This is a genomic window from Ensifer sp. M14 (assembly GCF_003355565.1).
Classification (GTDB): domain Bacteria; phylum Pseudomonadota; class Alphaproteobacteria; order Rhizobiales; family Rhizobiaceae; genus Ensifer.
Genome location: NZ_QJNR01000014.1, coordinates 1 through 48,426, shown reverse-complemented (window position 1 = coordinate 48,426; position 48,426 = coordinate 1). Strand labels below are relative to the sequence as shown.

Sequence of the window (48,426 nt, the reverse complement as noted above, 5' to 3'; positions counted from 1 at the left end):
TTCAGGGCAATGCCGCGCATGATTTCGCCGAGGGTGAGCGCACTCAGGTGGATGCTGAGCGGATCGATAGAGCGCAGCCAGGACACCGCCTGCGGCGTGCCGCGTCGCGCCTCTGAGACGATGTTGGTGTCAACCAGATACATCAGAAGACCACATCGCGGCTTGGCGTCTTGACGCGTACATTCACCGCATCAGCGAGCTGATCGTCCCAAGCGAGACCGCCAAGCAGATCATCGACCAGCGTTGGCCGGCCGGCGCGCAGAGCGTCGTAGTCATGAGCTGACAGCACGACGGCCGTGCGCTCACCGCGCAGCGTGACAATCTGCGGCCCTTCGTGGCGCGCCTTCTGCACTACCTTCGAGAATTGGTTCTTGGCGTCCTGCAGTTGCCATTCCATAGTTTCGCTCCTCGATAGCTAGACTGTCTAGCTATATAGTCCTAATTGTCTGGCATTGAAAGTGCCAATGTACGCGACCTTCTATCCATCATAATGTCCTTTATCATGGATATAAAAGCGAGCGCCGAACGCTCTTGACGACATTGGATTCCATGATGGTCCAGTTCGGAAACTTAGCGCCATGCAAAACAGAGCGCTCAGTCCCAACTGTCAGGATCAGACAAACGGAGCGACGAGTTCGCGCTGAGCGCTCAATCCATGTGAATTTGCGATTAGATCGGCCGCCCGCTCACCGATGACAACACAGGGCGCCATCGTGTTGCCGGTAGTGATCCGCGGCATAATCGAGGCGTCCGCAATGCGAAGACCTTCGATGCCATAGACCTTGAGCTCATTGTCGACGACCGACATGTTGTCGCGCCCCATCTTGGCTGTGGAGGTTTGATGCCAGTAGGTGACGGCCGAGCGTCGGATGAAATCGATCATGCCTGATCTGTCGCGCGCACCTGGAGCTGTTTCGCCTGTCACCAACGGGGAAAAGCCCTCGCTGTTTCCAAGCTCACGACACAACTCGACTGCAGCCAAAGCGGCAGCCATGTCTTCCGGCTCGCTAAGGGAGTTCGGCTCGATCAGGATAGGATCGTTTATGTTAGGACCAGAGAGCCGCAACCGACCACGGCTTTTCGGCTGGGCAAGACCATTGAACATCGTCCAGCCGTGCTCCGGCGTTTCAAGACCGGTCTCAAGCGGCGACGGAACTGCGAACTCCAACTGGCACTGCAGGATGTTCGGCTGGGATAGACGCGCTTCACTTTTCCAGTAGATGTTTGCCTCACATCCGCTACCGCCGACTGCTTCCGGCTTTCGGTAGGCCCATGTGCAGCCGAAAGCGAGATGATCCTGGTGATTGCGACCGACACCCGGCAAATGTTGGACGACCGGAAGACCATGCAATTGTAGCTCGTCTTCCGGGCCGATACCGGACTGCATCAGGACCTTCGGAGTATTGATCGCCCCAAGCGACAGCACCGTTTCGCAATGCGCCATAAACTGGCGCCGTTGACCATCGATTAGCGCCTCTACTCCCCTCACTCGCTTACCATCAAAGATGAGGCCCGTGACCAACGCCTCGGTCATCACCGTCAGGTTTGGGCGCGGCAGCATTGGACGAACATAGGAGCCGAATACGGATTCCCGCTTGCCATCACGGATCCGCAGTTCAGCGATCGATGCGCCACCGCCAGCCTCCATCATCTCGCCGTTCGTCGAATCGAACACCGGAACGCCGATAGCTGACGCAGCGCTCAACAGAGCCTCCGCCACTGGCTGCGGAGACTGGGGCTGCGCAACATAAGCAGGCCCACCTATGCCGCGACGAACCGGGTCCGGAGCGCCCTGCCAATCCTCGATCCGGCGATAGTAGCGGAGGATCGACTCATATCCCCAGGCGTCATCACCTGCCTCCGCGGCAAAATGATTCCAGTCTTCCGTATGCCCTCTCGCCCAGACCATGACGTTGATGCTTGAGCCGCCGCCAAGTCCCTTGCCCATGCTGAGAGGAAGTCGCCGGCCATCCAGACCAGGTGCCGGTTGTCCGACAAAGCCCCAGTCCCGGCTGGAGCCGAGATTGAGGGGCCACTGAGCGGGGTTCGATACAGTTTCGGATTTATCATCTCCGCCCGCTTCGAGCAGCAGTACGCTCGCGTTCCAATCCTCTGCCAGTCGTGCTGCGACAACCGAGCCGCTGGACCCGGCGCCGCAGACAATAAAGTCAAAGACATCGCCGACGGCGTTACGCGGAAAAGACGTATTCGCGGGTACATTCTTGTCATGGGTAGACAGTTTCACGTGAGTTCCTCCGTGAATTGTTTCAGGTGAATTGCTGAAGTCTGGGTCGCGAGAGGCGAGCAAATGCCCATGGATTTGGGTCAGGGATCCGGCGTACCGCCGGCATTTCACTTCTGCCGTGCCGAGCCGTTTAAGGTAATTTTATCAGCGCTATCGGGAGGGCGCTCGACCGTCCCGATAGCGCGAAGTCGATCATTTCTTTTTTGCCGACGCCGTCTTGGCGGCCTGATCGATGGTATCGGCGATGACCGCCGGCTGCGTCATGAACAGGGCGTGGCTTGCGGACACCTTGGTGATCTTGGCTTTGATGCGTTCGGCCATGTGGATCAGCATCGCTTGGTCGAAGGCCTTGTCTTCGGTGGCAATAACGGCCCAGCTGGGCTTGGTGCGCCAAGCGGCGTTTTCGAGTTTGGTGCCGAACGCAGACATGTTGATCGGAACCTGCGCGTCCCTCATGAAGACAACATCAGCGTCGCTGACATCATGCGCGAAACCCGCTTTGAACTTTGCCGGGCTGACATAGCCAAAACCATCCTTCGTGGTCTCGATGACAAACTCGGTCGCAGGCGCAAATCCTTCGTATTGCTGAGCCGTTGTCTCGCCGGCATCAGGGGAGAGAGCGGAGACATAGACGAGGCCCGCAACCTTCGGATCGATGCCCGCTTCCGTGATGACAGTTCCGCCCCAGGAATGTCCGACGAGAATGACCGGACCGTCCTGCCGCTCAAGGGCACGCTTGGTGGCGGCGACATCGTCTGCAAGCGACGTCAGCGGGTTCTGCACGATGGTGACGCGATATCCGAGTTTAGTCAGATTGTCGTAAACGCCCTTCCAACCGGAACCGTCGGCAAAGGCACCGTGAACCAGAACGACGTTTTTCACGGATTGGTCTTTCGGGAGTGCTTCTGCGGCAACTGCCGGCAGGGCGGCCGAGAGGGAGGCTGCAGCTGCAATTGCTGAAATGGTGGTGATGGTCTTTCGTGTCATTGTCTTTTCCTTGGGTTTATGTATTATTGCGATAACAGTTATTGCGATATCTTTATGCTGCCAGATCTCGACGTCTGCGTCAACACATTTATTATCGCGATATTTGTTTTTGTGATAGGATCGGCTATATGAACGTAAACAGGAGTTCAAAATGACCAAACGCCTTAACGATCCCCCGCCCCTGCACGACCAGCTCTGCTACGCGATCTATACCGCCGGCATTGCCATCCAACGCGCTTACAAACCGCATCTTGACGAGCTAGGCCTTACCTATCCGCAATACCTCGTCCTCAACGTACTCTGGGCGGAAGATGAACAGACTGTAGTCTCCATCGCGGATCGGCTTGCACTCGAATCCAGCACGTTGACGCCTCTACTAAAACGCTTGGAAGCCGCCGGGCTCCTGCGTCGGACGCGCAACGTCAGCAACGAACGTCAGGTTCTGGTGACGTTGACAGATCAGGGTCGTGCCTTGCGGCACAGGGCAGGCTGCCTAGGCGATACCTTGCTCGCAGCCTCGACACAGTCGCCACCGGAACTCGCTGCGTTGAATCGCGACGTGCGATATCTACGTGACTCAATCTACTCGCAGATCGGCGGGTGGGACGCACCCGCTTGATCTGCGATCGGGCTAGATCGCCGCTTGCTCAAGCGGTCGGAACAGTCCCGCCGTCGATGACATGTTCCGTCCCTGTAATGGACGTTGCCCGGTCCGAAGCAAGGAACGCGATCAGATCGGCGACCTCTTCTGGCTTTGCCGGTCGTCCAAGCGGTATGCCGCCCAGCGAGTTCATGATCAGCTGCACTGCGGCGTCGTACTCGATGCCCGCCTCCTCGGCGATGCGCAGGGCTAGACCGTTGGCCCCTGGATCCGCGATCCAGCCGGGAGAAACCCGTACCACCCGTACCCCCTTTGGAGACACCTCTTTGGAGATACTCTTGCTGTAGGTGTTGAGGGCTCCCTTGGCCGAAGCGTAACCGGTCGTTGCCTCCGGCAGCGGAAGGCTTCTTTGGATCGAAGTGACGTGGATGACTACGCCGCTTCCCTGGGCAATCATGCCGGGGATGAGAGCGCGATCTAGTCTGACGGCCGGAAAGAAATTGAGGTCGAATTCCTTTTCCCACTCCTCATCGGTCAGCGCGACGAAGCCACCCGAAGGGGCTGAGGAACCACCCAGTACGTTCACGAGGATGTCGAGGCCGCCGAGTTCCCGCTGCACCGCATCGACGACGGCTTTAACCCCCGGCTTGGTGGTCAGATCGGCTTCGACGAACGCCGCACCGGAGAAGTCCGCCGGCTTCTTGCGAGCAGTGGTCAGCACGCGGGCGCCCAGCTCCTTGAACAGCGACACGGTTGCGGCGCCGGCGCCCGAAGTCCCGCCGGTGATCAGGGCGCGACGGCCCTGCAAGCTGAGAAACTGTGTCATACGGTGATCTCCAGTTCGGCGACCTTGTCGTTCGCGAGGACAAAGAAGAAGCGCAGATCGATTGGGCTGCCCGGGAAGTCGCCGACGGCATGGGCCGTTACCTGGGTTTTCCCGTTTTCGGTGGCAATGAAGAAGGGTTCCACCGTGTAGCTGTATTGCTGAGCTTCATCAGCCATCCATGCACGGATGGCATCACGGCCTCGGTGCGTGAGGCCTTTATCTTTAACGATGCCGTTCTCGGTGAATGTGGCAGCGATCGCATCCGGGCTGCCTGTCCGGTCGGCCTCGAAATACCCTTCGATGGCCTTGGGTAGATTGATTGTCATTGGTTCCTCCAATCCTGGTCCAGCCTCTGCCAGCTGAGTGCGCGGCCCCTTAAGAGGTCGATGACGGTAATCTAAGACGACTTGGTTGACACGATAACTAGGATAAATGAGGATGAGGAGTTGCGAAAAGTGGGATAATGACGCGGTCTGTACTTGTCGATTTGGACGCCGTTCTCAGCATCGCCCGCCTCGGCTCGTTTCGGGCCGCCGCGCTCGAGCTTGGCATGTCCACCACAGCATTGAGCAATGCCATCGCAAAGCTTGAGCAGCGCCTAGGCGTACGCCTGTTTAACCGTACAACGCGGAGCGTTTCACTCACCGACGCGGGAAAGACATTTGTCGAGCGGGTTGGGCCGGCTGTGACGGACATCCACGATGCTATGCTCACGGTCCAGTCTCTTCAGGAAACTCCGACGGGCACATTGCGCATCAATGCCTTCGCGACGGCAGCCAGAGAGGTTATCGAACCGCTCATCTTGTCGTTCATGCGGCGCTACCCTCAGGTGCATATCGATCTGGTCACAGAGGGACGGATCGTTGACATCGTTGCGGCAGGCTTCGATCTGGGCTTGAGGCCGGCTGATCTGGTCCCGACTGACATGATCGCCGTGCCACTCGGAACCAAGCGCAGTAATGCCGTTGTCGCATCACCAGACTTCCTGCGCACTCATGGCAGGCCAACCGTCCCAGCCGACCTGTACCGGTTTCGCTGCATCCGTGCGCGTCTGCCCAACAACGCCTTGTTTCGGTGGAAATTTGAAAAGGACGGGAACGCTGTACAGATCGATGTGCAAGGCTCGATAACCCTCGACGAGCCAAGCCTTGTCAGAATAGCGGCTCAAAATGGAGTTGGGCTCGGATACGTCATGGAAGCGGATGTGCGCGATGACATTGCGACCGGTCGATTGGTACGCGTTCTCGAGGATTGGACCCCTTCCCTGGCACCGCTCGCGCTGTATTATCCCGGCAGGAAAAATCCACCGGCTGCCTTTAGTGCGTTTATTCAGGCTGCCCGCGATTTTGCAAATGGCCAATCAGCCCGGTGAATAGATTAGGATTTTCGGACCGGTCATATGGGGTTTCCAAAAACACCTGGGTTCAATGGCCTACTTTTGGGCAAAGAACAAATCATGTGCAATGCGGTGAAATTAATGGCTGACCATCCGTCACTTACCGCTCCCTTCATTCGTCCAGACCTCTTCAAGCTGGTGAAACCAATGGACCCATACAAACCTTGCTGGCCCAGTCGATGGGGTGGACGCCTCCTGTTTAGCAACCGACGTCACCAGCCGAACACAGGAAATCGCGAACAGGCTTCAGTATAGCGCGACGATCAGGTCGAGGCAGCGCATTGCCGCGCACGTCAGGTTCCGGAAGCCAGTTCCGCATCGATCTTCATTTCCTTGAGCTTCGTGAGTAGGCCTCCGCCGCCACTGGAGGTCATCATTCCGCGCCAGTTGGGATAAGCTGGGCGTAGCCCGCCTCCTGATTGGCTGATTGGCCCCTGCTGTAAGCCGGCTTGCTGCGGCGAGTTCCGCGCGGTCTGAGTTGCTCGACCGCTGCGTCGAACGTCACGCCACAGGTGCGTTGTGCGCCCGGCGCCAGGCCGCAGGCGGTATGCCATATTCGCGCCTGAATGCACGGTTGAATGCAGTCTCGGATTCGTACCCAACATCGAAGGCGATCCGTGCGATGGCGTCAGCCGATTCGAGCCGGGCTTCGTGTCGCCACCACCCTCGCCGAGTCAGCGGTGAACTCGTTGGTCGGCAAGCGGATGGTAAAGAAGCAACAGGCGCGCTGGACGCTCCATGGCGCTCACATGCTCATGCAGGTTCGGACGGCCGAGATCAAGGGTAAGCTTCGCGATCGATTGCGGGCACCGTTTCGACAGCCAGGGCCGAACGTGCCTTCCCTGTTCAACCCCAAACCGCCGCTCCTTCGCGCCGCCTAGCCACAGACAAATTACCCGTCTCAGGCAAACGTGGACACGCCGGAATTTCGTCAACACCGGTTCGCTTCGTATGAGCGTGCAGGGATTTCGAGCTACTTTTGTAGACAGCGAATGGGGCCCGAATACTGCCCGACCAGTTCATCGACAGTTAACAGGGTAATACCCTCCACGATCGACTGAGCGACCAAAATCCGATCAAAGGGATCCTTATGGATCGCCGGCAGCCAATCTACCGCTACCGCGTGTTCGCTGGTGATTGCGAGCTCCTGGTAGCCGTTATCAATGAGACCGCGGCGAAGTACGCGAGGATCCACGGTAAAATCGGCGCGACCAAGCCCGCGCTTGATGGTCACCTCCCAAAGACTCGCCGCGCTAAATAGCAAAACATTATCGGTATTCTCGATTTCAGCCAAAACGGCAGGCGGCAGTTTTCCAGGCTCTCCCGCAGCCCAGAGCAGAAGATGCGTATCGAGCAGGAGTTTCATCATTCGCCGCCAAACAGTTTCTCAATATCTTCGCCACCCATCCGATCGAAGTCTTCCGGTACGGAAAACTGCCCCGCCATGAAACCGACGCGACGAGTTTCGTCGGCGGCAGGAGCCTCAATCGCGACCACCTTCACCAACGGCTTACCCGATTTGGCGATGATAAACGGCTCCCCTTTTGCTGCTTTCTCAATGAGCCGCGACAAATGAGTTTTCGCCTCATGAATGTTTACAGTTTGCATGACCCACCTCAAACTTAGTCTCATAAACTTAGTTCGATTCTCACCTGATAGCAAGCTGGCTGCTCCGCAGAATCTACATCGACGCCCAGGCAACTAGAGGCATCGCCCCGGCGGCTGACTATTCCAGCGTAGCCGAAGTCGGCACGGTTGGTCGAACCGTCACCTCCAAGATTTACCAGTCCAGCGCAAACCGGTCATGCGATCTCGCCGGTGATTTGCCGCAGCGCTGTACATTAGCATGCCGCGAGGCAGGCTGGCAGACCGGCGGGTAAGCAAGATCGATGCCGTGAAGCAGGGATCTGAAGCTTTCACCGAAATGCGACGCTTGGCGATGCGATCGGCACCACTGGAAGAGTGGATCGACGCTGAGATCGACTCCGAACTCATTTCGTTCATGCGGTTCGCCCGCGAACTGCGCAGAGACATCGTTGCCGTCAACAACGCTATTGAGATGCCTTGGAGCAATGGACAGCCCGAGGGCCAGACCAACCGCCTCAAGGCGCTCAAGCTTGCAGTGTACGGGAAGGCAGGTCCTGAACTGCTGAGGGCACGTATGCTCCCTCGGCGCCACACAAAGTGAGGAAGAACCCGTTTAAGTTCCAAACGACCACCGTATCCCATAGCGCCTCGACTGTTCGCTCGGCTCTTGCGCGCAAGATTGTTTCCAGTTTGGCAAACGCTTTCTCGATTTGATTGACGCGACTCCCCGTTCAATGAACGCGCTCTGGGTGAGCCTTATTTTGGCCAGATGGGGTTGCCGCGGTGCGTCTTTTCGGTGAGATATCCGACGGCAATGTGTACGAGAGACGAAGTATTTATCATGGTTGCGCCAGCTTTCACGGAAGACGTTGTCCGGGCTCTCGCCAGCGCCGAGTCCTTCGCGCGCGGCCGCCACTGTCTGAGGATCGGCGCCGTTTCAAAGCTCACGCGCCGTGGTGATTTTATGGCGGCCCAGGTCGAAGGCAGCTCGTTTGTTCCTTACGAGGTAACGATCGAGCTGCACCACAAAGGCGTGACCGCCACGCGCTGCTCCTGCCCCTATGAATGGGGCGGCACTTGCAAGCATGTCGTCGCCGTCTTGCTCAAATATATCGAAGCACCCGGTGAGATCGTCGTAAGGCCGGCGCCTGAGGAAATAATCCGCGGCCTCGATCGCGAAGCCCTGGCGGACCTTCTGATCCGACGGGCCGCCCAGGATCCAGGGCTGGTTACGTGGCTTGAGGCGGAACTTGCGACGGGCGCGCCGGGGACGGCTGAAGGCAGTGCCCGCAGGACGGCCGTTGAGCGCGAACCAATCCGCCGGCAGGCGGAAGCGCTCTTGTCGGGACGCCATTCGACGAGGAAGGCCTGGGATTACGTTGATCCCGTTGCAGACGAGAACGGGTTCGCCGCGCTGCTCGAAAAGGCCCGACCGTTCCTTGAAGTCGGCGATGGCAGAAACGCCCTGAAAATCTTGGAACCCGCCGGCGAAGCGCTTGTTGCGGCATGGTCCGAGCAGGCTGATTGGGATGAAACGCTGCACGAGCTCTTTCCCGCGCTCGGTCAGATGTTCGCGGAAGCCGCGCTGATGGCCGATCTATCGCCTGAAGAGCGCGATGACCTGATGGTGCGGCTCGATGTCTGGCAGGGTATGCTCGACGAGTATGGCCTTGACGGCCATCTGCAGGTCGGCATCGATGCCCTGGAACAGGGCTGGGACGAGATCGGCCTCAAGGAGGTTCTTGCCGGCGAAGGTAGCACGTGGCCGATCTTGGGCAAGAGTGACTGGACTGGTGAGCGGTTGACCGAGGCCCGGCTCCGCGTGCTCGATACGGGCGGCCAGGTCGAGGCATTCCTCAATCTGGCACGCGCAGCGGGTCTGCATGGCGACTTCACTGCGATGCAGATCCGGCATGGCCGGATCGCGGATGCCATCGCCCATGCGCAAGCGAGATTCCGCTCGTCGGGAGAGGCGTTTAATCTCTGCCGGCTGCTCAAGGAGCGGGGGCACATCGAGGCTGCGCTTGAGCTTGCCCATTGGGGACTGACGCTCAATCAAGATCACGACCGTTCGTACGAAACAATAATTCTGGCGCGATGGCTGCGCGAGACGGCCGGTCTCCTGGGAGCGAGAGATTTGGCACTTGCAGCGGCGCGAGCGGCGTTCGAGGCGAGCCTGTCGCTCGAGGATTTCCGCAAGGCCGAAACGCTGGCTGGACCGGACTGGCGGGATCTGCGTGCCCGACTTCTGCAGGGCCTCATGACGGCGGACCATTCCCACGATCGTATCGAGATACTCCTGGAAGAAGGCATGATCGACGAGGCAGTGCGTGCGACCGAGACCCGGGAGATGCACCTCTACGGCTCCAGTGAAATCCTCCTGCGGCTTGCCGGGGCTGCGCATGCAAGCCATCCAGAGTGGGTCATCGAGATCACCGAGCGCATGGCTACCGATATCGTGGAGGCGGGGCGATCCGGCCAATACGAGCTTGCCGCGCGATGGCTGGAGAAGGCCGCTCTCGCCTATGATGCAGCCGGTCGCTTCGAGGAATGGACGGAAAAACTCGATGCGCTGATCCAGCGGCACCGGCGCAAACACAAGCTTCGGCCGCTGCTCAAAGCGCTGCGCGGTGCTCCACCCGTGATCCTGATCGGCGACCCGTGATGCCTTCATACCAACGTTGCCTCGGATCTGTGACCCGCCCAAAATTGCCACAAACACCGGTCGACAAACAGTTAATGCGTGCAGGGCTCGTGGGAGCACGTCCCTGTCCGCCCGTAAGGCGATTTCCACGCATATGTCAGCGAACGGCAGCATTGCGAGCACATTTTGGCACTTAATCAGACCTTGCACCTGCCGGAAAGCAGACATTGTCTAGTTTAAAGCCAACGGCATCTTTGCGTGATAGTTGAGGGGAACATGGACGACGACCTCCGCGTTCCCACGCTTACTGTAATTGATATGTTCGCTCAGAAGCTGCTTGCCAATGCGGATCGCTACTATGACAAAGCCGTGGCGTATCGAGTGGCTCGGCTCGATGGAGTATCGCCTCGGCTGATACCGTCGGGCGATTTGCGGCGTGGGGCCACCTTACCTGTTCTTCCACGGGTTTATGATCGCCAAGCCTACACCCTCGAAGTCCGAAACATTCCGAGTTGCCAGTGCGGCACCACGGGAAAGCGCGATGGAGGCGATCTGAGCATCGAACTGGCTGATTGGGCGACCTGCCTTGCGCCGCTCAGTTGCAATTGAACCGTAGACGTCAGCGGCCTCCCTATCGAACGGCAGGATGCGACCGGCGAGGTCTTGCGCAAAGATCGGCAAGATTGCCGCCTCAAGGTCGCGCCGGCGCCGACCATCGGGAAGCAGGCGTAGACCATATAGGATTTCGGCTTCCGTGATCGTGGTGGTGAAGACGGCGGCGGCGGGTTGATCCGAAAGCCATTCGACGACCGAGGGCTCCGGGACTGGCAAGAGCAGCTCGGATATGATGTTGGTGTCAAGAACGATCATATTGCAGAAAAATCCGGAGCGTCACGAATCGGTTCGCGCCCGGGAAGTTCCAGTTCGACGCCGCCGAGCGGCTGCAAGCGGGCGCGGATCGTACTCGCGAGGTTTCCCGGCGCTGCCTCCTGTTGAGCTAGCACCATTTTCAGGATGTCACGTGCCTCGTCTTCCATCGATCGGCCGTGGGTCGCGGCGCGTACACGCAACCTCTGTTTCAGTCGATCGTCGATGTTGCGAATGGTCATGCTGGCCATGTGCACTGCCTCCAGTAATCATTGATTGCATATAAAGCATTGATGGCCAGTTTTCAATCGGAGCCGCACAGCTTTGGGCGCGCACAAGAGGGGAAACGTCGAGTGAAAGCGACCGTTTCGCCCACGATTTGACCCGGCAGCAGGGTTGGTGTCGGTTTTACAGGATCAACCGGATCCGGCATCCTGATTGACGAGGCGGACGAATGTCCCTCGAGCTGTTGCTTCGCGAGTCGGTTCGGCACACTGCTGCGCGCCTATGCGCTGGTGGGCTTCATTCCCGACCGAGACTATCGGTATCTGGAAATCTATCGCACCCTTCGCCGGCTCTTCCCCGCAATCGTGGCCAACATCATCGAAACGTTCTCTCCCTTGCCAGCCTTTGCCCGGCAGAGCTTCACCTTTGATCGTGGCACGGAGTTTGCCGGATTCAGGGCTTTGGAAGATGGCATCGGCGCGCGGAGCTGGTTTTGCGACCCCAGTGCGCCGTGGCAGAAAGGTGCGGTGGAAAACGTCAACAAGCGCATTCGCCGGTTCATGCCGGGTAATACGGATCTTGCAGCCGTGTCGCAACGCAAGCTCATCCAGCTTGCTCGCCATCTCAACGACCAGCCGAGAAAGTGCCTCGACTACAGGACGCCGGCCGAAGTGTTCAGGGCACATTTGCAAGATGGAGGCTGAACCCCTACCCTAAAACCGGCATGATGCACTTCGATTAGGATTTCCCAAAAGTGAACATCACAGCAACAAGGCTTGCACGGCTCTAGGAAGCACAGTTCTGTCCGGCCCGTAAGCGCGTCGACGCTTAGGTCTGCAAACGACAACATTGCGCCCCCATCTCGGCGTAGAGATAAATTTGGCCTCCGCCCAGCAACGCAATTCGGCTTCTTACCTGCGGGCGATGCAGCTATGATCGGGTCATGGATACCCGTGATTGCAACACGATCGCCGCGTGGTTGGCTGAGGCCGGCCTGCTGGGGATTCGAGACGAGGCCTCGTTGACGCAGGCATTCTGCGAACGATGCGTCGAGGCTGGACTGCCGCTCGGCAAAGTCTTCGTAATGATCGACACGCTACATCCGATGTATGAGGCGCGCGCGTATTTTTGGGACGAGGGGCCCGAAAACCCTTTCCGCGAAGAGGAGTATGTCGGCAGTCGTGATCCGGAAGGTACGGCGCAGTGGTCGCGTAGCCCCTTCCTGCAGATGCTGCGCCGGCGCGAGACCTCGCTGCGCTGCCGGCTGGAGCACGGCGAAACCCACGGCTATTCAGCGATCCAGGAATTGTGCGACGCTGGTCAAACTGACTATCTGGCTTTCGTCTACCGTACGCGGCAGGCAGTCCGCGTCGAAGATGTCGATGCATTCTATGCGCGTTTCACCACGGCTCGGCCGGGGGGATTCAGCGACGTTGATGTGGCTTGCCTGGCGCAACTTACGCCGCACCTCGGCCTCGCCATCAGGTCCGCTGCGCAAACCCGGCTGACGAAGACGCTCGCCGAAGCCTATCTCGGCCGCGATGCCGGCCGGCGTGTGCTCAGCGGCGCCATTCGACATGATGCTGTGAGGCGTATCCGGGCCGTGCTCTGGTATTCGGACATCACCGGCTACACCCATCTCTCCGAGTCCGTGCAGGCCGATCAGTTGATCCCTCTGATCAACGACTATGCAGAGGCGGTGATTGGGGCGGTCAAGTCGGCCGGCGGTGATGTCCTGAAGCTGATCGGAGACGGCGTGCTGGCGATGTTTACGAGTTCCCGGCCGGAACATGCGTGCCGAGCGGCCATTGACGCGGAGCACGATCTACGGCTGCGGCTCGGCCAGCTTGCACGCCGCCGCAAAACAGAGGGCCTGCCTGTCGCCGACATCCATCTCGGTCTACATGCGGGCGATGTGTTCTACGGCAACATCGGCACACCCGACCGGCTCGATTTCACTGTGGTTGGCCAGGCAGTCAACGAAGTAAGCCGCATCAGCGATATGTGCCATTCCACAGGGCGAAACATGCTCTGCTCCTCGGAATTCGCCGACCTCCTGCTGGGGGAGGAACGAGACAAGCTCGTTTCCGTCGGGCGATTTGCGTTGAAAGGCGTTGGAAAAGCCAAAGAATTGTTCACGCTCGATCCAAGCCTTGCAGCCGCGGGTACGACACCGAAAAAAATGACGACCTCTCGCCGGCGGGCATCTGTGGCGAGGCCTTGACGGGACAAGACCTGTCACTGCGTCTTGCAGCCCGCGACTCGCGGCAAGCCTTGAACGTCCGCTTGATAAGCGCCGAGACCAAAAGCTAACTGTCCGCTGACGGCCCCAATTAAGGCGCTCGCCCCTATCCATCGCCTTGATGAAAATCGAACCTTTGGCCCATCTATTTTTCATGAACTGAGGGGCAACGGATGGGTGCCTTCGTTCAGGATTGCAAGATATCGCTGATAGCTGAACACGCGGCCGCGTTTGCGGCCGGTCACCTCATCAACGATGCCCAAACGCTCCAGATCAGCAAGTGCGGCATTGACCGTAGGCGCGGAAAGACCCGTGATTTGAACAATCTGGTTGGCAGTGTGGAAAGGATTCTGCTGGAACAGCTCGTGAATACGAAGGGCCGACCCTGCTCTATCGCTCTCCATCGTGATCCGCTCCCGATCTTCCTTGAAAAGATCGACGATCTGGGTCGCAGCCTCAAATGCTTGATTGGCAGTGTCGGCAACGCCGGCCAGGAAAAAGTCCAGCCAAGCTTCCCAGTTGCCATGCTCACGCACCTCTTGCAATAACCGGTAATATTCTCTCCGATGGGACTTCAGATAGAGGCTGAGGTAGAGCAGCGGCTTTCGCAAAACCCCGTTCATGCAAAGATACAGGGTTACAAGCAGACGGCCGATGCGACCATTGCCATCGAGAAACGGATGGATCGTTTCAAACTGCACATGCAGCAGGCCAGCTTTGATTAGCGCCGGTAAACGCGATTGGTCGTCATGCATGAAGCGCTCGAACGCATCCAGGCAACCGGCCATTTCAGTGACGGGTGGCGGTACAAAGAGTGCGTTACCGGGGCGCGTCCCACCAATCCAATTCTGCGAGCGGCGGAACTCTCCAGGATCCTTGGTGCCTCCCCGCCCACTGTGTAGGAGTCTGGCGTGCATCTCACGGATCAGACGCAACGACATGGGCAGCGTTTCCAGCCGCTCTAAACCATACATCATGGCGTCAACGTAGTTGGATACTTCACGGATATCATCAACCGGCTGTCCGGCTTGGGCTTCGGTCTCAAACCGCAAGAGATCAGAAAGCGTGGACTGCGTGCCTTCAATCTGCGAGGAAAGAACGGCTTCCTTTCTCACATACATATAAAGAAACAGCTCCTGTCTCGGCAGCAGCATTGTGATACCATCCAGGCGTCCTAGCGCGCGTTCCGCCAAGCTGAGGCGCTCTAGCAATGAAAGCACATCAATCGCCGGCTCGGGCGGCAATGGCGGGGGTACAAACGCCCGCACTGTTTCACTGGCGGCGACCGTCTCGACGAAACGACCCAGGCGGTTTTTGGATTGGGAATCAGACATAACCAAATATCAGCCGCGCCCCTTATTTAAGCAAGACGCATTTCATTTAATTAATCGACAGACTTAGATAAGCGCGCTTAATTAACGCCGACATTGAACTCCTGAGCTTTGATCCAGGCGACATTGGCGCCTAACACGATGAACGGGCGCCATTAGGAGGTAACCGCTCATTTCCATGCGCGTTGACGCGACCCGTTTGACGGGGTCGCCTGCCAGTTGGCCGCATCGGATCATGTAGCGGCGGTTTTTGGCGAAGTTGCAGGGCAGCAGGTCGGTGATGTTGGCGTCTGTGGGTCGCTGCGGCAATTCGGTAAGGACGTGGCGCAAGTAGGCCAAGGGCTCGATGCCGCAGGCGCGGCAGGTCAGCATCAGGCTGTAGACGACGGCACTGGCCCTGAGGAGCGGTGTCGCGCGCATACAGACGCCGCTCTCATGCCGGAGCCATACCTTTTTGTCGAGGGCAGGTCACTGCCACTGAGACGGAGTTGGCAGAGTTAAGGCTTTTCCCTGTAGAAGACCATACCGCCATGATGAAGCGTGTCGTTGTCGACAAACGTGCCGTCGGCAGTGAAGCCCGTGTCGTCCCAGTAGGCGATGTGATTGCCAGTTACAACGTAACGGCCCTGGTAGGCGCTACGGCGATTCCCGCGGGCCTCGTCGTAGCGACCGGTTGGCAGGAGTTCCTGGCGGATGTGACCGTCGCCGGTGACCCACATCCCAAGATAGGGATGGTTCTGCGGTTGGGCCTGGGTGCTGGATTGAGTGGGCATGGTGTCCTCTGCATTTGTGATAGGGGCCATCGCGCTCAGGGACGCGGCGGTGGGGATGATGATGGCGGCGATGATCAGGAGAGGATACCTCATGGCCCAGCCTCCTCACCTGTCGCCATCGCTGGGCTTTGATCAGCGGGTCCGCCGCGCTGGGGTTGACGTCGCTCTTCAAAGAGCTGTGACAGGACTTGGGAGGCGGCGATCGCCTTGGGGAAGCCCGCCGGTACGGTCACCATGTAGATGATCTCGTTCAGCTCTTCCTCCGACACGCCGATATTGAGTGCATAGCCGGCATGAACCCTCATGAAGGCCGTTTCACCGATGGCGGCGAACGCCGCTACAGCAGCGAGCTGGCGTGTCCGGTTGTCGAGACCCGGGCGCGACCAGACGTCGCCCAGTGCATAGGCTTCGGTTGCCTCGGCCAGGAACGGGAATTCCCGGCGCATGCCTTCAAGCGTTGGCTGCGTCATGCCGTTGTTCAGGCTGCGGATCACCGCAGCCCCGCGCTCGCGCCTTTCGTCCGTGGTCTGGGCGAGAGCGGCGTCGGGAAAGAGGCCGAGAAGTGAGGCGGCGCCGGCCGCTGCGAGATGAGTCCTGATCTGCTGAAACATGATAACCTCCTCTTTACTGGCTGGTTTCTGAGTGGCTGGTCAGAAAGCTGCCCTGGTCGGGCGGATGACGATCTCGTTGACGTCGACATCGTCGGGCTGCTCGATCGCAAAGCGGACGGCGCGGCCGATGGCATCGGGCGTGAGCGCGATGGCGCGATATGCTTTCATGCCTTCGATCGCGCTGGGATCAGTGATCGTGCTGGCCAGTTCGCTTTCGACGACGCCCGGATGGATGCAGGTGACGCGCAGCTTGTCGTTTTCCTGGCGAAGGCCATCGGAAATGGCACGGACAGCATATTTGGTGGCGCAGTAGACAGCCGCCGTCGGAGACACAGCCAATGCGCCGATGGAGGCGATGTTGATGATCTGGCCCGAACCGCGTTCGGTCATTTCGTGCAGGACGGCAGCAACGCCGTAGAGCACGCCCTTGATGTTGACGTCGATCATCCTGTCCCATTCATCGACCTTCAACGAAGCCATCGGCGACAGCGGCATGACGCCGGCATTGTTGACAATGACGTCGATACGGCCGAATTCCCGGCGGGCGGCCTCGGCGAAGGCTGCCATGTCGGCACGATCGGTGACGTCGACCTTGCGGGTCATGACCTTCCCGCCGGCCGCACGGATTTCCTCGGCGACGGTTTCCAACCGGTCGGTGCGGCGGGCGCCGAGCACGACGGTCGCGCCCGCCTTTGCCAGTTCGTGGGCAATGCCGACACCAATGCCGCTGGAGGCGCCCGTTATGAGAATAACCTTGTCCATGACTTCTCCTCTTGCTTCCGCATAATTGCGGTTGCTAGGAAGATAAGCCTGGAGCATTGTCGTGATAAGCCGTCTCTTTTTTCATGGAGAGGTAAGGAGCACTAACCAATGCTGCCGGATTTTAATGCGCTTGCCGTGTTCGCTCTCGTCGCGGAGGAAAAGAGTTTTCGCGCCGCTGCCGACCGAATGGGCGTCACGCGCTCTGCCGTAAGCCAGACGATCCGCAGGCTCGAAGAGACGGTCGGTATCGCGCTGGTCAGCCGTACGACCCGCAGCGTGGCACTGACCGAGACCGGCGAACGGCTCTATGCCGAGGCGGCGCCAGCACTCCTCGATATGCAGGGCGCCATGGAGGCGGCCGCGAACCTTCGTGGGCGGCCGCGTGGACGTTTGACGCTTGCGGTTTCGTCGATTGCCGAGAGCTTTCTGTCCGGGCCGCTGCTAGCCACCTTTCTGGGGGAAAACCCGGATGTGACGATGCATGTGACCGTCACCGACGAGGAGTTCGATATCGTCGCGGAAGGGTATGATGCGGGGGTGAGGCTCGGGGAAGTCATCGCCCAGGACATGATCGCCGTGCCGGTCTCGGGTGAGCAGCGCCAACTGGCCGTGGCGTCGCCGGGGTATCTCGAACAATTCGGGACGCCGCATCATCCCAGCGAACTTGCAAGCCGCCGCTGCGTCGGTTGGCGTCGGAGGGCGAGCCTCGCCCCGTACCGTTGGGAGTTTCAAGAGGACGGCCGGGAGTTTTCGGTGGCAGTGGCCGATACGATCACGACCACAGATATGGCGCTAATGATCAAGCTTGCGACGGCAGGCGCCGGGATCAGCTTTGGAATGGAGGACAGTTTTCGGCCGGCGATCACACGCGGTGAACTGGTGCCAATTTTGGAAGAATTCTGCCCATGCTTTCCCGGCTTCTTTCTCTACTATCCGAGCCGCCGCAACATGGCGCCGAAACTGAGAGCGCTGGTGGATCATTTACGCGGCTTTCGCCTGGCGGTCGGATGAATTTTGATAGTATGGCAAGCGCAATCTCGCCATCGCTTTAGCTACCACGTTTCTTGATGGGAATCGAACCAAAGGCCCCTAAAAGCAGCCTCAAATGTCCCCAGGAATGAAGCCACCCGTCTGCCGCTTCCAGAGACGGGCATAGAGCCCGTCCTGTTCGATAAGCGCATCCGGTGTGCCTTCCTCGACGATCCGGCCACGATCGAGAACAATGATCCGATCCATCCTGGAGATGGTGGAAAGACGATGTGCGATGGCAATCACTGTCTTGCCTTCCATTAGCAGGTTGAGCTTTTCTTGGATTGCGGCCTCCGCCTCGCTGTCCAGCGCCGACGTCGCTTCGTCGAGGATCAGGATGGGCGCATTCTTCAGCAGCACCCGCGCGATCGAAACGCGCTGTCGCTGACCTCCGGATAGCTTTACGCCTCGATCGCCAACGAAGGCTTCATAGGCCTTGCGGCCCTCACCATCGGTCAGATCGGCAATGAAGGAATCGGCTTGCGCCGCCTGCGCTGCCTGCTCGATCTCCGCTGACGTCGCCTCGGGGCGGCCGTAGCGTATGTTGTCGCCGACGGACCGGTGCAGCAGCGCGACATCTTGGGCGATAACGCCGATGTTTTGCCTCAGACTCGCTTGGCTTACGGCACGAATGTCCTGACCGTCTATATGGATGGCGCCGCCGTGAATGTCATAGAAGCGTAGCAGCAGATTGACCACCGTCGTCTTGCCGGCGCCGGACAGCCCGACCAGTCCAACCTTCTCGCCTGCTCGGACGGTAAGGGATAGATCATCGATGACGCCCTTGTCCGACTTGTAGGCAAATTGAACATTCTCGAAACGGATTTCGCCATGGCGAACGATGAGCTGCTTTGCGCCTGGCCGATCGGTAATGGTCGGCGGAGTGGTCATGACGGGCATCGCATCCCTGATTGTTCCTAGAGCCTTGAAGATCTGCTGGCCCATCTGGATAAACGTGAAAGATCCAGCCGACAGCCGCTGAAGGATGTAAACCATCGCCACAAACTCGCCCACCGTCAGGAAACGATCGAAGAGCCCCCAAAAGCCGATGCCGAGCATGACGAGCCAGAGAACCATGTTGAGGGTGATGACGACCAATTCAGTGGTTCGATAGATGCGCTGCTCGTGGTGTTGTGTGTTGACCGCTCTTGCCATGATCTTCCTGAGTGCGCCCGCTTCAGTGTCTTCGGCGGCGAACTGCTTGACCATCTGGATGTTGCCATAAATGTCCGTCATGGCCCCGGAAACGAGGCTATTCTGCCTCGCCGAGCGCCGCGCACGCTCCGTGAAATCAGGTACGACCTTGAGGGTGAAGAGCACATTGACGATCACCCAGGCGACGACCGGGAGCGCTAATTGCCAGGACAGCGCGAGCAACAGCAGAACCGAGCCGACAATCTGAAGCAGGAAGCGGGGCGCAGTCTGAAAGGCGATCAGGATCTGTTGCTGTACTGCATTGGCCACTTGGCCGAGGCGTGATGCTACCTGGCCGGCAAAAAGGTCATGGAAGAAGGCAAGGTCCTGCCCTTCAATGGCTTTGTGCCCTTGCCATTGAATAGCGATTGGGAGGCTGATGCCGACGGTATGCGAGTTCAGAATATTGGTAATATAGAAGACGATGGGCATCACCGGAAAAATCAGAACGGCGAGGAACACCAGCAACCAGAACCGGCTGTCGACGAACTGCCCGACCCCTTGTGTCGCCACACCATCGACGATCACCGATAGTCCCCAGATAACGATCAGGTTGATTGCTTCGACGGCCATCGAGGTTAGTGCCATGGCAATGATGACGCCTCGGAAAATCCGGATGAAGTGCATCAGGACGGCGACCGGCCCCTTGGTCGGAAGCGGTTGATAGGGGATGTCGAGCGGACGGATCAGCGTTTCGAAGGGACGATAGACAGCATCTGAGATCGACATAGGCCGCTCGCTTTTGTCCTGGGAGAAGAAGGGAACATTGCTACGCGCAGCACATAGCACCATCTTCGCGCTGCAATCTCAACTAGAATATTTTTGAGACTGTAAGGGAAAGGTGTTATTCTCAAAACGGTGTGCCCGTCTTCAGGCCATCGCTAAACAAATGGTCTGGCGCCGCAGGAGCGTCGCCATTCCAGTCGATACATTATGCGATCGTTGCAGTACAGATAGTGAACATCTTCTCAACAAGCCCGATACGGGCCTCGTGAAGAACGGCTGCCTTCGACCCTTGCCAGACCTTCCGTGGAGTTCAACCTACGACGAGGCTTGACCCTAGCCGGTCATTCCCGATTGCGTCCGGTATCCTGAAAACCGACATTCGCCACAACCAAGTCCGGAGCAGACATTTCCTTGACCTTCGTGAGTAGGCCTCCGCCGCCACTGGAGGTCATCATTCCGCGCCAGTCGGGATAAGCTGGGCGTAGCCCGCCTCCTGATTGGCTGATTGGCCCCTGCTGTAAGCCGGCTTGCTGCGGCGAGTTCCGCGCGGTCTGAGTTGCTCGACCGCTGCGTCGAACGTCACGCCACAGGTGCGTTGTGCGCCCGGCGCCAGGCCGCAGGCGGTATGCCATATTCGCGCCTGAATGCACGGTTGAATGCAGTCTCGGATTCGTACCCAACATCGAAGGCGATCCGTGCGATGGCGTCAGCCGATTCGCTGAGCTGCGCCGCGGCTTGCTCAAATCTCTGGCGCGCAAGGTAGCGCATCGGCGGCTCGCCTATGACGCGGGTGAACCGGTCAGCAAAGGCGGAGCGGGACATCGCGACTTCTTGGGCAAGATCCTCCGTAGTCCAGCGACGGGCGATCTGACCATGGAGAAGGCCCAATGCGCGCCCGACGATCGGGTCCGGCATCGCCGCCGTCCAGGCATTTGCAGCGGGCGGCAGAGAGGTGAAGTAGCGGCGGACAGCCTCCATGAACAGGAGCTCCGCCAGCTTTGCGAGGATTGGCGACGATTTCGCCTGGCCCTCCGTCAGTTCCTTCGCAGCGAAGCGGAATGAACTTTCTATCCAGCTTCCCGACGCTCCTTCTGCGACATTGAGCTTCAAGACGCTCGGCAGCATCGAAATGAAGGCGTTGTGAGGAAGATCGTTGCCAAGAAACCCGCATAGTATGTGCGTGCGCTCGCCGCCACCGCCGTAGACGATCTTTGCCAACCCGCCGTCCGGCTCCACCTGGATCAGATGTTCGGCGCTGACCGGCCGAAGGTTCATCGCGCTGCCGATGATGTGACCATCGTTGCGCGGCAGAACGACAATGTCTCCGCTCTCGACCGGCACCGGGGGCTGATTGCCCACCTTCAGGAGGCAGCGTCCGGCGGTGACATAGTGGTAGGCAATGATGTGGCGCGGCTCGGGTGTGAACGGGCTGCAATCCTCGGGACCTACCTTTGCCGTGACACACCAAGGTGCGTTGAAGTCCGCATCAAGAAAGATGCCGCCCGTGAGGCGCATGGAACGCATCATCTCCAAAATGGCGTCGATCATGTTTCCCGCTGACTTGGCGGATTGGTCAATTCTTCCGGCGTCCCGCTCATTCCGCCGCCTTCTCTGCACTCGTAGTCTAACACCGAAGCCACACCTCCGGCAGCGGTCAGGAGGATCAGTCTTCGAGCATCGCCCGAGGCGGGCAATATCGAATGGAGATGATCAATCATGAAGACGGACAAGCAAGGAAACATGCTTTCGGGGGCGACAGTCGAAGCCGCTGAATTGTTCAATGAGGCCGTCGAAGCCTTCAACATTTATCGTGGCGACCCGGTGGGCCTGCTTGACCGGGCCACCGCGGCTGCTCCGGATTTTGCGATGGCGAGCATCCTGAAGGCTCACCTGTTCGCTCTGGCCACCGAGCCGGAGGCGACGAAGGCCGCGAAAGAGATTCTCGTGACGCTCAAGACCATGCGCCTTTCGGAGCGTGAGGCCTCGCACGTAGCCGCACTCGACCTCCTCGTTGATGGTCAATGGTCCATGGCGGCCGCAGCGCTCGACCGGCACAGCGTGCACTATCCGCATGACATCGTGGCGCTCCAGTCCGGCCACCTGATGGACTTCTACCGTGCCAATGCCCGCGATCTGCGCGATCGCATCACCCGCGCGCTGCCGAAGTGGTCGGCGGACATGCCGGGCTATTCGATCCTGCTAGGTATGCTTTCTTTCGGCCTTGAGGAAATGGGCGATTACGGGCGGGGCGAAGAGGCCGGCCGCCGCGCGGTGGACCTGCAGCCGCTCGACTGCTGGGCGCATCATGCCGTCGCCCATGTGATGGAGATGCAAGGCCGCGCCGAGGACGGCATAGGCTGGATGATTGCACGTGAGCCGCACTGGTCGGGCGATGATAATTTCTTCAAGGTTCACAACTGGTGGCATCGGTCGCTCTATCATCTGGACCTCGGCCAGACCGACGAGGTTCTCGCTCTTTATGACGGGCCGATCCGGCAGGACCGCAGCATCGTCGCGCTCGACATGGTGGACGCCTCCGCGCTTCTCTGGCGGCTTCATCTCTCCGGCAATGATGTCGGCGACCGGTGGAACGAACTTGCGACCAATTGGGACCACCACGCCGATGCCCGCACCTACCCGTTCAACGATTGGCATGCGGTGATGGCCTATCTCGGCGCGGGACGTGCGGGCGAAGTTGATCGGATCGTTGGCGCTTACCGGAAGAGCGCTGCTATCTCCGACGCGGCCGAATGGGGACAGCGCACCGCCGTGCCTCTGGTAGAAGGCTTCGCATCGTTCTGGCGCGGTGACTATGAAACCGCTGCCAACCGCCTTTACGGCGCTCGCTTCATCGTCAACTCGTTCGGCGGCAGCCATGCGCAGCGCGACATCATCGACTGGACGTTGGCCGAAGCAACGGTTCGCGGCGGCCTGACCGCAATGGCCGAAGCCATCGCGAATGAACGCCTGGCGCTGAAGCCTCACAGTCCCGTTAACCAGAGCTTCCTTTCACGAGCCAGAGCGAACGCAACGCCGGAAGAGAAAGCCGCCTGAGCCGACCTACGTCTAATGACCCATCCTCCGGACGACTTGAATGACGAGTCGCCGTGCACCCTTGGAGGCGTCGTAAACGTAACGGCAACAAGGACAGACGTTGACGCCGGCCGAGTTTGTCGGTCATGCTCGGGCGATGTTCGCCCACAGGTTCATCGCCGCTGAACGCAATTGGCGATGATGGCCGGAGGAGATGTCCTGTCTGGGGATGTGGAACAGGTTGGCGATGGGATCGTGGATGGAGACGAAGCGTTGTGGATGTCGCTGTGACTTGAAGCGTTTCATAATCCGCTCTCGTCGCCGGATCGGCTGATGGGAATTCTCCGCTCGATTGTTCAAGCCCTTGTGTTAGCGATGCTCGTCACCCGGCATGATGTCCCGCTTTGCTGCGTCGTCGGAGCGAAGTTTGTCGGTGACCATCACCCGCGGCGACCGTCCCTGACCCTTTCAACAGCTTGCGCATCAGGCGCTTGGCTGCCTCGGCGTTGCGGCGGCGTTGCATCAGAACCTCCAGGACGAAACCGAACTGATCCACAGCAGGCCAGAGCCAGTGCTTCTTGCCACGGATCGAAACGGCGGCCTCATCGAGATGCCACTTCTCCCCAAGCCCACCGGATGAGCGGCGGCGGATCTTGTTGGCGAAGCCACGTCCGAACTCCTCCGCCCAAAACCGGATCGTTTGATGCGTGACAACGACCCGACGGGCAGCCAGCAAGTCCTCGACCAATCGCAGGCCGAGAGGGAAGCGGAAATAGAGCCAAACGGCGTGGGCAATGATTTCAGCAGGAAAGCGATGGCGGCGGTAGAGTGGGTCAGGGTCTGTCATGGTCTGTCATCGCACAGCGAGTCCCCATTCCGTTAAGTTGACGATGCCCCCGTTTAAGTGGCAAACGACAGGACAATAGCCCTGCCCGTGCATATGTGCTAATGTGGGTTTGTGAGTCTTACGGAGAATCCCCATGAGCCGCCTGACAATCGACATAACGGACCAGCAGCACCAAAGCCTGAAGGCGCTCGCCGCGTTGCAGGGCAAGACCATCAAGCAATACGCCCTGGAACGTTTGTTTCCCGGCGATGCTGATGCCGATCAGGCATGGCAGGAGCTGAAAAACCTGCTGGGAAATCGCATCAACGATGGCCTTGCGGGGAGGGTTTCCACCAAGAGCATCGGTGAAATCCTGGATGAAGAACTCGCCGGGGACCGCGCTTGACAGCCTATACCCTCACGGCAGAGGCAGAAGCCGATCTGCGCGGCATCATCCGCTACACGCGTAAGCAGTGGAGCGATACGCAGGTCCGCCGCTATGTCGCCAAGCTGGAACAAGGAATTGCCAGCCTTGCCGCCGGACAAGGCTCTTTCAAAGACATGAGCGAGCTCTTTCCAGCGTTACGGATGGCGCGTTGCGAACATCACTACGTCTTCTGCCTGCCGCGCGAGCGAGCGCCCGCATTGGTCGTGGCAATTTTTCATGAGCGCATGGACCTCATGACGAGACTAGCAGACAGGATCAGTGCGCGGGAGTTTTGAAACGTTCCGGCGGTGTTGTCACGTAAACCCCGCGTCAGCATTTGCTGCATAGGGGCGGCAGCATGATAATGCCTCGCCGCAAGCAGCCGAGCCGCGATGACATCCACCTGGATGAAGTTGTCATCACCATTGCTGGCCGAAAACACTGCTTTGGCGCGCCGTCGATCAGGACGGCTATGTCTTCGACGAGATCGTCCAGAACCGCCGCAACGCCCAGGCGGCCAAGCGTCAGGTAATGCCGAACGTCGAACACCGGTCACACAAAAAATTGAACAACCGCGCCGAGAATTCCCATGTGCCGCGGCGAAAACGAGAGAGGGTGATGCAGGGCTTCCGATCGCCAGGAAGCCTGCAGCGTTTCGTCTCGATCTTCTCAGCTCTACGCAACCTCTTCGTTCCACCTCGCTTAAAACGCTCCGCGCTCGCGACACACATTCACCGCCTGCAGGCCACGGCGGAGTAGAAAGCCGTGTCCGTGGTCAGCTGACAACAGTTCTGCAGGTCTCAGCGCGTTCATAGCCAGACAACGTGACATCACCGTGGCAAGTGGACTATTGGTCGAACACGTGTGCCTCCGGGATCCGCCCGGCGATGGAGCAACCTTTCGCGTCAAAAATGTGGATGTCAGGCGCCCGAGCCGTGAACCGGATGGCGTCCATTCTTGCGTATGCTCTATCGTCCGCCGCCTTGATCAGGTATTTTTGCGCAGAACCGGCCACATCGACGTAAAGAATCTGAACCTCGCCCAGATGCTCGACAAAATCGACCGTGCCGGTAAGCACCGGACCACTTCCCTTTGACGCCATGATCTGCGTGTTTTCAGGGCGAATGCCGATGCTGATCCTTTCGCCCACTGACAGCGCCCCGCGATCGGCAGACACGTCCAGCGCCGCGCCGCACTCGAGCATGAGGTGCGTGACGCCCTCCGACTTCCCGACGACGGTGCCTTCGAGAATGTTCATCGCGGGCGAGCCGATGAACTGGGCAACGAAAAGGTTTGCCGGTAGCTTGTAGAGTTCTAGGGGCGTTCCAACCTGCTCGATGTTCCCGTCCTTGAATACGACGATGCGGTCGGCCAAGGTCATCGCCTCTACCTGGTCGTGGGTCACATAGATCATAGTCACATCCGGCATGCTTTGCTTCAATTTGGCGATCTCGATCCGTGTCGCCACACGCAACGCCGCGTCGAGGTTGGAAAGCGGTTCGTCGAAGAGGAAGACCCGTGGATTGCGGACGATGGCGCGGCCGATGGCGACACGTTGTCGCTGTCCGCCCGAAAGTGCTTTCGGCAGCCTCTGCAGATACTTGCTCAGTTGCAGGATTTCTGCCGCCTTTTGAACCCGCTCGTCGATCTCTGCCTTCGACACGCCGGCAATGCGCAATCCGAAAGCCATGTTTTCATAGACGGTCATATGCGGATAGAGAGCATAGGACTGGAACACCATGGAAATGCCACGCTTGGAAGGCGCCACCGTGTTCATCCGCTCCCCGTCGATGACGAGGTCGCCGGATGTTATCGTCTCGAGACCCGCGATCGTACGCAGCAGTGTCGACTTTCCGCAACCCGAGGGCCCGACGAAGACAATGAATTCTCCCGACTTTATATCGAGGTCGATCCCGTGCAGCACTTCAAAATCGGCATAAGACTTACGTATGTTTCTCAGCGTCAGGTAAGCCATCGTTCCCGTTCCATTTTCTTGATTTCACCCGCGAGGACACCGCAGCGTCAGGGCGCGAGCCCGGCCAGGAACCGCGTTATCCGATCCGGCTTCCGGTTTTGGATTTCGAGGTCATTCTTCCGGCGAATGGCCCGACGGACGACCCTGGCCCCCGCGTAACGCAGGGGCTCTGGCGGCAACCGCGTCCGTCTGTCGATGCCAACCAGTCCGCACCGGCTCCACACATCGTCGCGGCCGAGGACAAGGCTTGCCATGATCTTCCCGGCGACCGGCGCTTGCGCGATGCCCGTGCCGTTGAAACCCATGGCATAGAAGATGTTCGGGTGGTCCCTGAGACGATCAAAAACCGGCATGTGCTGCGCCGTGCAGTCGATGGGTCCGGTCCAATCGTAGAGAACCGGCACCCCTTTGAGCTGCGGATAGACCCGATGCATTTCGCGGATATTGTCTGCCCCCGCATCCGCGCTGCGGTTAAATCGATGGTCGATGCGGTCACCAAAGGAAATGCCGCCCGTGCCACGCCCGAAGATGACTTCGCCGCCTGGCGTTCGCTGATAGTAGAGTACGTGATGCTGCGCATCGCAGATCGAGGCGCCGTCAGTCCAGCCGATTTCGTCCAGAACATCAGGTACAGGTGCGGTGGCGATGACCTGGCTGCTGACCACATAGAGATAGGGGTGCAGTTCCGGAATTGCCGACAGCCAGGCGTTTGCGGCAAGGATCACCTTGCCGGCAGACAGAACGCCTTTTGCTGTGCGCAATTGCGGTCTGTCGCCCGGCACGATTTCGAGAACCGGACTGTGCTCGCGAATGACGACGCCTTTGGAAAGGGCGAACCGGCGCAGGCCGAGGGCGAGCTTTGCGGGCTGGACGGTCCCTGCCCTCTCCTCCACGATGCCGACATAGGAGGCGGCGGAGCCCGTGCGGAGCAGGATCTCTGTGCGCTGGAGCGGCCGGAAGCGCTCTTCGCCAATCGTGCGGCACACGTTGCAAGCTTGCCCCCAGGCGCCTTCCTGCGCGGTCGAGCTTGCCGTCCACAGCCAGCCGTCGAGCCGCAGATCCATGTCGATGGTGCCTGCGGCCTGCAAGCTGCTCAGTTCCTCAATGGCATCGGTGGTCGCCCGGCACAGCATGAGCGCTTCATCTTCACCCACAAGCGCCCGCAGCGTGTCAATTTCCGCAAACCAGCTGTGAACCTGACCGCCATTGCGGCCCGAAGCACCCGACCCGCAGAAGTCAGCCTCGAGAACGGTCACGCGCGTCTGCGGGGCTTCCTCCTTTATGCGGAGAGCCGTCCAGAGACCGGCATATCCGCCGCCGACGATCGCCACGTCGCAGTCCTCGCTGCCGTGCAACGGAGCGGCGACGGCATCCGCATCGATGCTCTGCAGCCAGTAGGAGCGGTCCCCCTTTGCTGCAGCTACAGGCGGCCTCATCTTGATGATGTTCATGCTCAAGCCCTTTGTGTCGTGCGGATAACGCTGTCGTACTTGTCCAGCAACCATTGGGGAATTGCCTGGATCGGCTGGGGAAATCCACCGAGATGCGTGCAAGTTTCCGCTGCCCTCGCGGCAGAACGGTCAAGAGCCGCCTCCCCGGAAAGCATCTCGAAGAAGCGTGACACAAGGAAAGTCGCGATGAAACTGTCCCCCGCGCCGCAGGTATCGACCACGGCCACCGGCACCGAGCCGGCCTGAAACAGCGTGCCGCCATCGTCATGGAAGGAACCGCGCCTGCCGCAGGTGATCACAACCTGGCGCGCGCCCGCCGCCTTGAACCGCGCGATCAGCGGCTCGACCGGCTCGCTAGGGTCTTCAGGGCCGGAAGCGAACACCAGCGGCACGCCTTCGAGCGGGAGGTCGAAATGCCGCGTGGAGACATCAATGCTGAACGTCACGCCATCGGCAACGAGGCGGCGGACCAGCCGCTCGCTGGAATTGGTACCGAGATGCACCCAGTCGGCCTGCAGCAGCGCCGCGTAGCATTCCGCATTCGGCAGATAATCCTCGCCGACGCCGAGGGATTCTAAGAGAAAGCGCCGCTCGCCGGCGTCGTCGGTCAGGAGCGTCACGGCCGAAGCGCCCGGGCGTATTTCGACATCGGCCCGGGTAAGGCCCGCATCCTCAATGGCGCCAAGCATGATCTCCGCTTCCTCGTCCGGCCCGAGCGCGCCGAAATAACGGGCATTCAAACCCTGCCGGCGCCACTGCACGGCGACATTGAGGGCATTGCCGCCCACGGTGACGAAGCCCTTGCTCAGATAGGCGTCGAGGCAATTGTCGCCGACGGCGATCAGGGTAGGATTGGCGTTCTTCATGCTTGTTCCGCTTGATTGAAATGAGGGGCGACCGCGTCGAGGCACCGCCGCCAGGTGGATACGGGATCGAGCGCATAGCTTCCGTTGCCGAAGGGCTCGAACGTCAGCGTGCCGGTAAAACCATGCGCGCCGAGTTCGGCGAGATAGTCGCCGAGCGGCAGGTTGCCGTCACCCCAGGCGAGATGCCCCGCCGGCGTCCCGTCGACGACATGCACATGGGCGATGCGCTTTGCGAACCGCTCGAAATAGCCCGCGACGCTGTCGCCCGCCGTCGCCATGGCGACAAGATCGAGAACCACGTCGATATGCTCGTCGTCGAGCGCACGCCACAGGGCGTAAAGCTCGTTCGCATTTGTGACGATATTGCTTTCGACGCGTTGTAGCGGCTCCAGCAGGCAGGACACGCCAAGGTTTCTGGCATGCGCCGCAATCCGGTTGATGGATGCGACCGAATGCGCAAAGGCGATGTCCCGGCTTTCGCACTCGAAGCCACGGCCCGGCGTTAGGAAGAGGTAAGTCGCGCCGAGCTCGGCGCAGATGTCGGCGGCGTGCAGGAAACGCCCGACGCTCGCCTCGCGATAGGACCTATGGCCCGAGGCGATGTTGACCGGATAGAGAACCTGCTCGGGGGTGAAGCAACGGACCGTGAGCCCGTTGTCGCTGAGGATCGCCTTCACCTCCGCCAGTTGCGCGCGGCTGTCGTGGAAGAGGTCGAGATGGGGGGCGATCCCCCACAGTTCCATCCGGTCGAACCCCATGGCGCGCAGGTGCTCGGCAGTCCAGCGGAACGGATGGTGCTGAAAGGAGAAGTTCGCACCGATGAGCTGTTTGCGGTTCAACATAATGCCCTGCCCTATTTTCCGATGCCCTCGGCAAGCCCGCGGATGAAGAAGCGCTGGGCCGCGAAGAAGGTAATGACGATGGGAAGCGCCGAGAGCGTCATCGCCGCGAAGACGACGGCGTAGTTCGTTCCGTGCTTCGCCATGATGGAGGTGAGGCCGACGGGCAACGTCTGGAGGTCCGCGCCGCTGGTGAAGATCATGGCGAAGAGATATTCGTTCCAGGCGAAGAGCACATGCAGGATCACGCAAGAGACCAGGATCGGCTTGCAGAGCGGCAGCGTCACCCGCCAGAAGATCTGGCCTTCGCTCGCCCCGTCCATGATGGCCGCCTCGTCCAGGTCGCGCGGCAGTCCGAGCATGTAGGCGCGGATGAGGAAGGTCGTGAAGGGAATGCGGAAGGCGGTATAAAGGATGATCAGCGCCCAGTAGGTGTTATAGAGGCCGAGCTCCTGCATCATGCGCACGAGCGGGATGACCGCGACCGTCGGGCTCAGCATGAGCCCACCGAGCACGATGCCGACGAAGAACGGCTTTCCCGGCAGTTTCGAGCGGGTGAGGCCATAGGCGGTCCAGGCGCTGACCAGCACCGTGCAGACGGCCGAGCCCAGGGTGACGATGATGCTCGTAGCGATATAGTTGCGGATGCCCTGGTTCCAGGCCGAGATGTAGTTCGCGATGCTGAAGCCGCCCGGTAGCGCGAACGGATTACCGAAGATCTCGGCATTGGTTTTGAAGCCGTTCAGTGCCATCCAGAACAGCGGATAGAGCACGATGACGCCGAGGCTGACGAGGAAGGTGACGAGGCAGACCTTCGCCAATACGGCGACGAAATCGGTGCGCCCGGTTTCCCGGAGTTGGCAGGACGTGCTCACAGATCGACCCTCCGTCGCTTGGTGTACCAGAGCTGCGCGAAGCCGGTGATGAGCGTGATGACGAAGATGACCGATGCGATGGCCGCGCCGTAGCCGAAGTCGTTTTCGATGAAGCCCTGTTGGTAGAGCCATGTGCCCAGCACCTGGCTACTGTTGTTCGGCCCGCCGCCGGTCATCACCATGACCTCGTTGAAGACCTGGAATGCGCCGGTGATCGTGACGATCACCATGAGGCCGGTCATTTCGCGGGTCAGCGGAAAGGTGATGTTCCACAGGCGCCTCCAGGTTCCCGCGCCGTCCATGATCGCCGCGTCGTAGAGTTCGCGCGGGATCTTCTGGATCGCGATGGCGAACAGCAGCGTGGAATATCCAAAACCCTGCCACTGGCTCATGGCGATGATGGCGTAGATCGCGGTTCCCTCCTCGCCGAGCCAGGCGCGCGACCAATCCGCCAGCCCGATCTGCGTCAGCGCTGAATCCAGAAGGCCGATATCGGGTTGGTAGATGAAATAGAACAGGAGGCCGGTGACGGTGATCGAGATGGCCGAGGGTATGAAATAGACGGCGCGCCAGAACCGGCGCCATCTCTCTTCGCTCAGCCCCTCGATGAGCGCGGCGAGCACGAACGCGCCGAAAACCTGAAAAATGACGGAGATGACCGCATAGAGCGTGTTGTTGACGATCGCCGTCAATACGACCGGATCGTCCTGCAGGCGCCGGTAATTGTCGAGCCCGACGAAGTCAGTCTGCCCCGTGAAGATGTCCTGGTTCCGCGTGCTGACGAGAAAGTTGTCGATGATCGGGTAATAGACGAACCAGAGGATCAGGACGAAGGCGATAAGGACCCAGCGGAAGGACGGGATCCCGGCGAACGGACCGAGCCGGTCTTTTTCAGGCCGGCCCGGCCCGGCGAAGCCGATTTTGACGGCTTCACCTTTGTAGTCTTGCTTCATGACAGTCATCGTCGGCCTGTTCCTACTTGGACGAAGCCGCCGCTTCCTTGACCCGTCCCATGACCTCTTCAGGTGTCATGGTGCCGCCGATCAGCGCCTGGAGGCCCGAAAGCCAGGCTGCCGCCACGCGCGGCGGATTGGCCGTGTCGAGCCAGGGCATGAGATAGGAGGAATCGGCGATCACCTTCAGGCCGTCGACGACCGCGGGGTTCATGGCATCGGCGGAATAGCCGCCGACCGTCGCGCTCGGCTGGCCGTAGGGCGGCGCCGAAAGCACCTTGCCGTTGTCGGCCGAGGTGACGAACCGCATGAAGTCGATCGCCAGCGGAATGTTCTTCGAGGCGGCGCTGATCATGTATCCCTCGGGCGCGCCCTCGATGGACTTGACGTCGCCCTTGGCGTCGGCGGGCGCCGGCAGCTTGAAGAAGCCGAAGTCCTCGCGCTTCAGCGCGCCGTCGGCCGTCGCTTGGTCGAACTCGATGATCTCCTGGTAGTACATGGCGGACTGGCCGTTGCTGAACTGCTGCAGGGCCGTGGCATAGGAGGAGCCGTTGGTGCCCGATCCGTCGGAGCATTCGTCGATCAGCTTCTTGAACTGCGTCAGGCTGGCTACGTAGCCGGGATCGGCAAATTCCGCTGTGGCCGGGACGAAGTCCTTTTCGAGGGTCGCCTGCGGCACGTTGTATGCGAGCAGTTGCCCCGCGTAGTGCACGCCCGGCCAGCCCTCCTTGTTGCCAAAGGAAACCGGCGTGACGCCGGACTTGCGCAGCGCAGCGCAGGCACCCAGGAGCTCGTCGAAGGTCTTGGGCTCGGAAACGCCCGCCTTTTCGAACAGGCTCTTGTTGTAGCCCATGAACTTGGCGTCGAGATAAAGCGGAATGCCGTAAAGCTTGCCGTTGTACTGGAAGGCGGAGACGGCGGCGTTGGCGAGCGTCTTGCCCCATTCGGTTTCCGGGCCGATGACCGGCGTCAGGTCGACGGCGCGGTTGCCGCGCACGAAATTCTCGCCCCAGCTTCCCGTCCAGGTGAAATAGACGTCGGGCAGCGAATTGGACGCCACCAGCGCCTTCGTCTTGCCCTTCACGCTGTCGTCGCTCTCCTGGATGAGTTCCACTTTCACGCCGGGATGCAGCTTTTCGTATTCCTGGGCGGCATTGACGAAGAAGGGGGAAAGCTGCTGCAGGCCGAATTTCGTAAGCACGCTGACCGTGCCGGAATATTCGACCGCGGCATTGGGATCGGCAACGACCGGATCGGCCGCGCCTGCGCCGCTGACGCCGCCGATGACGAATGCGGCCGCGACAAGCGACCCGAGGCTTGTCGTGCTCAAGAACGTGTTGGTCTTCATTTCGCAGTTCCTCTCTCTTCTTTCGTTACCTGGGGCATGCAAGACGGCATCCCGGTCCGGCGCGTTCGCCGGACCGGGGGAACCTCAATATTCGACGCGCTTGTAGTAGCGGCGCGTCGTCAGCGGATGATCGCGCAGGACTTCCAGGTGGGCGCTTAAGCGCTCCAGCATGGTCGCGAGGAGGACCGGGGAGATCACACTGCGGGTCTTGGCGGAAACGCCCGGCAGGCTGGCGGACGCCGCATCGAGGACACGCACCTTGTCGGTGTAGCGCCGGGCGAAATTCTCGACACGCTCGGTGAGCGGCCGGCAAGCATCCTCGCCCTTGAAGATGAACAGGCTGACACCCGGCTCCAGCAGTTCGAGCGTGCCGTGGAAGAAGTCCGACGCATGGACCGGGCGGGTGCGGATCCACTGCATCTCTTCGAGTATGCACATGCCGTAATAGTGGGCTTCCGGCCACGCGGCGCCCGCGCCCGTGAAGATGTGGTAGGTCTCGTCCTTGATGTCCCTGGCGAGAGCCGCGGCATCCGCCTCATAGCCTTCCTTCACCGAAACCAGCAGTTCCGGCAGCAGCTTGAGTTCTGTCACCGTCGCATCGAAATCGGGATATTCGCCGCGCTCGGCCAAAAGCGCGAGGACGATGATCAGGGTCTGCAGATAGAAGGATTCCGAGGAGGTATCGTCCTCGGCGAAATTGGTGAAGTTGTGGTCTGCGTCACGGCCGAGCGGCGTGTCCTTGTGGCCGGTGAGCGACAGCGTCCTGACGCCACGCTCCTTGAGGAAGGACAGGAGCTGCACGCTTTCCTTGGTTGTGCCGGACAGCGAGGGCAGGACGACCAGCGCCTTCTCGTTCAGGCCGGCCGGGGGCTCCAGCACGACCTGCGCCGAATAGGCCGCCGAAACCGGGAATACCGTCAAAGCGCGCGCAAGCTCGATGGCCGGCTGGGTGAGGAACTGCACGCCGCCGGTCCCCATGAAGAAAATGCGTTCCAGACCGTCGTCGAGCATACCGCGCATCAGGGCGCGCATGTCGTCGGCGATTGCGACTGCACCGCTTTGTATCTTCACAAAGCGATCTCTATCAAAGTTGAGCATTTGTACCTTCCCGTTTTGCGCTGCGCGAAATCGCCTTCGAAGCGAGGTGGCGTGCCCGCGCGAATAAACTTTGAGACGATGTGAGATCGATCTCACATATATTTAACGCACAAGACTTTCGCGCTGGCAAGTGGGCGTCTCGAATTTTTTGAGGCGGGGGTTGCGGCGCTCAGACGCCGCTGCGGCGGCTGACCGAGCCGCGAACTATCAGCTTGGTTTCAAAGCGGATTTTCTGCGGCGCCTCGTCCTTGCCGGCGAGCCTTTCGAACAGCACGCGGGCGGCCGCGCGGCCGATTTCGGAGACGGGCTGCGAGACGACGGTAATCTGCGGATCGGTGAAAGTTGCCAGATTGAAGTCGTCGAAACCGATGAGGGAGACGTCGTGCGGGATGGAAACGCCCATGGAACGGAAGGCCAGGAGCGCCCCCTGGGTCATCAGGCTGTCGACGGTGAAAAGCGCCGTCGGCGGGGACTTCTGGCTGAAGAGCCGTATGGTCGCATCGACCGCGTGCTCCACGGTGGATTGCGAAACGGCTACCATGCGGTCGTCGGCCGCGATCCCGGCGGCGGCGAGCGCCGACCTATAGCCGCTCCTGCGCTCGCGTGAGGTGAAGATACGCATGTCGTCCTGCAACAGGCCGATGCGGGTATGGCCCATGCCGATCAAGTATTCGACGGCCTTGCGGGCGCCGCCCTCGTTGTCGACGACGACGCTGTCGCAATCGACGCCCTCGGCGACACGGTCGATCAGTACCAGCGGCACGTTTTCGTCGATCAGACCCTGCAGGTGGGCGTTATTGCCCTGCGAGGTCGGCGCGACGATGAAGCCGCGGATGCTGAGCGACCGGAGGCTCGCCAGAAGGGAAATTTCCTGCGCCAACTCCTCCTCGCTGCTGCCGATGACGAGATTGTGCCCGCACTCGCGGGCGAGGACCTCGATATCGTGCGCGATGCGGGCGAAGAACGGGTTCTGGATATCGCCGAGGATGCAGCCGACGATCGGCAATTGCCCGCTGCGCAGCGCCTGCGCGAGGCGGTTACCGCGATAGCCGAGCTTTTCCGCGGCAGCCTGGACCTTCTGGGCGGTTTCGTCGCCGACATATCCGTAACTGTTGAGAGCCCGGGCGGCCGTTGCGCGCGACACATTGGCCAGCGCCGCCACATCTTTCAATGTCGCCGGTTTCCGAACCATGTCACCTCCAATCGTACAAGCAGGACGCTTCGCGATCCCCTTGTAGCTTCGGGCAGCCGGTTCGCCTAGTCATGCGGGTGACGGACGGTTCCTGCCCCCACAGCGACATCATTTACGAACGAGGCTGAAGGAGAAATGGCTGCCGCGATGGTAGTCGATGGCGTAGTTCACCGGCGCGCCGGCGGAGTTGAAACAGGTTTCGGTGATGAGAAGTGCCGGGCCGAAGTCCTTCAGACCATGCCGCTCGACCACGTCGTCCGGAAGCATGACGGCGGAAACGCTGGCCGCCGACATGCGCGGGCGGTTGCCGTATTCCTCCATGAGCTGCATCAGCGAACCACTCCAGTCGATCTCGTAGAGGCGCCCTTCGATGAGGCTGCGCGGCATGTAGTCGATGCAGTAGAGGATCGGCTCTTCCTCGTGCAGGCGGATGCGCTCGATACGGATCACGCGGTCCGCCGGTTCAAGCCTTAGGCTCTCGGCCACGCACGCGTCCGGCGCCTCCTCGGAGATCGAAAGCACCTTGTTGACCGTCCGGTAGCCGTAGTGCCGCGCCATGTCTGTGACGCTCTCGAAGACGGTGATCGGTCGATCGACCTGCACGGCCGAGAGCGCCGAGACGAACCGGCCGCGGCCGTGCTCGACATTGATCACGTCGTCCTGTTCGAGCAGTTTCAGCGCCTCGCGCAGCGCCGGCCGGGAAATCTTGAACCGCTGCGTCAGCTGTGCTTCGGTCGGCAACCTGTCGCCCGGCTTCAGCCCTTTATCTTTGATAAGATCGGCGATCCGGTCCCGGAGCTGGACAGCGAGGGTGCGTGAATCGCGAAGGGGTTCCTCCACCGGCGTGCCTCGTCATTCATTGTCGTTGCAACTTCCTTGTCTGACAAATCCGGGATGGTCAAGTGTATGGCGCATGCAGCAACCGTGCACGAGATGTTGCACTTCCAGCCGCTGGATCCCCAAGGGTCGCCTTGACAGGCGACATCCACAATGTCCGTTGTCTTACAACTTTTTGATCCATGGCAATGAAGACATGTCCATGCTGAAGTTCGACGAACAGTGATTCCTGCGCATGCAGCCGGGCGTCTCGGCTCGCAGAACCGGATCGAAACGGTGATCTCCTCCTGCCTTTCGGCGGGCGCAGAAAACATCTTCTTGCCCGGCACAGCCGCACGAAACCTACTGCCCTCAAGGCCATTTCAGGACAAGCCAGCCGGACAGGATGATGATTGCCGCGCCCAGCAGCGTGTACAGCTCTAACGGCGTGGCGAAGAGGAACATGCCGTAGAAGCAGCCCCAGATGATCTGACTGTACTGGAACGGCGCAACGACCGAAGCCTCGCCAACACGGAAAGCGCGCACCAGCAACGCATGTCCGCCCAGCATCAAGGCACCGCCTGCGACTGAGAAGCCAAGATCGGAAAGGCCAAGCGGAGCTGGCTCGCCCGAAACAGCCGCAACAGCGAAGGCGACAGGCGTCATGACGACGAGCAGGCTGGCAACCAGCGCTTCATCCGTTTCTGCCACCTTCGCCCGGCGCAGCAGGATTAACGACAGCGCAAAAAGCACGGCGGACCCAAAGGCGGCGAGATGGCCGAGATTGAGCGGCGCGACGCCCGGTTTCAGCGCCACGACGACGCCGGCAAAGCCAATCAGCACACCGGCCCAGCCGATGCGCGACAGCCGCTCCCCGAGGAAGACGAAGCTCAGCATCGCCACCAGGATCGGCGTCAGGAAGGCGATAAGATAGGCTTCCGCAAGCGGCAACTTGGCGAAGGCATAGTGGATCAGCAGCGTATCAAGCGCCAGCAGCAGCGCTCGCCAGAAAGCGAGCGACGGCTGGCGCGGGATGAGGCGGCGAAGACGGCCAGTCGCGAGTGCATGGGCCAGGAGCAGAAGGAGAGCTGCAATGGTGACGAAAAAGGTCACCTGCGGCGCCGGCATCGTTCTGGCCATGATCTTGACGATCGCATCGGTTGCGGAGAACACAAAGAAGGCGGCGAGCACGAGCAGCGCGCCCCGACCGTTCGACGGCACGACCGGAGTGCCGTCGCTGTCTGCCACGGATGCCTCAGCGGACATTGAAGCGGCCAAACCTTTCCTCGATGCAGGACTGGGCATATTCCAGGCAAATCGAAAGGGTCCAGTAGATCATGGAGGCGGTGATCAGCATTTCGATATGTCGGAATTCCGTCTGGCCCTGGGTGCGGGCGAGATACATGATTTCCCAGACGCCGACGACAGAAACCAGCGAGGAATCCTTCAGCATTGCGATGAACTGGTTGCCGGTCGGCGGGATGATGACGCGCATGGCCTGCGGCAAGATGACCAGCATCATCGTCTGCGCCGGGCTGAGACCGAGCGCGGTCGCGCCCTCCGTCTGCCCGCGATTGATGCTCTGGATGCCGGCGCGAAAAATTTCAGTCATGTAGGCGCCGTAGCAGAGCGAGAGCGCGAGAATGCCGGCCGGTACGGCGCCGATCACGTAACCCACCTGCGGTAGGCCGAGATAGATGATGTAGATTTGCATGAGCAGCGGCAGTCCGCGGAAAAGCGACGTATAGAACGTTGCAAGCCCGTAGATCACGCCATTGTTGGAGAGTTTCGCGATGGCGCCGGCCAGCGCGATGATGGTGGCGATGACGATCGAAATCGCCGAAATGAAGAGCGTCGTCGTCACGCCCTGCGTGATGAGGAAGCCGATCTTCTTGGCGATGAAGGCGAAGGAAAGATCGAAGGAGTAGAAGAACAGCATCAGGAGCGCGAACAGCTCGATCCAGACGGCGACGATCTGCTGGCGGCGTGACAGCTGGCGCAGCGCCTTCCAGTTAGCGGCGACGATGAGCGCGATCAGCACCGACGAGACGACGCGGCTGATCGCAGGGTTCTCCTTCAGCCAGTCTGTCGAGGACGGCAGAACATGGCCGATCCAGGCGGAACTGACCCCGAGGGCGTAAAGGATCGCCACGACGATCGCAAGGATTAGCAGGCCGCCGGCCCGGCGCGACGCTTCGGGATAGGTGAGTATCAGTCGACCAATCATATTCCGCCCCTTTTTGTTGTAGAAGCTGCTTAAGCCGCACGCTCGCGCCACCAGTCCTGCGCCTGGAGTTTCCAGTAGGTGAGCTGTGCCACCGCAAGCCCGGCAAGGCCCCCGGCCCAGACGAGACCGAAGGGCTCGTAAAGCTTGTAACGTTCGCTTGTCCCCAATATGCCCTCGGCAACGACCTTGCCGCCGATCGCCGTGGTGTTGAGGCCGTGACCGCCAAAGGCGGTGCAGTACCAGATGCCTGGGCTCATACGTCCGATCTGAGGCATCAGGTGACGGGCATAGGACATGAGACCTGACCAGGCGAGCTCCGTCTTGAGTCCGGCGAGTTGCGGATAGGTATCGACCATTTCGGCCCGCAGTTCCTTCACGAGCCCAGCAGTCGAGGCAGCGTGCGTGGTGATACGCCCGCCCCAGAGGATCCGGCGGCCGCCGTCGACGAGGCGGTAGTAGTCACCGGCCCGGCGGTTGTCACCGATGGCGTTCTTCGTGGCGATCGCCGTGGCGATCAGCTCCGGCGCCTCCTCGCTGACCATCACATAGGTGGCAATCGGCAGATAGGAACGCTTCAACTTGCCATTCAGCGAACCGGTATAACCACCCGTCGTGAAGACGACGTCACGCGCCTTCACCTCGCCCCGTGCGGTTTTCACACGTTTTTCGGAACCGGAAGAATCCACCGAAGTCGCCAGCGACTGCTCGCAGATGCGCCCACCAAGCCGCTCGATCTCCGCCGCGATGGCACGCAGATAGTTAAGCGGGTGCATATGGAAGGCAGTCGGATTGCGCAATGCCTGGAAGTAACGCTCGGATTTCAGCACAGCACGCACGGCGTCGCGGTCCATATATTCGAGCTCGTAGCCGTACTCGTGGCTTACCTCCTCGGCATAGGCTTTGAGGCTCGCGCCATCGTCGTAACGCAGAACGCTGATAATGCCCGGTTCTGGCTTCGCATTATCGATGCCGAGCGTCTTGATGTTCTCGCGGATGAATTCCATGCCTTCAACGGAGAGGAGGTGCAGCTTGCGCGCCGCATCCTCGCCGGTGACGCGGGCAATGTCGTCGCCGCCGGTCGCATAACCGGGGCTGACGAACCCGCCATTGCGGCCGGACGCTCCGAAGCCGACGCTCTCGGCCTCCAGCACCGTGACGCGCTTACCGGCGCGAGCAAGCTGCAGCGCCGTCGAAAGGCCGGCAAGGCCTCCGCCGACGATGACCGCGTCACATTCGACCGTACCCGAAAGGGCTGGTCGCGCCGTCCGGTCCGCCATCGTTCGTTTATAGTAGGTGTCTGGATAAGTCATCGGCATGCGCCCCCCTTCGAACGAAAGGATGCGGGCGAAAGGACGCCCGCACCGGTGTTTATCAGTCGGCGCTGTAGTCCTTGCCATACCACTTGGTGGTGAGCTGGCCGAGCGTACCGTCGTTCTTCATCTCTTCAACGATACCACCGACCTTGGCCGTCCACTCCGGATCGACCTTCTCGGCGATAACGACGAGCGGCTCACGGAAGGCATATTCGCCTTCGAGAACCCTGACCGGATAGCCATTCTTGATGGCATTCATCGCGGTCTGCTCGGGTGCGATCACCGCATCGAGGCGAACGCCAGCGCCGAGGCGCAGGTCGTCGAAGGGCAACATGGAATCGGCGAAGGTGCGGACCTCACCCGGCTCGAGCTTGTATTCGATCGGCGGCAGGCCTGGGGCGTCGATTTCCAGCTTGCGGTTGATGAAGTCTTCCGAGGTCGTCGCCGTTTCGACGCCGACCACCTTGCCGTTGAGGTCGGTGACGGTCTTGGCGTCGCTGTCCTTGTGCACGACGTACACATATGGGCTGTAGTAGTAGATGCCGACGAAATCGATCACTTGCGCGCGGGCCTTAGTGGGTGTGACCGAACCGACACCAAGGTCGTAACGGCCCTGCCAGCGCCCGCCCGTGAGCGTCGCCCAGTCCGGCGTCTCGAAGCTCACCTCGACGCCGAGTCGCTTGGCGATCTCGCGCGACACGTCGATGTCGAAGCCGACCATCTCGTTGCTGTCGTCGAGATAGCTCTGGGGCGGCCAACCGCTGTTGGTGGCGACGACCATCGCCTTCTTTTCCATGACGCGATCCAACGTCTCGCCAGCATGGGCCGATAAGGCGGCAGCGACAAAGGCAACACCTACGGTCAGTCGCATGAAGAGCTTTTTCATGTGGTCCTCCTTGTGATCCGTCAGTTTGGATCCCCGTTTATGTAAGATGCCTGACAACCAAAGTGTCTCAAGACCCGCTGCCGCGAGTCAAGTGGCCCCTGTTTCCGATTCATGAAAGAACGACATCAATACATGTCTCATAGATATGAACTGGCCGATCGAAAGATCGTCCACTCCATATCAAACCATTTACTTCGATCGAGTGTAATCTGGCGGGACACGCATACCGGATAATCGTCGCGCCTCATGGCGACAAAACGCGCACCCTGGCACGGGGTCTGATTTGTATAGCGGCTTCGTATTATGACTTGAACCGATCCGGGCGGAAGGGAGCGAGCATGGGGTGCTCAGCGCCGGTCGCGACCTCGTAAGCAAGCAGTTCGCCAACGATGAGGCCCAGCGTCGCGCCACTATGACTGAAGGCGATGTAATAGCCAGGGATGGCCTTGAGGGCTCCCAGCACTGGTTCGCCGTCGCCGGGGATCGGCTTGCCGCCGACGCCGATGGAAGCGGCCTCAAGCTGTGGATTGCCCTCCATCACCTTGGATGCCTCCGCCAAAAGGGCCTCAACCACCGCCTCGTCGATCTCGTAACCACCATCGTCACGAACCTTCACGCCCTCGTCGGCCGCCCAGTCGGCGTCCACCGAGAAGGTGCCGCCCGGCGCCGGACGCACGGCGACGCGTGGCGTGTTGAGGACGGCGCGCAGGGGATGGGCGAGTGGTTTGGTCTGCACCAGCAGGGCAGTCGGGGTTCCGTCGCCAATAGTCTGCCCCGCTTCAGATGCCATCTTCGGCACAGCCGGACCGGTGGCAAGGACCACAGCATCCGTCAGGAAGCGGCCGCCCGTCGATGTTTCCGCGCCGACTGCCCGACCGCCCTCGATCACGACCCGTGCCGCGCCCTGATCGGTTACAAGCGCGCCGCCGAACAAGGCAAACTCCTTAAGCAGCAGGTCGATCAGGACCGGCAGGTCGACCCAGCCCTCGCCCGGGTTGAAGATCGCGCCCTGTGGCGTGATCGCACTCGCATCAAGGCCTGGCGTCACTGATGCGACATCAGTTGCCGCCAGATGCCGGGCGTCATAACCGAGCGAAACCTCGTGGCGGTAGGCAGCATCGACCTCGTTTCGTTCGTCGTCTGCATCCCAGGTGAGGCCGCCGTCGAAACGAAGCCAGTCAGCATCAGGATGCCGCGCGGAAAGGGTGCGGTAGCGGTCGATGCCGGCCATGCGTAGACGATGATAGGGCTCCGAGCGCATCCGCGCCGAATTCAGCCAGGAGAGCGAGCGGCCAGACGCGCCATTGGCCGGCGGGCCGTCGTTGATTATCGTGACGCGAATGCCGCGCCGGGCCAGCTGCAGGCCGGTAGAAACGCCGAAAATGCCGGCGCCGATGATCACCGCCGAGGTGATGGTGTTGTCGTTCATGGTCATGTCTTTCAATCTGTTGGTCATGAAGATCCGAGAAAATCAGGGCGCCTCCCAGCGCCCGCTCTCCGTCGAGCGAATGAGGGCGTCGATCGCCTTCATGTTGGCGATGGCATCGTCCAGGCTCGAGGAAAGCGGTTCACCGGAAAGAATGGCCGCAGCGAAGGCGTCAGCCTGTTGGCGGTACTGGTCGATCGGTTCGATGGCGATCTCGTCGCGCCCGCCGCCAACAAGGTCGCGGCCGTCATCGACCATGATCACGGTCGCCGCATCCGTCGGTGCGTTGAACGGGATCGGAATCTCGATCCGGCCGCGGGTGCCGAGGATCGTCACCTTCTGGGTTAGCGAGAGTTGCGTCGCGCAGGTGAAGGCAAGCTGCCGTCCGCCGGGGAACGCTAGGAGTCCGCTCGTCAGCCGGTCCGTGCCGAAGACCGGATCGCGGTCCATCAGGGCGATCGCCCGGAGCGGCTCGGCACCGAATAGGAAACGGGCCGTATTGATGGCATAGCACCCGACGTCGAACAGGCCGCCGCCACCGATATCGACCTGGTTGCGCACGTTCTCCGGATCCTCGAGATGGTAGGAGAAGATCGTTTGGATCGCCCTCACCTCGCCAAGCCGTCCCTCTGCGACAAGCGCTAGGGCCTTCTTCCATTGCGGATGATGACGCACCATTAAAGCTTCGGCGACCGGTAGGCCGGCCGACTTTTGCGCTGCCGCCAGCGTCACGGCTTCTGCGGCATCGAGCGCAATCGGCTTTTCGCAGAGTACCGGCTTGCCGTTTTCCAGCGCCTTGATCGTCAGCGGCACATGCAAATGATTGGGTAGCGGATTGTAGATCGCATCGATCTCGGGATCGGCCAACAGCGCTTCGTAGCTGCCATAAGCCTTGGGAATTCCGAACGCCGCCGCCGTTTCTTCCGCTTTCCTCAGGTCGCGCGAGGCGATGGCCGCAACCCTCCCCAGCCGGCTCGACTGGATGGCCGGGATTACCGCCTTGACGGCGATCCCCGCGCAACCCAGCACACCCCATCGTATCGTGTGTGTCATGGTCTTCTCCTTGAGCCGGGCTCAGAGCACTTCCGCAAGGAAACGCTGAAGGCGCTGACTTTGCGGATTGTCGAAAATCGCTTCGGGCGTTCCAGCCTCCACGACACGTCCTTCGTCCATGAAGACGACCTGATCGGCGACACGGCGGGCAAAGCCCATTTCATGCGTGACGACGACCATTGTCATGCCACGGCTGCCGAGATCGGCCATGAGGTTGAGTACGCCCTTGACCAGTTCGGGATCGAGCGCGCTCGTGACCTCGTCGAACAGGATGACCTCGGGCTCCATCGCCAGCGCGCGGGCAATGGCGACACGCTGCTGCTGGCCGCCCGAGAGTCCGCCCGGCCGGTGATGCTGACGGCTGGCAAGGCCGACATCGGCGAGCCGCGCCTTGGCAATGCGCTCGGCCTCGGCATTCGGCAGCCCCTTGATCTTCGTCAGCGACAGCATGACGTTTTCGAGCGCAGTGTGGTCCGGGAAGAGGTTGAAGTGCTGGAAGACCATGCCCACCCGACGGCGCAGCCGCTCCGGCTTCATGGCGAGGATACTTTCACCGTCGATCAGGATATCGCCGCTCTTCGGCTCGACCAACCGGTTGAGGCCGCGCAGAAGCGTTGACTTGCCGGAACCGGACGGGCCGATGATGCAGGTGACGCTGCCGGGTTTTACCGAAAGATCGACACCCTTCAGCACGTCCAACTCGCCATAGGCCATACCGAGTTGGCGGACGTCCAGGCTACCGCCCTTGAAGCTCGCCCCGGAGGTACGGCTAGCAGCATCGAGCTCGCTGACTTCTTCCAGCCCGCTGGTGATGATTGCCGGCCGCTGCTTGCCGAGTCTTAGGCGATTGTCGATCGCGTTAACAACGTGGGTGAGCGGCACGGTGACGACCAAGTAGAAGACGCCCGCAAGCAGCAGCGGCGAAAGATTGCCGGTCACGACGGCCTGATCCTGGCCAACGCGAAAGATCTCGCGCTCGGAGGCCAGCAGGCCGAGGAAGTAGACGAGGCTGGAATCCTTCACGTTGCCGATGAACTGGTTGACAAGCGCCGGCAGCACGCGGCGCACGCCCTGTGGCACGACGATGAGCCGCATGCCCTGCCCATAGCTCATCGAGAGCGCCCGGCAGGCTTCCATCTGGCCGCGCTCGACGCTCTGGATGCCCGAGCGAAAGATTTCACCGATATAGGCGCCGGCAATCAGGCTGAGCGCCAGAATGCCGAGCGGATAAGGCGAAGGGCCGAACAGTTCGCGGCCAATGCGCGCAAATCCCTGGCCGATCAGCAGGATGGTGACGATGGCCGGCAGGCCGCGGAAGACGTCCGTATAGATGCGGGCCGGTATGCGCAGCCAGGCCGAGCGCGAAATGCCCATGATGGCGAGCACCATTCCGATCACGACGCCGAGCACTGTGGAGGCCGCCGCAAGGATCAGGGTATTCTTCAGCCCGACCGTGATCATGGTCGGCAGGACTTCGGCCATCGCGTTCCAGTCGAGGAAGCTACGGCGCAGGTTTTCAAGCCAGTTCATCAGGGGATCCCTTGAAAGAAAGGCCGGTCCGACCGGGAAAGGCCGGACCGGAAGGCGGCATCACTGCTTGGGAAGGTATTGATCCGGCATCGGCGTGCCCGGGAACCATTTTTCGTGCAGCGTCTTCCAAGTGCCGTCCTGCATGGCTGCCTGGAGCCCCTTGTTAAGCGACTCGCGCAGTGCGTCATTGCCCTTGCGGATCACAAAGCCGGCTGGCGCGTCGAAACTCGGAATGTTGACCGCAACCTTCAGCTCCGGATATCGCGCCGCGTAGTCCTTGGCCGCTTCGTAGTCGAGGAAATGGGCATCGACCGTGCCGTTGTTGAGCGCGGAGACGGCGGAATTGTTGTCCGGGAACTTCACGAGGTCGGCAGCGGTGAAATTTTTCTCGGCGTAGATTTCCTGCAGCGTGCCCTGGACGACGCCAAGGCGTTTGCCCTTGAGGCCAGCCGCATCGGTGATGCCGGCATCCGACGTCAGCACGGTGAGGAAACCAGCGAGATAGCCATCCGAGAAATCGACGGTCTGCTTGCGCTTATCCGTCGTACCTATGGCGGCCGCCGCGACATCGAAGCGGCTGTTGGCAACCGAAGGCATCAGGGCGGAGAATTCCTGGCCAGTGAAGATCACCTGCTCCTTCTTGAAGCCCATGCGCTCGGCAACGTTGAGGAAAAGCTCGATGTCGAAGCCGGTGAAGTTGCCGTCGGCGGTAGTGAAGGCATAGGGCTTGGCATCGCCCATCGTGCCGACGCTGATCACGGCCGGATCGATCAGACCGAGGGAATTATCCTGCGCTACGGCCGGCGCCGTTACGCCTGCCATGACGCCGAGGGCGATTGCAGCGGCGGTCGCCCGCATGCAGGCAAGGGGGGAAGTGATGGCTTCTGATAGTTTCATCGATTTCGTCTCCTCTGGTGGTGTTCTCTGCGATGTCTTTAAGCCGCACGGGTCCCACCCGGACGACGGTACGACCCGCTCGTCCGGCCCGATGCCATCGCATGCCGGGATTTCGCTATTCTCACTATGAGACCGGTCTCAAATAAAAAGAGACCGGTCTCTTTGACTTTTCTCAATTGTTATCTTCGCATTTGCCAGTCGTCAATATCTCTTGTATGGCTAACTTCCATGGACCAAAGCCCGCCCCGATCCTCCTCCGTCACGGTCGCAGACGTCGCCCGCAAGGCGGGCGTCTCGAAGGCGACCGCCGCGCGCGTGTTGGGTGGCTATGGAACCGTAAGCGACCATGTGCGCGATGCCGTGACCGCCGCCGCCCGAGCCCTCGACTACCAGCCGAACGAACTGGCCCGCAGTATGACGACGGGGCGCTCTGGCACGATCGGCGTGGTGGTGGGCGATATCGAGAATCCGTTCTTCAGCCTTGCGATGCGCGGTATCAGCGATGTGGCACGGCAGGCCGGCTTCACCGTCATCCTGATCAATTCTGGCGAAGACGCTGATACGGAAAGATCCGCAATTCGAACCCTGCTTGCAAAGCGGGTGGACGGCCTCATCGTCTCACCAGCCAAGGAAAGCGATGCCGATCATTTGCGGGAAGCCGCACGCTCCGGCCGGCCGCTCGTGCTGCTCGACCGCGGCAGCGAGACGCTCGACATCGACACCGTGATCGCCGACGACCGGCACGCCGCGGAAAACATCACACGCCGGTTCATCGCGCTCGGCCACCGGCGTATTGCTTATCTCACTGCCTGCGACACCCCCGACCACCGCTTCCGCGCGCCGACCGACATCAATACCGGCTCTGTGCGCCGGCGGATCGAGGGTTTCCTCGATGTCTGCCAGAAGGCTGGCCTCGAGCGAATGGAAGACTGGGTGCACGTGGGCGCCGTGACACCGGAACACACCCGCTGTATCGCCACCGTCATACTCAAATCCTCGCGGCGTCCGACAGCGCTAATCGCATCTGACAGCGTGATCGGCCTCGAAGTCTTCAAGGTCTGTCGCGAACTTGGCCTTACTATTCCAACCGACCTGTCGCTGGTGTCGTTTCACGACGCGGACTGGACGTCCGTCACGACACCGCCCGTCACAGTCGTGCGCCAGCCGGTCTACGGCCTTGGCGAAGCGGCGGCCAAGCTATTGGTCGAGCGACTTAACGGAAACAGCGCGGAGGCAACGCGCGTGGTCCTGAAGACGGAAGTCGTCGAGCGCGCCTCCGTGGCCGCCGCGCCGGCATAGACATTCGGCGCCATCAGAACTGGACGGTAGCGCGCTATCGGTGGCCCTGGAATATTCCGTGCAGTCGCCCACCGGAAGCTCAGCAAGCGCCTTCTGGAACTTCACAAGAAACGCAGACGACAGCTCGAACCCCTCCGCCTGGAGGCAAGCATCGACCGTTCTTATGTCGGGCGTATTGAGCGCGGCATGGAAAACGTAACCGTGTCTACCTTGGAGGCTCTGAAGAACGTCCTTTCAGTAAGCGTCGCAGAACTATTTGCTGAGGTCGGCAGGAATTCGTCACGCCCGCAGCCGCGGCGGTCGGGCCGCGGCGAAGGATAAGTCTTACAGAGGATAAAAATTCGAGCGTCGACGACTGCCATGGATTTCTCCGGGGCTAAACGCCCGTATCGAAGGTTCACCAGAAATAGCGCCCGTGACAGACGGTTAAGTCAATTTAAAGTTGCCGAAGAAGGGGTATGATGCAACACCTTCTTCGGTCCCGCTTCCGCGTGCGCCCGATCGAGTTCGGATCGTGTATGACGATGACGACGTCGGCCATTTCCGACATGGTCGGCCTACCACAGGTCGGTGTATCAGTGCGCGACGGACAAATGACGGATCGGCTCGAGTCCATCAAGGGGTTGTAGTTGAGAATGCCCTGACAAGTAAGTTTCCAAATTGGGAACGCCGCACTTGTTTCCAAGTTGGGAACGCGCTAAATAGGAGATAGAGTGAACGTTATCGCTAAATCCGCGCTGGTCAATTTTTGGAAAAGCTTGCCGAAAGGAGCTCCTAGAGAGACCGCAGAAGCCGCGATGACGGAGTGGTATGCCACCGCATCGAAGGCGAGCTGGAGCAATTTCAGCGAGTTGAAGAAGACATTTAACTCGGCTGACATGGTGGCGGGTAACAAGGTTGTTTTCGACGTCGGTGGCAACAAGTATCGCATCGTGGGGTTGGTCGCTTTTCGGTCAAAGCGAATTTTCGTTCTGTTTGTCGGGACACACGCCCAGTACGATGCGATTGACGTCAAAGAACTCTGACGTGAAAGGAAGTCGACATGCTGGATTTGAAAGCTTTTCGGACGCTTCAGAGTGAAGCCGAGTATGACGCCGCATTGAAGGAAGTTCGGCCGTATTTCGAGAACGAGCCCGATGAAGGCTCTGAGGAAGCTGCGCACTTTGATGCGCTTGTTCTTCTGATCGAACAATACGAAGGCAAGCACTATCCGATCCCGACGGCGAGCCCGGTTGAGGTGGTGAAATCGGTGATGGCTGCGAATAATTACACGCGCGCCGATCTCGTGGCGGTTATTGGCTCGAAAGCACGGGCGGCCGATCTTCTGAACGGCAAGCGGGAAATCAATCTGGATCAGATTCGAAAGCTCAGCAAAGAATGGAACATTCCGGCTGGCTCACTTATCGGCGACGTCGCTGCTTAAGGCTTACACCAACTTCAGTAGCTGAACCGTGCCCGCGCCCTGCGCTCTTTGCGCACGACCTACATGTCCAAACCCAGTCCCTTTTTCAGTCCGCGGGTGAGTTTGTACACCCGACTGAGTTCTGCCCGGTTGGCCCGCTCCGTTACGCGGGCGACGTCCTTGTTGTGCTCGCTCATCGGCTCATCTCGAGATCCCAGCCTGCCGAGCGCGTTTTTGATTTCCCGCGGATCTGAATGACCGAACCGCTGCTCCAGGGAATGAACGATCGTCTTTGCCCCCTCAAGGGCTTCTAGCCAATCTCGTCGGCGCTACGGGCGTAGGACGTGTGTTTCGGCGTGGCATTTGACCCCACCATCGGTGCCGAAGGCTGACCCCCGCCACGCCGAAGAAACGGCAAATTGATCAGCGTGTTAACCTGTACCAACCGGGGTCAGTCTTCCGCGCCGAAAGGGGACAAACTTCAATGCTTAATCACACACGAGATTGGCAAAGTTGAACCACCGGGAAGAAAGCGAGCAATTCTTCGCCTTGAGAGGAATCGAACCGCCGACTGTTCGATTTGCAACTACTCACCGCCAAGTTTTCAGACCACTCCTACTCGCCATGTGTTCAAGCGCCACGGGATAG

At 60.3% G+C, this 48,426-nt stretch carries 44 protein-coding genes and 9 pseudogenes; 16 read left to right on the top strand and 37 right to left on the bottom strand.

Annotated elements, in window-relative coordinates; translation table 11 throughout:
- The 4 genes and pseudogenes from BLJAPNOD_RS28925 to BLJAPNOD_RS28910 all read right to left on the bottom strand — a co-directional run.
- A pseudogene (locus BLJAPNOD_RS28925) lies at positions 1–143 on the bottom strand (type II toxin-antitoxin system VapC family toxin); the annotation flags it as partial.
- Complete coding sequence (locus BLJAPNOD_RS28920; RefSeq protein ID WP_077500262.1) at positions 143–397, bottom strand: type II toxin-antitoxin system Phd/YefM family antitoxin; 255 nt, start codon at positions 395–397, stop codon at positions 143–145. The pseudogene BLJAPNOD_RS28925 and the gene BLJAPNOD_RS28920, both read right to left, overlap by 1 nt.
- Positions 398–613: 216 nt before the next feature.
- On the bottom strand, positions 614–2,245 hold the full coding sequence (locus BLJAPNOD_RS28915; RefSeq protein ID WP_115422344.1) for a GMC family oxidoreductase: 1,632 nt from the start codon (positions 2,243–2,245) through the stop codon (positions 614–616).
- Positions 2,246–2,437: 192 nt separating this feature from the next.
- The gene (locus BLJAPNOD_RS28910) at positions 2,438–3,232 is read right to left on the bottom strand and encodes an alpha/beta hydrolase (protein WP_115422343.1); all 795 of its coding nucleotides are present in this window, start codon (positions 3,230–3,232) and stop codon (positions 2,438–2,440) included.
- 151 nt (positions 3,233–3,383) lie between these two features.
- On the opposite strand from BLJAPNOD_RS28910, the gene BLJAPNOD_RS28905 reads away from it, so the two are divergent.
- Positions 3,384–3,851 (top strand): MarR family transcriptional regulator, encoded by a 468-nt coding sequence (locus BLJAPNOD_RS28905; RefSeq protein ID WP_077500268.1) that lies wholly within the window; start codon positions 3,384–3,386, stop codon positions 3,849–3,851.
- A 28-nt stretch (positions 3,852–3,879) separates the two neighbouring features.
- Here BLJAPNOD_RS28905 and BLJAPNOD_RS28900 read toward each other — a convergent pair whose 3' ends face one another.
- Both BLJAPNOD_RS28900 and BLJAPNOD_RS28895 read right to left on the bottom strand, forming a co-directional pair.
- Entirely contained in the window at positions 3,880–4,659 is a 780-nt protein-coding gene (locus tag BLJAPNOD_RS28900) for an SDR family oxidoreductase (protein ID WP_115422342.1), read from the bottom strand.
- Positions 4,656–4,985: a nuclear transport factor 2 family protein gene (locus tag BLJAPNOD_RS28895; RefSeq protein WP_077500272.1), complete on the bottom strand. Its 330-nt coding sequence runs from the start codon at positions 4,983–4,985 to the stop codon at positions 4,656–4,658. Before BLJAPNOD_RS28895 ends, BLJAPNOD_RS28900 begins: the two co-directional genes overlap by 4 nt.
- A gap of 137 nt (positions 4,986–5,122) precedes the next feature.
- On the opposite strand from BLJAPNOD_RS28895, the gene BLJAPNOD_RS28890 reads away from it, so the two are divergent.
- Positions 5,123–6,031 (top strand): LysR family transcriptional regulator, encoded by a 909-nt coding sequence (locus BLJAPNOD_RS28890; protein WP_077500274.1) that lies wholly within the window; start codon positions 5,123–5,125, stop codon positions 6,029–6,031.
- Between the two features lie 525 nt (positions 6,032–6,556).
- On the opposite strand, the pseudogene BLJAPNOD_RS28885 reads toward BLJAPNOD_RS28890, so the two are convergent.
- Positions 6,557–6,679 (bottom strand): annotated as a pseudogene (locus BLJAPNOD_RS28885) (AraC family transcriptional regulator); the annotation flags it as partial.
- 14 nt (positions 6,680–6,693) lie between these two features.
- Between BLJAPNOD_RS28885 and BLJAPNOD_RS36250 the strand changes: the two are divergent.
- Positions 6,694–6,936 (top strand): annotated as a pseudogene (locus BLJAPNOD_RS36250) (ISKra4 family transposase); the annotation flags it as partial.
- A gap of 92 nt (positions 6,937–7,028) precedes the next feature.
- Here BLJAPNOD_RS36250 and BLJAPNOD_RS28880 read toward each other — a convergent pair.
- Positions 7,029–7,421, bottom strand: a complete 393-nt coding sequence (locus BLJAPNOD_RS28880) for a type II toxin-antitoxin system VapC family toxin (RefSeq protein WP_077500418.1) — start codon at positions 7,419–7,421, stop codon at positions 7,029–7,031.
- Positions 7,421–7,663 (bottom strand): type II toxin-antitoxin system prevent-host-death family antitoxin, encoded by a 243-nt coding sequence (locus BLJAPNOD_RS28875; RefSeq protein ID WP_077500420.1) that lies wholly within the window; start codon positions 7,661–7,663, stop codon positions 7,421–7,423. The genes BLJAPNOD_RS28880 and BLJAPNOD_RS28875 overlap by 1 nt, the downstream gene beginning before the upstream one ends.
- Before the next feature lie 186 nt (positions 7,664–7,849).
- On the opposite strand from BLJAPNOD_RS28875, the pseudogene BLJAPNOD_RS28870 reads away from it, so the two are divergent.
- Both BLJAPNOD_RS28870 and BLJAPNOD_RS28865 read left to right on the top strand, forming a co-directional pair.
- Positions 7,850–8,243 (top strand): annotated as a pseudogene (locus tag BLJAPNOD_RS28870) (transposase); the annotation flags it as partial.
- Between the two features lie 240 nt (positions 8,244–8,483).
- Positions 8,484–10,307: an SWIM zinc finger family protein gene (locus BLJAPNOD_RS28865; protein ID WP_158556189.1), complete on the top strand. Its 1,824-nt coding sequence runs from the start codon at positions 8,484–8,486 to the stop codon at positions 10,305–10,307.
- 426 nt (positions 10,308–10,733) lie between these two features.
- Here the strand turns inward: BLJAPNOD_RS28865 and BLJAPNOD_RS28860 are convergent, their stop codons facing one another.
- Both BLJAPNOD_RS28860 and BLJAPNOD_RS28855 read right to left on the bottom strand, forming a co-directional pair.
- A complete protein-coding gene (locus BLJAPNOD_RS28860; RefSeq protein WP_077500280.1) occupies positions 10,734–11,156 on the bottom strand; it encodes a type II toxin-antitoxin system VapC family toxin in 423 nt (140 codons plus the stop codon).
- Positions 11,153–11,404, bottom strand: coding sequence for a plasmid stabilization protein (locus tag BLJAPNOD_RS28855; RefSeq protein WP_077500282.1), 252 nt, complete (start codon positions 11,402–11,404; stop codon positions 11,153–11,155). Before BLJAPNOD_RS28855 ends, BLJAPNOD_RS28860 begins: the two co-directional genes overlap by 4 nt.
- A 255-nt stretch (positions 11,405–11,659) precedes the next feature.
- Here BLJAPNOD_RS28855 and BLJAPNOD_RS28850 point away from each other — a divergent pair.
- Both BLJAPNOD_RS28850 and BLJAPNOD_RS28845 read left to right on the top strand, forming a co-directional pair.
- Positions 11,660–12,082: pseudogene (locus BLJAPNOD_RS28850) on the top strand (IS30 family transposase); the annotation flags it as partial.
- 239 nt (positions 12,083–12,321) lie between these two features.
- A complete protein-coding gene (locus BLJAPNOD_RS28845; RefSeq protein WP_115422340.1) occupies positions 12,322–13,602 on the top strand; it encodes an adenylate/guanylate cyclase domain-containing protein in 1,281 nt (426 codons plus the stop codon).
- Between the two features lie 170 nt (positions 13,603–13,772).
- Here the strand turns inward: BLJAPNOD_RS28845 and BLJAPNOD_RS28840 are convergent, their stop codons facing one another.
- From BLJAPNOD_RS28840 to BLJAPNOD_RS28820, 5 genes and pseudogenes are all read right to left on the bottom strand, one after another.
- A complete protein-coding gene (locus BLJAPNOD_RS28840; protein WP_115422339.1) occupies positions 13,773–14,954 on the bottom strand; it encodes a Fic family protein in 1,182 nt (393 codons plus the stop codon).
- Between the two features lie 246 nt (positions 14,955–15,200).
- Positions 15,201–15,350, bottom strand: a pseudogene (locus BLJAPNOD_RS28835) (transposase domain-containing protein); the annotation flags it as partial.
- A gap of 98 nt (positions 15,351–15,448) precedes the next feature.
- Complete coding sequence (locus BLJAPNOD_RS28830; protein ID WP_077500422.1) at positions 15,449–15,754, bottom strand: Atu4866 domain-containing protein; 306 nt, start codon at positions 15,752–15,754, stop codon at positions 15,449–15,451.
- A gap of 59 nt (positions 15,755–15,813) precedes the next feature.
- On the bottom strand, positions 15,814–16,335 hold the full coding sequence (locus tag BLJAPNOD_RS28825) for a carboxymuconolactone decarboxylase family protein (protein WP_077500286.1): 522 nt from the start codon (positions 16,333–16,335) through the stop codon (positions 15,814–15,816).
- A gap of 39 nt (positions 16,336–16,374) precedes the next feature.
- Positions 16,375–17,097, bottom strand: a complete 723-nt coding sequence (locus BLJAPNOD_RS28820; protein ID WP_115422338.1) for an SDR family oxidoreductase — start codon at positions 17,095–17,097, stop codon at positions 16,375–16,377.
- A gap of 108 nt (positions 17,098–17,205) precedes the next feature.
- Between BLJAPNOD_RS28820 and BLJAPNOD_RS28815 the strand changes: the two genes are divergently transcribed.
- Positions 17,206–18,108, top strand: a complete 903-nt coding sequence (locus BLJAPNOD_RS28815) for a LysR family transcriptional regulator (RefSeq protein WP_077500288.1) — start codon at positions 17,206–17,208, stop codon at positions 18,106–18,108.
- A 90-nt stretch (positions 18,109–18,198) separates the two neighbouring features.
- Here the strand turns inward: BLJAPNOD_RS28815 and BLJAPNOD_RS28810 are convergent, their stop codons facing one another.
- Positions 18,199–20,049 (bottom strand): ABC transporter ATP-binding protein, encoded by a 1,851-nt coding sequence (locus tag BLJAPNOD_RS28810; protein WP_077500290.1) that lies wholly within the window; start codon positions 20,047–20,049, stop codon positions 18,199–18,201.
- 576 nt (positions 20,050–20,625) lie between these two features.
- Entirely contained in the window at positions 20,626–21,594 is a 969-nt protein-coding gene (locus BLJAPNOD_RS28805) for an AraC family transcriptional regulator (RefSeq protein ID WP_115422337.1), read from the bottom strand.
- Positions 21,595–21,762: 168 nt separating this feature from the next.
- On the opposite strand from BLJAPNOD_RS28805, the gene BLJAPNOD_RS28800 reads away from it, so the two are divergent.
- Positions 21,763–23,100: a tetratricopeptide repeat protein gene (locus BLJAPNOD_RS28800; protein ID WP_115422336.1), complete on the top strand. Its 1,338-nt coding sequence runs from the start codon at positions 21,763–21,765 to the stop codon at positions 23,098–23,100.
- Positions 23,101–23,223: 123 nt separating this feature from the next.
- On the opposite strand, the pseudogene BLJAPNOD_RS28795 reads toward BLJAPNOD_RS28800, so the two are convergent.
- Positions 23,224–23,926, bottom strand: a pseudogene (locus BLJAPNOD_RS28795) (IS6 family transposase).
- A gap of 133 nt (positions 23,927–24,059) precedes the next feature.
- Between BLJAPNOD_RS28795 and BLJAPNOD_RS28790 the strand changes: the two are divergent.
- From BLJAPNOD_RS28790 to BLJAPNOD_RS28780, 3 genes and pseudogenes are all read left to right on the top strand, one after another.
- Positions 24,060–24,311 (top strand): antitoxin, encoded by a 252-nt coding sequence (locus BLJAPNOD_RS28790; RefSeq protein ID WP_057217450.1) that lies wholly within the window; start codon positions 24,060–24,062, stop codon positions 24,309–24,311.
- Positions 24,308–24,628, top strand: coding sequence for a type II toxin-antitoxin system RelE/ParE family toxin (locus tag BLJAPNOD_RS28785; RefSeq protein ID WP_115422335.1), 321 nt, complete (start codon positions 24,308–24,310; stop codon positions 24,626–24,628). The genes BLJAPNOD_RS28790 and BLJAPNOD_RS28785 overlap by 4 nt, the downstream gene beginning before the upstream one ends.
- A 77-nt stretch (positions 24,629–24,705) precedes the next feature.
- Positions 24,706–25,091: pseudogene (locus BLJAPNOD_RS28780) on the top strand (DDE-type integrase/transposase/recombinase); the annotation flags it as partial.
- Between the two features lie 88 nt (positions 25,092–25,179).
- Here BLJAPNOD_RS28780 and ugpC read toward each other — a convergent pair.
- The 18 genes from ugpC to BLJAPNOD_RS28690 all read right to left on the bottom strand — a co-directional run bounded on the left by ugpC (position 25,180) and on the right by BLJAPNOD_RS28690 (position 45,077).
- Positions 25,180–26,307: a sn-glycerol-3-phosphate ABC transporter ATP-binding protein UgpC gene (ugpC, locus tag BLJAPNOD_RS28775; protein WP_115422334.1), complete on the bottom strand. Its 1,128-nt coding sequence runs from the start codon at positions 26,305–26,307 to the stop codon at positions 25,180–25,182.
- Between the two features lie 47 nt (positions 26,308–26,354).
- The gene (locus BLJAPNOD_RS28770; RefSeq protein ID WP_115422333.1) at positions 26,355–27,758 is read right to left on the bottom strand and encodes an FAD-binding oxidoreductase; all 1,404 of its coding nucleotides are present in this window, start codon (positions 27,756–27,758) and stop codon (positions 26,355–26,357) included.
- Positions 27,759–27,760: 2 nt separating this feature from the next.
- Complete coding sequence (locus BLJAPNOD_RS28765) at positions 27,761–28,624, bottom strand: PfkB family carbohydrate kinase (protein WP_077500323.1); 864 nt, start codon at positions 28,622–28,624, stop codon at positions 27,761–27,763.
- Entirely contained in the window at positions 28,621–29,466 is an 846-nt protein-coding gene (locus BLJAPNOD_RS28760; protein WP_077500325.1) for a sugar phosphate isomerase/epimerase family protein, read from the bottom strand. The genes BLJAPNOD_RS28765 and BLJAPNOD_RS28760 overlap by 4 nt, the downstream gene beginning before the upstream one ends.
- 11 nt (positions 29,467–29,477) lie before the next feature.
- Complete coding sequence (locus BLJAPNOD_RS28755) at positions 29,478–30,338, bottom strand: carbohydrate ABC transporter permease (RefSeq protein WP_115422332.1); 861 nt, start codon at positions 30,336–30,338, stop codon at positions 29,478–29,480.
- Positions 30,335–31,300 carry a sugar ABC transporter permease gene (locus tag BLJAPNOD_RS28750; RefSeq protein WP_077500329.1) on the bottom strand — a complete coding sequence of 322 codons (966 nt, stop codon included), beginning with the start codon at positions 31,298–31,300 and terminating at the stop codon, positions 30,335–30,337. The genes BLJAPNOD_RS28755 and BLJAPNOD_RS28750 overlap by 4 nt, the downstream gene beginning before the upstream one ends.
- Before the next feature lie 13 nt (positions 31,301–31,313).
- Positions 31,314–32,639, bottom strand: coding sequence for an extracellular solute-binding protein (locus tag BLJAPNOD_RS28745; protein ID WP_115422331.1), 1,326 nt, complete (start codon positions 32,637–32,639; stop codon positions 31,314–31,316).
- 84 nt (positions 32,640–32,723) lie between these two features.
- Positions 32,724–33,737, bottom strand: a complete 1,014-nt coding sequence (locus BLJAPNOD_RS28740; protein ID WP_077500333.1) for an SIS domain-containing protein — start codon at positions 33,735–33,737, stop codon at positions 32,724–32,726.
- A gap of 169 nt (positions 33,738–33,906) precedes the next feature.
- Complete coding sequence (locus BLJAPNOD_RS28735; RefSeq protein WP_077500334.1) at positions 33,907–34,929, bottom strand: LacI family DNA-binding transcriptional regulator; 1,023 nt, start codon at positions 34,927–34,929, stop codon at positions 33,907–33,909.
- 108 nt (positions 34,930–35,037) lie between these two features.
- Positions 35,038–35,769 carry a GntR family transcriptional regulator gene (locus BLJAPNOD_RS28730; protein WP_077500336.1) on the bottom strand — a complete coding sequence of 244 codons (732 nt, stop codon included), beginning with the start codon at positions 35,767–35,769 and terminating at the stop codon, positions 35,038–35,040.
- Between the two features lie 348 nt (positions 35,770–36,117).
- Entirely contained in the window at positions 36,118–36,993 is an 876-nt protein-coding gene (locus tag BLJAPNOD_RS28725) for a DMT family transporter (protein WP_244611138.1), read from the bottom strand.
- A gap of 7 nt (positions 36,994–37,000) precedes the next feature.
- Positions 37,001–37,972: an amino acid ABC transporter permease gene (locus BLJAPNOD_RS28720; RefSeq protein WP_115422330.1), complete on the bottom strand. Its 972-nt coding sequence runs from the start codon at positions 37,970–37,972 to the stop codon at positions 37,001–37,003.
- 29 nt (positions 37,973–38,001) lie between these two features.
- The gene (locus BLJAPNOD_RS28715) at positions 38,002–39,282 is read right to left on the bottom strand and encodes an FAD-binding oxidoreductase (RefSeq protein ID WP_077500428.1); all 1,281 of its coding nucleotides are present in this window, start codon (positions 39,280–39,282) and stop codon (positions 38,002–38,004) included.
- A gap of 61 nt (positions 39,283–39,343) precedes the next feature.
- Positions 39,344–40,171, bottom strand: a complete 828-nt coding sequence (locus tag BLJAPNOD_RS28710) for a transporter substrate-binding domain-containing protein (RefSeq protein WP_115422329.1) — start codon at positions 40,169–40,171, stop codon at positions 39,344–39,346.
- A gap of 301 nt (positions 40,172–40,472) precedes the next feature.
- Complete coding sequence (locus BLJAPNOD_RS28705; protein ID WP_077500430.1) at positions 40,473–41,600, bottom strand: FAD-binding oxidoreductase; 1,128 nt, start codon at positions 41,598–41,600, stop codon at positions 40,473–40,475.
- Between the two features lie 42 nt (positions 41,601–41,642).
- Complete coding sequence (locus tag BLJAPNOD_RS28700; protein WP_077500344.1) at positions 41,643–42,650, bottom strand: Gfo/Idh/MocA family oxidoreductase; 1,008 nt, start codon at positions 42,648–42,650, stop codon at positions 41,643–41,645.
- A 21-nt stretch (positions 42,651–42,671) separates the two neighbouring features.
- Positions 42,672–44,180, bottom strand: a complete 1,509-nt coding sequence (locus tag BLJAPNOD_RS36445; protein ID WP_077500346.1) for an amino acid ABC transporter permease/ATP-binding protein — start codon at positions 44,178–44,180, stop codon at positions 42,672–42,674.
- A gap of 60 nt (positions 44,181–44,240) precedes the next feature.
- Positions 44,241–45,077: an ABC transporter substrate-binding protein gene (locus BLJAPNOD_RS28690; RefSeq protein ID WP_077500348.1), complete on the bottom strand. Its 837-nt coding sequence runs from the start codon at positions 45,075–45,077 to the stop codon at positions 44,241–44,243.
- Between the two features lie 228 nt (positions 45,078–45,305).
- Between BLJAPNOD_RS28690 and BLJAPNOD_RS28685 the strand changes: the two genes are divergently transcribed.
- The 4 genes and pseudogenes from BLJAPNOD_RS28685 to BLJAPNOD_RS28670 all read left to right on the top strand — a co-directional run bounded on the left by BLJAPNOD_RS28685 (position 45,306) and on the right by BLJAPNOD_RS28670 (position 47,799).
- On the top strand, positions 45,306–46,376 hold the full coding sequence (locus BLJAPNOD_RS28685) for a LacI family DNA-binding transcriptional regulator (RefSeq protein WP_115422328.1): 1,071 nt from the start codon (positions 45,306–45,308) through the stop codon (positions 46,374–46,376).
- Between the two features lie 126 nt (positions 46,377–46,502).
- Positions 46,503–46,697, top strand: a pseudogene (locus BLJAPNOD_RS28680) (helix-turn-helix transcriptional regulator); the annotation flags it as partial.
- Positions 46,698–47,089: 392 nt separating this feature from the next.
- A complete protein-coding gene (locus BLJAPNOD_RS28675; protein ID WP_077500352.1) occupies positions 47,090–47,401 on the top strand; it encodes a type II toxin-antitoxin system HigB family toxin in 312 nt (103 codons plus the stop codon).
- Positions 47,402–47,418: 17 nt separating this feature from the next.
- A complete protein-coding gene (locus tag BLJAPNOD_RS28670) occupies positions 47,419–47,799 on the top strand; it encodes a transcriptional regulator (protein WP_077500354.1) in 381 nt (126 codons plus the stop codon).
- Positions 47,800–48,426 lie beyond the last annotated feature (627 nt).

Excerpts from the sequence above, each read along its gene's own strand:
- BLJAPNOD_RS28920 (WP_077500262.1), bottom strand. The coding sequence starts at position 397 with ATGGAATGGCAACTGCAGGACGCCAAGAACCAATTCTCGAAGGTAGTG.
- BLJAPNOD_RS28910 (WP_115422343.1), bottom strand. The coding sequence starts at position 3,232 with ATGACACGAAAGACCATCACCACCATTTCAGCAATTGCAGCTGCAGCC.
- BLJAPNOD_RS28905 (WP_077500268.1), top strand. The coding sequence starts at position 3,384 with ATGACCAAACGCCTTAACGATCCCCCGCCCCTGCACGACCAGCTCTGC.
- BLJAPNOD_RS28900 (WP_115422342.1), bottom strand. The coding sequence starts at position 4,659 with ATGACACAGTTTCTCAGCTTGCAGGGCCGTCGCGCCCTGATCACCGGC.
- BLJAPNOD_RS28895 (WP_077500272.1), bottom strand. The coding sequence starts at position 4,985 with ATGACAATCAATCTACCCAAGGCCATCGAAGGGTATTTCGAGGCCGAC.
- BLJAPNOD_RS28890 (WP_077500274.1), top strand. The coding sequence starts at position 5,123 with ATGACGCGGTCTGTACTTGTCGATTTGGACGCCGTTCTCAGCATCGCC.
- BLJAPNOD_RS28880 (WP_077500418.1), bottom strand. The coding sequence starts at position 7,421 with ATGAAACTCCTGCTCGATACGCATCTTCTGCTCTGGGCTGCGGGAGAG.
- BLJAPNOD_RS28875 (WP_077500420.1), bottom strand. The coding sequence starts at position 7,663 with ATGCAAACTGTAAACATTCATGAGGCGAAAACTCATTTGTCGCGGCTC.
- BLJAPNOD_RS28865 (WP_158556189.1), top strand. The coding sequence starts at position 8,484 with ATGGTTGCGCCAGCTTTCACGGAAGACGTTGTCCGGGCTCTCGCCAGC.
- BLJAPNOD_RS28860 (WP_077500280.1), bottom strand. The coding sequence starts at position 11,156 with ATGATCGTTCTTGACACCAACATCATATCCGAGCTGCTCTTGCCAGTC.
- BLJAPNOD_RS28855 (WP_077500282.1), bottom strand. The coding sequence starts at position 11,404 with ATGGCCAGCATGACCATTCGCAACATCGACGATCGACTGAAACAGAGG.
- BLJAPNOD_RS28845 (WP_115422340.1), top strand. The coding sequence starts at position 12,322 with ATGGATACCCGTGATTGCAACACGATCGCCGCGTGGTTGGCTGAGGCC.
- BLJAPNOD_RS28840 (WP_115422339.1), bottom strand. The coding sequence starts at position 14,954 with ATGTCTGATTCCCAATCCAAAAACCGCCTGGGTCGTTTCGTCGAGACG.
- BLJAPNOD_RS28830 (WP_077500422.1), bottom strand. The coding sequence starts at position 15,754 with ATGGCCCCTATCACAAATGCAGAGGACACCATGCCCACTCAATCCAGC.
- BLJAPNOD_RS28825 (WP_077500286.1), bottom strand. The coding sequence starts at position 16,335 with ATGTTTCAGCAGATCAGGACTCATCTCGCAGCGGCCGGCGCCGCCTCA.
- BLJAPNOD_RS28820 (WP_115422338.1), bottom strand. The coding sequence starts at position 17,097 with ATGGACAAGGTTATTCTCATAACGGGCGCCTCCAGCGGCATTGGTGTC.
- BLJAPNOD_RS28815 (WP_077500288.1), top strand. The coding sequence starts at position 17,206 with ATGCTGCCGGATTTTAATGCGCTTGCCGTGTTCGCTCTCGTCGCGGAG.
- BLJAPNOD_RS28810 (WP_077500290.1), bottom strand. The coding sequence starts at position 20,049 with ATGTCGATCTCAGATGCTGTCTATCGTCCCTTCGAAACGCTGATCCGT.
- BLJAPNOD_RS28805 (WP_115422337.1), bottom strand. The coding sequence starts at position 21,594 with ATGATCGACGCCATTTTGGAGATGATGCGTTCCATGCGCCTCACGGGC.
- BLJAPNOD_RS28800 (WP_115422336.1), top strand. The coding sequence starts at position 21,763 with ATGAAGACGGACAAGCAAGGAAACATGCTTTCGGGGGCGACAGTCGAA.
- BLJAPNOD_RS28790 (WP_057217450.1), top strand. The coding sequence starts at position 24,060 with ATGAGCCGCCTGACAATCGACATAACGGACCAGCAGCACCAAAGCCTG.
- ugpC (WP_115422334.1), bottom strand. The coding sequence starts at position 26,307 with ATGGCTTACCTGACGCTGAGAAACATACGTAAGTCTTATGCCGATTTT.
- BLJAPNOD_RS28770 (WP_115422333.1), bottom strand. The coding sequence starts at position 27,758 with ATGAACATCATCAAGATGAGGCCGCCTGTAGCTGCAGCAAAGGGGGAC.
- BLJAPNOD_RS28765 (WP_077500323.1), bottom strand. The coding sequence starts at position 28,624 with ATGAAGAACGCCAATCCTACCCTGATCGCCGTCGGCGACAATTGCCTC.
- BLJAPNOD_RS28760 (WP_077500325.1), bottom strand. The coding sequence starts at position 29,466 with ATGTTGAACCGCAAACAGCTCATCGGTGCGAACTTCTCCTTTCAGCAC.
- BLJAPNOD_RS28750 (WP_077500329.1), bottom strand. The coding sequence starts at position 31,300 with ATGACTGTCATGAAGCAAGACTACAAAGGTGAAGCCGTCAAAATCGGC.
- BLJAPNOD_RS28745 (WP_115422331.1), bottom strand. The coding sequence starts at position 32,639 with ATGAAGACCAACACGTTCTTGAGCACGACAAGCCTCGGGTCGCTTGTC.
- BLJAPNOD_RS28740 (WP_077500333.1), bottom strand. The coding sequence starts at position 33,737 with ATGCTCAACTTTGATAGAGATCGCTTTGTGAAGATACAAAGCGGTGCA.
- BLJAPNOD_RS28735 (WP_077500334.1), bottom strand. The coding sequence starts at position 34,929 with ATGGTTCGGAAACCGGCGACATTGAAAGATGTGGCGGCGCTGGCCAAT.
- BLJAPNOD_RS28720 (WP_115422330.1), bottom strand. The coding sequence starts at position 37,972 with ATGATTGGTCGACTGATACTCACCTATCCCGAAGCGTCGCGCCGGGCC.
- BLJAPNOD_RS28715 (WP_077500428.1), bottom strand. The coding sequence starts at position 39,282 with ATGACTTATCCAGACACCTACTATAAACGAACGATGGCGGACCGGACG.
- BLJAPNOD_RS28710 (WP_115422329.1), bottom strand. The coding sequence starts at position 40,171 with ATGAAAAAGCTCTTCATGCGACTGACCGTAGGTGTTGCCTTTGTCGCT.
- BLJAPNOD_RS28705 (WP_077500430.1), bottom strand. The coding sequence starts at position 41,600 with ATGAACGACAACACCATCACCTCGGCGGTGATCATCGGCGCCGGCATT.
- BLJAPNOD_RS28700 (WP_077500344.1), bottom strand. The coding sequence starts at position 42,650 with ATGACACACACGATACGATGGGGTGTGCTGGGTTGCGCGGGGATCGCC.
- BLJAPNOD_RS36445 (WP_077500346.1), bottom strand. The coding sequence starts at position 44,180 with ATGAACTGGCTTGAAAACCTGCGCCGTAGCTTCCTCGACTGGAACGCG.
- BLJAPNOD_RS28690 (WP_077500348.1), bottom strand. The coding sequence starts at position 45,077 with ATGAAACTATCAGAAGCCATCACTTCCCCCCTTGCCTGCATGCGGGCG.
- BLJAPNOD_RS28685 (WP_115422328.1), top strand. The coding sequence starts at position 45,306 with ATGGACCAAAGCCCGCCCCGATCCTCCTCCGTCACGGTCGCAGACGTC.
- BLJAPNOD_RS28670 (WP_077500354.1), top strand. The coding sequence starts at position 47,419 with ATGCTGGATTTGAAAGCTTTTCGGACGCTTCAGAGTGAAGCCGAGTAT.